Source organism: Luedemannella helvata (assembly GCF_039528415.1).
GTDB classification, from domain to species: domain Bacteria; phylum Actinomycetota; class Actinomycetes; order Mycobacteriales; family Micromonosporaceae; genus Luedemannella; species Luedemannella helvata.
The window spans coordinates 1-57,671 of record NZ_BAAALS010000015.1; the positions used below are offsets into that span (position 1 = coordinate 1).

49 protein-coding genes (1 of these 49 running past the window's edge) are annotated in these 57,671 nt (G+C 72.3%); 32 read left to right on the plus strand and 17 right to left on the minus strand.

Translation table 11 applies throughout. The annotated features are described in order from the left end of the window. The first annotated feature begins 203 nt into the window (after positions 1–203). From ABD191_RS16165 to ABD191_RS16195, 7 genes are all read left to right on the plus strand, one after another. The gene (locus ABD191_RS16165) at positions 204–914 is read left to right on the plus strand and encodes a GntR family transcriptional regulator (RefSeq protein WP_344082378.1); all 711 of its coding nucleotides are present in this window, start codon (positions 204–206) and stop codon (positions 912–914) included. Beyond that, a complete protein-coding gene (locus tag ABD191_RS16170; protein WP_344082380.1) occupies positions 911–2,461 on the plus strand; it encodes an ABC transporter ATP-binding protein in 1,551 nt (516 codons plus the stop codon). Before ABD191_RS16165 ends, ABD191_RS16170 begins: the two co-directional genes overlap by 4 nt. Next, entirely contained in the window at positions 2,458–3,561 is a 1,104-nt protein-coding gene (locus ABD191_RS16175) for an ABC transporter permease (RefSeq protein WP_344082382.1), read from the plus strand. Before ABD191_RS16170 ends, ABD191_RS16175 begins: the two co-directional genes overlap by 4 nt. 73 nt (positions 3,562–3,634) lie before the next feature. After that, on the plus strand, positions 3,635–4,552 hold the full coding sequence (locus ABD191_RS16180) for an ABC transporter permease (RefSeq protein WP_344082384.1): 918 nt from the start codon (positions 3,635–3,637) through the stop codon (positions 4,550–4,552). A 122-nt stretch (positions 4,553–4,674) separates the two neighbouring features. Continuing rightward, positions 4,675–5,856 (plus strand): BMP family ABC transporter substrate-binding protein, encoded by a 1,182-nt coding sequence (locus ABD191_RS16185; protein WP_344082386.1) that lies wholly within the window; start codon positions 4,675–4,677, stop codon positions 5,854–5,856. 60 nt (positions 5,857–5,916) lie between these two features. Next, positions 5,917–6,609: a biuret amidohydrolase gene (gene biuH, locus ABD191_RS16190; protein ID WP_344082388.1), complete on the plus strand. Its 693-nt coding sequence runs from the start codon at positions 5,917–5,919 to the stop codon at positions 6,607–6,609. 144 nt (positions 6,610–6,753) lie between these two features. Further along, complete coding sequence (locus ABD191_RS16195) at positions 6,754–7,290, plus strand: Uma2 family endonuclease (protein WP_344082390.1); 537 nt, start codon at positions 6,754–6,756, stop codon at positions 7,288–7,290. Between the two features lie 17 nt (positions 7,291–7,307). Here ABD191_RS16195 and atzF read toward each other — a convergent pair whose 3' ends face one another. The 3 genes from atzF to ABD191_RS16210 all read right to left on the minus strand — a co-directional run bounded on the left by atzF (position 7,308) and on the right by ABD191_RS16210 (position 11,507). Further along, positions 7,308–9,020: an allophanate hydrolase gene (atzF, locus tag ABD191_RS16200; RefSeq protein ID WP_344082392.1), complete on the minus strand. Its 1,713-nt coding sequence runs from the start codon at positions 9,018–9,020 to the stop codon at positions 7,308–7,310. Between the two features lie 172 nt (positions 9,021–9,192). After that, on the minus strand, positions 9,193–10,605 hold the full coding sequence (locus ABD191_RS16205) for an alpha,alpha-trehalose-phosphate synthase (UDP-forming) (RefSeq protein WP_344082394.1): 1,413 nt from the start codon (positions 10,603–10,605) through the stop codon (positions 9,193–9,195). Between the two features lie 269 nt (positions 10,606–10,874). Then, a complete protein-coding gene (locus ABD191_RS16210) occupies positions 10,875–11,507 on the minus strand; it encodes a TIGR03085 family metal-binding protein (RefSeq protein WP_344082396.1) in 633 nt (210 codons plus the stop codon). Between the two features lie 142 nt (positions 11,508–11,649). Here ABD191_RS16210 and ABD191_RS16215 point away from each other — a divergent pair, with 142 nt between their 5' ends. Together ABD191_RS16215 and ABD191_RS16220 are read left to right on the plus strand one after the other, a co-directional pair. After that, positions 11,650–13,461 carry an ABC transporter ATP-binding protein gene (locus tag ABD191_RS16215; protein ID WP_344082660.1) on the plus strand — a complete coding sequence of 604 codons (1,812 nt, stop codon included), beginning with the start codon at positions 11,650–11,652 and terminating at the stop codon, positions 13,459–13,461. After that, positions 13,458–15,221 (plus strand): ABC transporter ATP-binding protein, encoded by a 1,764-nt coding sequence (locus tag ABD191_RS16220; protein ID WP_344082398.1) that lies wholly within the window; start codon positions 13,458–13,460, stop codon positions 15,219–15,221. The genes ABD191_RS16215 and ABD191_RS16220 overlap by 4 nt, the downstream gene beginning before the upstream one ends. On the opposite strand, the gene ABD191_RS16225 is transcribed toward ABD191_RS16220, so the two are convergent. Next, complete coding sequence (locus ABD191_RS16225; protein ID WP_344082400.1) at positions 15,218–16,039, minus strand: hypothetical protein; 822 nt, start codon at positions 16,037–16,039, stop codon at positions 15,218–15,220. The genes ABD191_RS16220 and ABD191_RS16225 overlap by 4 nt on opposite strands. Positions 16,040–16,187: 148 nt before the next feature. After that, positions 16,188–16,796 (minus strand): 30S ribosomal protein S4, encoded by a 609-nt coding sequence (rpsD, locus tag ABD191_RS16230; RefSeq protein WP_344082402.1) that lies wholly within the window; start codon positions 16,794–16,796, stop codon positions 16,188–16,190. Positions 16,797–16,919: 123 nt separating this feature from the next. Here rpsD and ABD191_RS16235 point away from each other — a divergent pair, with 123 nt between their 5' ends. Further along, positions 16,920–17,666 carry a DUF2470 domain-containing protein gene (locus tag ABD191_RS16235; RefSeq protein WP_344082404.1) on the plus strand — a complete coding sequence of 249 codons (747 nt, stop codon included), beginning with the start codon at positions 16,920–16,922 and terminating at the stop codon, positions 17,664–17,666. Here the strand turns inward: ABD191_RS16235 and ABD191_RS16240 are convergent, their stop codons facing one another. The 4 genes from ABD191_RS16240 to ABD191_RS16255 form a co-directional block, all read right to left on the minus strand. Further along, positions 17,667–18,260: a TetR/AcrR family transcriptional regulator gene (locus tag ABD191_RS16240; RefSeq protein WP_344082406.1), complete on the minus strand. Its 594-nt coding sequence runs from the start codon at positions 18,258–18,260 to the stop codon at positions 17,667–17,669. It lies immediately after the preceding gene. Positions 18,261–18,332: 72 nt separating this feature from the next. Further along, entirely contained in the window at positions 18,333–19,088 is a 756-nt protein-coding gene (locus tag ABD191_RS16245; protein WP_344082408.1) for an ABC transporter permease, read from the minus strand. Continuing rightward, positions 19,088–19,828: an ABC transporter ATP-binding protein gene (locus ABD191_RS16250; protein ID WP_344082410.1), complete on the minus strand. Its 741-nt coding sequence runs from the start codon at positions 19,826–19,828 to the stop codon at positions 19,088–19,090. Before ABD191_RS16250 ends, ABD191_RS16245 begins: the two co-directional genes overlap by 1 nt. A gap of 242 nt (positions 19,829–20,070) precedes the next feature. Next, positions 20,071–22,350, minus strand: coding sequence for a hypothetical protein (locus ABD191_RS16255; RefSeq protein ID WP_344082412.1), 2,280 nt, complete (start codon positions 22,348–22,350; stop codon positions 20,071–20,073). Between the two features lie 228 nt (positions 22,351–22,578). Between ABD191_RS16255 and hisI the strand changes: the two genes are divergently transcribed. The 8 genes from hisI (at position 22,579) to ABD191_RS16295 (ending at position 29,907) form a co-directional block, all read left to right on the plus strand. Continuing rightward, positions 22,579–23,010: a phosphoribosyl-AMP cyclohydrolase gene (hisI, locus tag ABD191_RS16260; RefSeq protein ID WP_425560731.1), complete on the plus strand. Its 432-nt coding sequence runs from the start codon at positions 22,579–22,581 to the stop codon at positions 23,008–23,010. Then, complete coding sequence (locus ABD191_RS16265) at positions 23,007–24,536, plus strand: anthranilate synthase component I (RefSeq protein ID WP_344082416.1); 1,530 nt, start codon at positions 23,007–23,009, stop codon at positions 24,534–24,536. The genes hisI and ABD191_RS16265 overlap by 4 nt, the downstream gene beginning before the upstream one ends. Next, entirely contained in the window at positions 24,533–25,159 is a 627-nt protein-coding gene (locus ABD191_RS16270) for a Trp biosynthesis-associated membrane protein (RefSeq protein ID WP_344082418.1), read from the plus strand. Before ABD191_RS16265 ends, ABD191_RS16270 begins: the two co-directional genes overlap by 4 nt. Before the next feature lie 182 nt (positions 25,160–25,341). Then, complete coding sequence (gene trpC / locus ABD191_RS16275; protein WP_344082662.1) at positions 25,342–26,145, plus strand: indole-3-glycerol phosphate synthase TrpC; 804 nt, start codon at positions 25,342–25,344, stop codon at positions 26,143–26,145. Next, complete coding sequence (gene trpB, locus ABD191_RS16280) at positions 26,142–27,347, plus strand: tryptophan synthase subunit beta (RefSeq protein ID WP_344082420.1); 1,206 nt, start codon at positions 26,142–26,144, stop codon at positions 27,345–27,347. The genes trpC and trpB overlap by 4 nt, the downstream gene beginning before the upstream one ends. 31 nt (positions 27,348–27,378) lie before the next feature. Continuing rightward, the gene (trpA, locus tag ABD191_RS16285) at positions 27,379–28,182 is read left to right on the plus strand and encodes a tryptophan synthase subunit alpha (protein ID WP_344082422.1); all 804 of its coding nucleotides are present in this window, start codon (positions 27,379–27,381) and stop codon (positions 28,180–28,182) included. Positions 28,183–28,216: 34 nt separating this feature from the next. Further along, positions 28,217–28,699, plus strand: a complete 483-nt coding sequence (locus ABD191_RS16290) for a cation:proton antiporter regulatory subunit (RefSeq protein WP_344082424.1) — start codon at positions 28,217–28,219, stop codon at positions 28,697–28,699. Positions 28,700–28,704: 5 nt separating this feature from the next. Beyond that, the gene (locus ABD191_RS16295; RefSeq protein ID WP_344082426.1) at positions 28,705–29,907 is read left to right on the plus strand and encodes a cation:proton antiporter; all 1,203 of its coding nucleotides are present in this window, start codon (positions 28,705–28,707) and stop codon (positions 29,905–29,907) included. On the opposite strand, the gene ABD191_RS16300 is transcribed toward ABD191_RS16295, so the two are convergent. After that, positions 29,900–30,406 (minus strand): NUDIX hydrolase, encoded by a 507-nt coding sequence (locus tag ABD191_RS16300; protein ID WP_344082428.1) that lies wholly within the window; start codon positions 30,404–30,406, stop codon positions 29,900–29,902. The genes ABD191_RS16295 and ABD191_RS16300 overlap by 8 nt on opposite strands. 105 nt (positions 30,407–30,511) lie before the next feature. Between ABD191_RS16300 and lgt the strand changes: the two genes are divergently transcribed. After that, a complete protein-coding gene (gene lgt / locus ABD191_RS16305) occupies positions 30,512–31,624 on the plus strand; it encodes a prolipoprotein diacylglyceryl transferase (RefSeq protein ID WP_344082430.1) in 1,113 nt (370 codons plus the stop codon). After that, entirely contained in the window at positions 31,624–32,826 is a 1,203-nt protein-coding gene (locus ABD191_RS16310; protein ID WP_344082432.1) for an FAD-dependent oxidoreductase, read from the plus strand. Before lgt ends, ABD191_RS16310 begins: the two co-directional genes overlap by 1 nt. A gap of 28 nt (positions 32,827–32,854) precedes the next feature. Here the strand turns inward: ABD191_RS16310 and ABD191_RS16315 are convergent, their stop codons facing one another. Next, positions 32,855–33,508, minus strand: a complete 654-nt coding sequence (locus tag ABD191_RS16315) for a GNAT family N-acetyltransferase (protein ID WP_344082434.1) — start codon at positions 33,506–33,508, stop codon at positions 32,855–32,857. 312 nt (positions 33,509–33,820) lie between these two features. On the opposite strand from ABD191_RS16315, the gene gltB reads away from it, so the two are divergent. The 6 genes from gltB to ABD191_RS16345 all read left to right on the plus strand — a co-directional run bounded on the left by gltB (position 33,821) and on the right by ABD191_RS16345 (position 44,054). Next, complete coding sequence (gltB, locus tag ABD191_RS16320) at positions 33,821–38,455, plus strand: glutamate synthase large subunit (RefSeq protein WP_344082436.1); 4,635 nt, start codon at positions 33,821–33,823, stop codon at positions 38,453–38,455. Then, positions 38,448–39,926, plus strand: a complete 1,479-nt coding sequence (locus tag ABD191_RS16325) for a glutamate synthase subunit beta (protein ID WP_344082438.1) — start codon at positions 38,448–38,450, stop codon at positions 39,924–39,926. The genes gltB and ABD191_RS16325 overlap by 8 nt, the downstream gene beginning before the upstream one ends. A gap of 197 nt (positions 39,927–40,123) precedes the next feature. After that, on the plus strand, positions 40,124–41,548 hold the full coding sequence (gene pyk, locus ABD191_RS16330; protein ID WP_344082440.1) for a pyruvate kinase: 1,425 nt from the start codon (positions 40,124–40,126) through the stop codon (positions 41,546–41,548). Between the two features lie 65 nt (positions 41,549–41,613). Next, entirely contained in the window at positions 41,614–42,537 is a 924-nt protein-coding gene (locus ABD191_RS16335; protein ID WP_344082664.1) for an acyl-CoA thioesterase, read from the plus strand. A 90-nt stretch (positions 42,538–42,627) separates the two neighbouring features. Beyond that, on the plus strand, positions 42,628–43,419 hold the full coding sequence (locus tag ABD191_RS16340; protein WP_344082442.1) for an N-formylglutamate amidohydrolase: 792 nt from the start codon (positions 42,628–42,630) through the stop codon (positions 43,417–43,419). 179 nt (positions 43,420–43,598) lie between these two features. Beyond that, positions 43,599–44,054 (plus strand): RrF2 family transcriptional regulator, encoded by a 456-nt coding sequence (locus tag ABD191_RS16345; RefSeq protein ID WP_344082444.1) that lies wholly within the window; start codon positions 43,599–43,601, stop codon positions 44,052–44,054. 19 nt (positions 44,055–44,073) lie between these two features. Here the strand turns inward: ABD191_RS16345 and ABD191_RS16350 are convergent, their stop codons facing one another. The 5 genes from ABD191_RS16350 to ABD191_RS16370 all read right to left on the minus strand — a co-directional run bounded on the left by ABD191_RS16350 (position 44,074) and on the right by ABD191_RS16370 (position 49,699). After that, positions 44,074–45,054 carry a sulfate/molybdate ABC transporter ATP-binding protein gene (locus ABD191_RS16350; RefSeq protein ID WP_344082445.1) on the minus strand — a complete coding sequence of 327 codons (981 nt, stop codon included), beginning with the start codon at positions 45,052–45,054 and terminating at the stop codon, positions 44,074–44,076. Beyond that, the gene (locus tag ABD191_RS16355; RefSeq protein WP_344082447.1) at positions 45,051–45,854 is read right to left on the minus strand and encodes a sulfate ABC transporter permease; all 804 of its coding nucleotides are present in this window, start codon (positions 45,852–45,854) and stop codon (positions 45,051–45,053) included. The genes ABD191_RS16350 and ABD191_RS16355 overlap by 4 nt, the downstream gene beginning before the upstream one ends. Continuing rightward, positions 45,847–46,695: a sulfate ABC transporter permease subunit CysT gene (gene cysT, locus ABD191_RS16360; protein ID WP_344082448.1), complete on the minus strand. Its 849-nt coding sequence runs from the start codon at positions 46,693–46,695 to the stop codon at positions 45,847–45,849. Before cysT ends, ABD191_RS16355 begins: the two co-directional genes overlap by 8 nt. 4 nt (positions 46,696–46,699) lie before the next feature. Continuing rightward, a complete protein-coding gene (locus tag ABD191_RS16365; protein WP_344082450.1) occupies positions 46,700–47,728 on the minus strand; it encodes a sulfate ABC transporter substrate-binding protein in 1,029 nt (342 codons plus the stop codon). A gap of 510 nt (positions 47,729–48,238) precedes the next feature. Continuing rightward, entirely contained in the window at positions 48,239–49,699 is a 1,461-nt protein-coding gene (locus ABD191_RS16370) for a pyridoxal-dependent decarboxylase (RefSeq protein ID WP_344082452.1), read from the minus strand. Between the two features lie 89 nt (positions 49,700–49,788). On the opposite strand from ABD191_RS16370, the gene ABD191_RS16375 reads away from it, so the two are divergent. The 5 genes from ABD191_RS16375 to ABD191_RS16395 all read left to right on the plus strand — a co-directional run bounded on the left by ABD191_RS16375 (position 49,789) and on the right by ABD191_RS16395 (position 54,580). Next, positions 49,789–49,938, plus strand: a complete 150-nt coding sequence (locus ABD191_RS16375; RefSeq protein ID WP_344082454.1) for a hypothetical protein — start codon at positions 49,789–49,791, stop codon at positions 49,936–49,938. 105 nt (positions 49,939–50,043) lie between these two features. After that, a complete protein-coding gene (locus ABD191_RS16380) occupies positions 50,044–50,820 on the plus strand; it encodes an SCO2525 family SAM-dependent methyltransferase (protein WP_344082456.1) in 777 nt (258 codons plus the stop codon). A gap of 28 nt (positions 50,821–50,848) precedes the next feature. Continuing rightward, positions 50,849–52,681 carry an SCO2524 family protein gene (locus ABD191_RS16385; RefSeq protein ID WP_344082458.1) on the plus strand — a complete coding sequence of 611 codons (1,833 nt, stop codon included), beginning with the start codon at positions 50,849–50,851 and terminating at the stop codon, positions 52,679–52,681. A 1-nt stretch (position 52,682) separates the two neighbouring features. Next, a complete protein-coding gene (locus tag ABD191_RS16390; RefSeq protein ID WP_344082460.1) occupies positions 52,683–53,600 on the plus strand; it encodes an SCO2523 family variant P-loop protein in 918 nt (305 codons plus the stop codon). A gap of 2 nt (positions 53,601–53,602) precedes the next feature. Further along, on the plus strand, positions 53,603–54,580 hold the full coding sequence (locus ABD191_RS16395; RefSeq protein ID WP_344082462.1) for an SCO2522 family protein: 978 nt from the start codon (positions 53,603–53,605) through the stop codon (positions 54,578–54,580). Positions 54,581–54,587: 7 nt separating this feature from the next. Here the strand turns inward: ABD191_RS16395 and ABD191_RS16400 are convergent, their stop codons facing one another. Further along, positions 54,588–55,514 carry an SCO2521 family protein gene (locus ABD191_RS16400; protein ID WP_344082464.1) on the minus strand — a complete coding sequence of 309 codons (927 nt, stop codon included), beginning with the start codon at positions 55,512–55,514 and terminating at the stop codon, positions 54,588–54,590. Between the two features lie 299 nt (positions 55,515–55,813). Between ABD191_RS16400 and ABD191_RS16405 the strand changes: the two genes are divergently transcribed. After that, positions 55,814–57,671, plus strand: partial view of a HEAT repeat domain-containing protein gene (locus ABD191_RS16405; RefSeq protein WP_344082466.1) — the 5' portion only. The gene runs 2,510 nt beyond the window's last position; only the first 1,858 of its 4,368 coding nucleotides appear in the window; its start codon is at positions 55,814–55,816; its stop codon lies off the right edge, out of view.

A 57,671-nucleotide genomic window follows, 5' to 3' on the forward strand; every position in this document is an offset into this window, starting at 1 on the left:
GCGGCCAGCTCGGTGAAGTCCATCGTCCAGGCCGGCGCCGGCGCCGGCAAGATCACTGTGTAGTCCGAAGAGGACGGACGTCCCCCTCCGGGCCCGCGACGGGGCCGGAGGGGGACGTCCTTATGTCGTATAAGCCCGCTCGCGCCACACAGTTCTAACCATCGCGATATCTGGGCGACGTGGACGATCCCTAGCTTCTGCGTATGGATCCAACGCTGTATACAGCGGAGCGGGGCCAGGCCGGCGAGCGGGCGTACACCGAACTGAAGCGCCGGCTGCTGGTGGGCGAGTTCCCGTTGCGCATCCGCCTCGGCGAGGAACGCCTCGCGGCCCTGCTCGGCGTCTCGCGCACCCCGGTGCGCCAGGCGCTGGCCCGGCTGCACGCGGAGCGCCTTGTCGACCGCCTGCCCGACGGCGGCTACTCCCCGGCGGCGCCAAACCTGGTCGAGATCCGCCAGCTGTACGAGGTGCGCCGCTCACTGGAGATGTCGGCCATGCTGCGCCCCGAGGAGCTGGGCACCCGGCACGACCGCGACATGATCGAGTCGCTGCGGGAGGACTGGCGCGCCCTGCGCCTCGACACCCCCGATCCGGACCCTGGCTTCGTCCTGCTGGACGAGAGCTTCCACGTGCGCCTGGCCGAGGCGTCCGGCAACGCCGCGTTGGCCGAGCTGCTCGGCGTGGTCAACGAACGCATCCGCATCGTCCGCATGCACGACTTCCTCACCGAGGAACGCATCGACCGCACCATCACCCAGCATCTCGGCATCGTCGAGGCGGTCGGTACGGGCGACCTCGACACCGCGCATAGGAGGTTCACGATGCATCTGGGCGAGTCCATCGCCGTCGTGGAGGAGCGCGCAACGAGGGCGCTCGCCAAGATGATGGCCAGCGACTTTGGCATCACCACATGACCGCGACCGTCGAAGCACCCACGGCGATCGTCCCGCCGCTGCTGTCCGTACGGGGACTGACCTGCCGCTTCGGTGAGGTCGTCGCGAACGACGAGGTGGACTTCGACGTCGCCGCCGGCGAGGTCCACGCGGTGCTCGGCGAGAACGGTGCCGGCAAGTCCACGCTGATGAAGTTGATCTACGGCGTGTACCAGCCGAACGAGGGTGAGCTGCACGTCGACGGCGCGCCCGTCACCATCGATTCCCCGGCGACCGCGCGCTCGGCCGGCATCGGCATGGTCTTCCAGGACATGCGGCTGGTGCCGGCGTTCACCGTGACGGAGAACATCGCGCTCGCCATGCCGGGCGGTGGGCTGCGGTTCAACCGCAAGGCGCTGTCCGCGCAGGTCGCCGAGGCCGCCGACCGGTACGGGCTGCCCGTACACCCGGACGCGGTCGTGCGCCACCTGTCGATCGGCGAGCGGCAGCGCGTCGAGATCCTCAAGGTGCTCATGGCCGGTGCCCGGCTGCTCATCCTCGACGAGCCGACGAGCGTCCTCGCACCGCAGGAGGTCGACGCGCTCTTCGCGGCCGTCAGCGCGCTGCGCACCGCCGGCCTGTCGATCGTCATCATCACGCACAAGCTCGGCGAGGCCCGGGCGATCGCCGACCGCGTCACCGTGCTGCGCGGCGGGCGTACGGTGCTGCGCAACACCGACCCGAAGGAACTCACCGACGCCGAACTGGTCGAGGCGATGGTGGGCCGCTCGGTACCGCCGCTGGCCGGCCACCGCGAGCGTCCCGGGGCCGACACCCCGCCGGCCGTGGTCCTCGACGGGGTCAGCGTCACGGGTGACCGGGGCCAGCCGGCCCTGCGCGACGTGAGCCTGGAGATCCTGCCCGGAGAGCTGGTGGGCGTGGCCGGCGTGGCCGGCAGCGGCCAGCGCGAGCTGTGCGAGGTGATCCTCGGCCAGCGCAAGGTCACCGACGGTACGGTGACGCTCAAGGAGACGGCGCTCAAGGGCGGCGACCCGCGCCAGGCGCTCGCCGGCGGCGCGGTCGGCGTGCCCGAGGACCCGATCACCGACGCGGTCGTGCCGGGCCTGTCCATCGTGGAGCACATGGCCCTGGCCGACCTCGGACGCTTCCGCAAGGGCCTGGGCATCGACTGGAGGAAGGTCAACGCCGACGTCACGGCGAAGGCCGAGAAGGCGCAGCTGCGGATGGCGCCCGGGCACCGGGTGATGGCGGAGCTGTCCGGCGGCAACATCCAGCGCGTCGTGCTGACCCGGGCGTTGGGCGCCCCCGCCACCGTGGTCGTCGCGGCGTACCCGAGCCGTGGTCTCGACATCGCCACCACGCGGCGCACCCAGGAACTCCTGCTGGAGCAGCGCGACGCCGGAGCGGCCGTGCTGGTCGTCTCCGAGGACCTCGACGAGCTGCTGTCCATCAGCGACCGGATCGCGGTCCTGCACAACGGCCACCTCGCCGGCGTCGTCGTGCCCGGCGAGACGGACCGCTACGCCATCGGCCAGCTCATGCTCGGCGGCGGCGAGGTGACCGCATGAGCGACACGAGCGTGCTCGAACCGGCCGTACCGGCGACGGCCCCCGAACCGCCCGCTCGGGACAGGCCGGCGCTGGGCGCCCGCCTGGCGGCCGTGCCGTGGCTGGGGTGGGTGGTCGCCATCGCCGGCGCGCCGGTCATCTTCGGCGCCTTCGTCGCGGTGAAGGGCATCAACCCCTTCACCATGTACGCCGACATGCTCGCCTCGCTGACGACGCCCGCCCAGGCGGAGACGGTCATCATCCGCGCGGTCGTGCTGGTGCTGGCCGGCCTGGCGGTCGCCGTGCCGGCCCGGGCCGGGCTGCTCAACGTCGGCGGCGAGGGCCAGATCATCATCGGCGCGGTCTGCGCCGCCGGGGTCGGCCTGGTCACGGACCAGCGGCTGCCCGGCACGGTCGTCCTCGTGCTCATGCTCCTGGCCGGCGCGATCGGCGGGGCGCTGTGGGCGGGACTCGCCGCCGGCCTGCGGCTGACCGTCAAGGTCAACGAGGCAATCAGCACGCTGCTGCTCAACTTCGTCGCGCTGGACCTGATGCTCGGTCTCATCTACGACCCGTGGAAGGACGCGTCCGGCTTCGGTCAGCCGTCCTCCCGGCCGCTGGAGGAGGCGGCCCGGCTGCCGCTGTTCCTGCCCGGTCACAAGCTCAACGCGGGCCTCGTCATCGCGGTCGTCGCGGTGGTCGCGGTCTGGTGGGCGCTGCGGAAGACCGAGTGGGGCTTCCGCCTGCGGGTGGTCGGCGGCAACCCGGAGGCCGCCCGGCAGGCCGGCATGCGGGTGGGCCTGCTGCTGTTCTCCGCGATGCTCGTCGGCGGCGCGCTGGCCGGCCTCGCCGGCATGGTGCACCTGGCCGGCACGGAGTTCAAGCTGCGGCCGCACATGACGCTCAACTTCGGCTACATCGGCTTCCTGGTCAGCTGGCTCGCCGGGCACCGCCCGCTGCGGGTGGCCGCGGCGGCCGTGCTGCTCGCGGCGATCGCGATGGCCGGCGACAGCCTGCAGATCAACTCGGGCCTGCCGGCCGCCTCGGTCAACGTGCTCATGGCCGTCGTCCTGCTGGTCGTCCTCGGCTCCAACCTGAAGTCCCGGAAGGCGAAGCCATGACCGAGCGTCAGCGAGTCAATCATCGGCGCAGTGTTGGTTCATGCCGCCGCCGCAGCGCAGCGGAGGTGGGGGCATGAACCTGATCACCGAGGTCGCCGCCGGCGGGGTCCGGGGCGGAACGTCCATCCTGTACGCGGCCCTGGGTGAGACGCTCGCCGAGCGGGCCGGCGTCATCTACCTCGGTACGGAGGGCAGCATGCTCACCGGGGCGCTCGCGGCCTACGCCGTGACCGCCTCGACCGGCAGCCCGTGGGTCGGCGTCGTGGCCGGCGCGGTCGCCGGCGGGCTGCTCGCCCTCGTCCACGCGGTCGTCGTGCTGTGGCGCGGCGCCAACCAGCTGGCGACCGGCTTCGTGGTGCTGTTCCTCGGGCTGGGGCTGACGTCGCTGTTCGGTGCCGCGTACGTGGGGCGCGAGATCGACGCGTTCCGGCCGTGGGCGGTGCCCGGGCTGTCGAGCATCCCGTTCGTCGGCGACGTGCTGTTCGACCACGACCCGCTGACCTACCTGTCGTACCTGGTGGCGCCGGCGATGTGGTGGCTGCTCTACCGCAGCCGCGTCGGGCTGACCGTGCGCGGGGCGGGGGAGAAGCCCGAGGTGCTGCGCGCGTACGGGCACTCGCCGGTGCTCGTGCGGTACCTGGCCGTCGTCGGTGGCGGGCTGCTCGCCGGCGTCGGCGGCGCGCAGCTGTCCACGGCGTACGCGAACGCCTGGTTCGAGAACATGACCGCGGGCCGCGGCTTCATCGCGGTGGCCCTGGTCATCTTCGCGGCCTGGCACCCGCTGCGCGCGGTGAGCGGCGCGTACCTGTTCGGCGCGGCGCTGGCACTGTCGCCCGCGTTGCAGGCCCGCGGCATCGGGCTCAACCAGTTCGTCCTCGACGCCCTGCCCTACGTCGTCACGCTGCTGGCCCTGGTCGTGCTCGGCCGGCGGCGCGCCAACGCGGCGCCCGACGGGCTGTCGCAGGTGTTCGACATGACTCCCGCGCGCTGAGGCGCGGGCGCTCCGGGCGGCGGCAACCGCCCGGAGCCGGTGCGCGGAGCACCGATACACGCACCAGGCACCACCCGAATTCGACATCTCGTGTCCCTGGACGCACCTGAAAGGTTACTGCGATGCGTGCTGCATACGGCTCCCGGTGGCGAACGCGCCGGACCGCGGCGCTGGCGCTGCTCCTGGCGCTCGCGCTGCCGGTGGCGAGCGCCTGCGCCACCAACACCTCGGAGAACGCGGCGGGCGGCGGCGGGGCCGCCGGCAAGCCGGGCACCGGCGGCAAGGCGATCGGCTTCATCTTCGTCGGCCCGAAGGACGACTACGGCTACAACCAGGCCGCCTACGAGGGCAGCCAGGAGGTCGCGAAGGCCTTCCCCGACCTGAAGGTCCTCACAGCCGAGAACGTGCCCGAGGACGACAACGCGACACGCATCATGGAGGGCATGATCAGCCAGGGGGCGAAGATCATCTTTGCCACCTCGTACGGTCACAAGGACCCGGCGCTGAAGGTCGCCGCGGCCCACCCCGACGTCGTCGTCGTCCAGCAGGGCAACCTGGTCGACGGGGCGCTGCCGCCGAACTTCGGCACCTACTTCGGCACGGTGTACGAGCCCGTCTACCTGGCCGGCATCGTCGCCGGCAAGACCACCAAGAGCAACAAGCTCGGGTACGTGTACGCGTTCCCGATCTCGCAGACGCTCGACAACATCAACGCCTTCCAGCTCGGGGCCAAGTCGGTGAACCCGGACGCGAAGACATACACGGTCAACACGTCGAGCTGGTGTGACCCCGGCAAGCAGAAGGCGGCCGTCGACAGCCTGCTCGCTCAGGGTGTGGATGTGGTCAGCCAGCACCAGGACTGCACCGCCACGGTCATCAAGGCCACCGAGGCGGCCGGCAAGTACACGGTCGGCTACCACGCCAACGCGCAGTCGATCGCCCCGAAGGGCTGGCTGACCGGGTCGGAGTGGAAGTGGGGCCCGCTCTACACGAAGATCGTGCAGAAGACCCTCGACGGCGGCTTCACCGGCAGCGAGTACAACGCCAACTTCCGCGTCGGCCTCAAGACCGGCGACAACCCGTTCGTCCAGTCCCCGTACGGCCCCGCGGTTTCCGAGGAGACCAAGAAGCTCGTCGAGGAGGCGGCCGCGAAGATCGCGAAGGACAGCTCGCCGTTCGCCGGGCCCGTCGTCGACCAGGACGGCAAGGTCCAGGTGCCGGCCGGGACGATCCCCGACTACAAGACCATCGAGTCGATCACGTACTTCGTCGAGGGCGTGGTCGGCAAGATCCCGTCCTCCTGACCCTTCGATGGGCCGGGCGGCTGGCCGCCCGGCCCACCCCCCGTTACCGGAGGTGACCGCGTGACGACGACGTTCCCCCAGGTCGAGGCGAAGCCGTACCACTGGCCGTACGACGGCAGCATCGACCCCGCGCGTACCGTGCTCATCAACATCGACTGGCAGACCGACTTCTGCGGGCCGGGCGGCTACGTCGACACGATGGGCTACGACCTGAACCTGACCCGGGCGGGCCTCGGGCCCACACAGAAGGTGCTCGCCGCGATGCGCTCGGCCGGGTTCCACATCTTCCATACCCGCGAGGGCCACCGGCCGGATCTGGCCGACTGCCCGCCCAACAAGCTGTGGCGCAGCAAGCAGATCGGCGCCGGCATCGGCGACGCCGGCCCGTGCGGGCGCATCCTCGTGCGCGGCGAGCCCGGCTGGGACATCGTGCCGGAGGTCTACCCGGAGCCCGGCGAGATGATCATCGACAAGCCGGGCAAGGGCTCCTTCTACGGCACCGACCTGGACCTGCTGCTGCGCAACCGCGGCATCACCCACATCGTGCTGACCGGCATCACGACGGACGTGTGCGTGCACACGACCATGCGCGAGGCCAACGACCGCGGCTTCGAGTGCCTGCTGCTGACGGACTGCACGGGCGCCACCGACGTCGGCAACTACCAGGCGGCGCTGAACATGATCCTCATGCAGGGCGGCGTGTTCGGGGCCATCGCCCCGTCCTCGGCCCTCCTGGCGGCTATCGGCGCTTGATCGGGTGACAGGCTCGGCGGCGGCATCACCTCCCGTCCGGCGCCGGGGTTCACAGAGTGGGCCGGACGGCACGGTCCGGCCCACTCCCATGCCCGGACGCCGCGCGTGCCTTGATGGCAGGCTAGGACCCGGAGGTGGTGCACCATGACGGCCGAGACGCTGGGCTACCGGGGGATCCCGTGGACCGAGGAGGACTACCTCGCCTTGGGCGAGACCACTGACCGGGTGGAACTCTTCGACGGGGGACTGATCGTGACGCCGGCGCCGACGCCACAGCACCAACACATCTCGCGCCGCCTCGCCAACGTGCTGAATGAGGCTGGCGAACTGGAGGTCTACGAAGCGGTGAACGTGCGGCTGCGGGCCGGGCGAATCCCGATTCCCGATCTGGTCGTCGTCGATCGGATCGATCCACGCGAGCCGGTCGTGGACGGCTCGGCCGTGCGCCTCATCGCGGAGATCGTGTCGCCGAGCAACGCGTTCAACGGCCGCCTTCTGAAGATGCACCACTACGCCGACGCGGGCATCGAGTGGTACCTGCTGGTGGAGCCGGACGGCGACGCGATCGGGCTGCGGTTGTTCCGCCTCGACGGCGATCACTACACCCAGCACGCGGCCGGTGGCGTGCTGACGCTGACCGAGCCGGTCGCCGTCACGATCGACCCGGCCGACCTGGTGTAACGGCCTGGTCCGGCCAACTACGCGACGGCCGCGAGGGCAGCGCGCCAGGAGCCGTGGTGGGTGACATCGGTCGCGTCGCGGGTGGCGTACTCCTCCGCGAGGAACCCGGTGACCAGCGTGCCGTCGTCCAGTTCGACGCGGCCCAGGCCGAGGGGCGCCGGGATGAGGTCCAGCAACGCGCCGACGCCCTGGTGGGGCAGTTGCCACACCTCGACGGCCACGCCGCCGGCCGGGCCGTCGCCCGTACGCACGAGGCCGGGCCGGGCGACCCCGGGCACGTTGAGCCGGAACAGCCGGTACGCCGGCGCGGTCCGGGCCCGGTAGCGCAGCACCCCGCCGGCTGCGGTGAGCTGCGGGTTCAGCGCCAGGCCGGACATGTGCGCGCCGGCGACGGCGAGCAGCGACGACCCACCCGGGACGGGCGGCACCGGCGTGGCCTCGCCGCACCAGGCGCCGGCCAGGTCGAGCAGCGGGTCGTCGGCGAACGCGGGCGCCACGAACTGCACCCCGTACGGCAGGCCGTCGGCGCGCGGGTCGGCCGGCACGGCGACGGCGCACAGGTCGAGCAGGTTCACGAAGTTCGTGTACGTGCCCAGTCGCCGGTTCACGCCCACCGGGTCGGCGGCCACCTCGGCACGCGTCGGGTGGTTCGGCGTCACGGGGAGCATCAGGGCGTCGATGTCGGCCCAGGTGCCGTCGGTGGCGCGCCGTAGTCCGGCGAGCGTGTCCTGCGCGGCGAACACGGACGCCCCGTCGATCGCCGCGCCGCGGGCGACGATGCCGCGTACGGTCGGGTCGAGGTGCGGCCCGTCCGGGTCGAGCAGGTGGCCGAACCCGGCCCAGCGTTCGGCCAGGAACGGGCCCTCGTAGAGCAGTTTCGCGGCGGCCAGGAACGCGCTGATGTCGACCTCGACGACGTGCGGGACGAGCCGGCGCAGCCGGGCGACGGCGACGTCCCAGGCGGCCGCGTGCGCGGGGTCGAGGTCGAGCGGCCCGGCCGGGACGGCGACCACCCGCATCGTCGTGGCGACGCCGGCCGGCGGGTGGGGCGGGCGGGGCCGCGACCACGGGTCCTCGGGGTCGGTCCACACGAGCGCGGCCAGCGCCGAGCGCCCCAGGCCGACCGTACGGGACAGGGTGGTGACGCAGTCGAGGGAGCGGCACGCGGGGGCCAGCCCACGGGTGGACACCAGGCCGCGGGTGGGCTTGATGCCGACCAGGCCGTTGAACGCGGCGGGCACGCGGCCGGAGCCGGCCGTGTCGGTGGCGAGCGCCAGCGGCACGACGCCGGACGCTACCGCGACCGCGCTGCCGGAACTGCTGCCCCCGCTCACGTACGCGGGGTCGGCCACGCACGCGCACGCCCCGTACGGGCTGCGCGTGCCGACCAGCCCGGTGGCGAACTGGTCCATGTTGGTCTTGCCGATGGCGACCGCGCCGGCGGCCGCCAGCCGGGCGACCGCGACGGCCGACGTGGCGGCCGGGGCGTCGGCGAGCGCCGGGTTGGCGCTGGTGGTGGGCAGGCCCGCCAGGTCGAGGTTGTCCTTGATCCCGAACGGCACGCCGGCCAGCGGCGCGTCCGGTTCGACAGCGGCGGCGCGGCGCACAACGTCGGCCGTCGGCACGAGGTTGATCCAGGCGGGGCGCGGGGCGGCGTGCGCGGCGCGTGACGCGGCGGCGGGACCGTGTGCCTGGGCGGCGTCGAGCACGTCCCCGGGCGCCAACGTCATCGCTCGGCTCCGCGTGACATTCCATAGTGGGCGGTCATGGACACGCTGATCACCCCGTCCGCTACAACGGGATCCACAGTTGGATCCGCCCTTGGATCCAAGCACAGTCACGTTACAGAAAAGGAAAACGTGGCCCGGCTCCCCTGGGGCCGGGCCACGTTCTTCGCGTCGTCTACAGCACGAGCCGTCCGAGCCCGCTGGCGTCGTGGAGCGCCGCCAGGTAGGACTGTGCCCACGCGCGCACGTCGTGCGCGCGGACGTGTCGGCGCATCATGCGCATGCGCCGGCTGATGTCGCCCGTGCCGGCCTCCAGGCAGCGCACCAGCGTGTCCTTGAGGCCGTCGAGGTCGTGCGGGTTGACCAGGTAGGCGTCCGTCAGCTCGGTCGCGGCCCCGGCGAACTCGCTCAGCACGAGCGCGCCCGTCACGTCGACCCGGCTGGCCACGTACTCCTTGGCGACGAGGTTCATGCCGTCGCGCAGAGGTGTGATCATCATGACGTCGGCGGCCCGGTAGAGCGCGGCCAGCTCCGTACGGTCGAACGACTGGTTGATGAGGTAGTGCACGGCGGCGACGCCGACCCGGCCGAACTCGCCGTTGATGCGGCCCACCTCGCGCTCCACCCGGTCGCGCAGGATGCGGTAGTGCTCCACCCGCTCGCGGCTGGGCACGGCCACCTGGACCATCACGGTGTCCTGCACCTTGACCCGGCCGTCGGAGAGCAGCTCGCGGTAGGCCTTGAGTCGCTGCTCGATGCCCTTCGTGTAGTCGAGCCGGTCCACCCCCAGGATGATCTTTTCGGGATTGCCGAGGTCCTCGCGGATCTGCGCGGCGCGCCGGACGACCTCGTCGCGGCGGGCCAACGCCTCCATGTCGGCCATGTCGATGGAGTTTGGGAACGCTCCCACGCGTACCACGCGACCGTTGACCTCGATCTCCGGGTGCCGCACCGGCAGGCCGAGAACCCGACTGGCCAACTGCGTGAAGTTGCGCGCTCCGTACTGGTCCTGGAAGCCGACGAGGTCGGCGCCGAGCAGCCCGTACAGCAGGTCGTTGCGGCGGGGCAGCTGCATGAACAGCTCCGCCGGCGGGAACGGGATGTGCATGAAGAACCCGATCCGCACATCGGGTCGCAGGCCGCGCAGCATCGCGGGGACCAGCTGCAGGTGGTAGTCGTGGATCCACACGGTCGCGTTCGGCGGCGCCGCCTCCGCGGCGGCCTCGGCGAAGCGCCGGTTGACCCGCTGGTAGGACTCCCACCAGCGCCGGTGGTAGACCGGCTGCTCCGTGGCGTCGTGGTAGAGGGGCCACAGCGTGGAGTTCGCGAAGCCCTCGTAGTACTCCTCGAAGTCCAGTTTGGACAGCGGCACCGCGCGAAGGCGCACACCGGCGAGGTCGGGCAGTTCGGGGGCCACGTCGGTGACGCCGGTCCAGCCAACCCAGGTGGCCTGTGTGTGGTGCAGGGTCGGGTGCAGGGCGCTGACCAGCCCGCCGGGGCTGCGTCGCCACTCGCGTACGCCGTCCGGCGCAACCGTTTCGTCCACTGGTAGCCGGTTCGCGACAACTACCAGGGCGTTTCGCCGCATGGGGGCACCTCCTTTCTCGCCGGGAGGTACGGGCGAGATCATGGATCGTTGCGAGGTATGACCGGATTACCTTGAGTAGATTGATACTCACCCAAGGTTGCGCAACTGTTACGGCTGGGCTAAGCCAATAGATGTTTTCGCTCACACCCCCAACGGCGATTCATCTGTGCAGGTGAGGGCCGTGCGACGTTAAGTTCTTCAGGAAAACTTCGCGTTCGCCGAAAGTTCGTTCGTGCCGTCTGATCACATAGTGGGATGCTTCGATGTGATCAGACGCCGAACCGCGCCCGGCGCAGCCGGTCCGTGACCTCCGGGGGCCCGTCCAGGTCCACGCGCGCGTGCTCCTGGCGCCCCATGAGGAAGAGCAGGAGTTCGGGGGTCGGCCCGGACAGCCGCACGGCCGGCCCGCCCGCTCCCGCCGCCATTTCGCCCGCCACGTCCGTGGGGCACACGGTGACCGCGGCCGGCACGCGCCGCAGCGCCCGTTTCGCGAACGCGCGGGTCTGTCCCCACAACGCCTCGGCCTGCCCGGCCGGCAGCGCGCGCGGTGCCCAGCCGGGACGCGCCCGGCGCACGTCCTCGTGGTGGACGAACAGCTCCACCCGGTTGGCGAGCTCGTCGGTGAGGCGGTTGCTCACCGGGCTCCACCACGGAGCGCGGCGCACCTTCGCCACCAGCCGCGGCCACGGCCCGGCCGCGAGTGACCCCTGGACCCGCTCGGTGTAGCCGGCCAGCGGGGCGAGGAGAATGCCGGCCGCGGCATCCGGCCGGCGCTCGCGGAGCACCAGGTGGGCCGCCAGGTCCCTGGCCGTCCACCCCTCGCACAGCGTGGGCGCGTCCGGGCCGACCTCATCGAGCAGGTCAGCCAGCCCTTGGCGCTCCATCGCGGCGAAGCGGGTCACGCGCCGATGCTACCCACGCCCGCCCGCTGTCAACCCTGGCCGCCTGGGCGCTGTCGGCGCGTTGTGAGACGGTAAGGAGTCGGGAGGGGGAGGGCCAGTGACGACACCGGCATCGGACGGGGGGCGCGAGCGGGCGCGGGTCATGCGCGACGGGCTGCGGGTGCTGGGTCACTCGATCCGCGACGAACCCCGGACGTTCATGATCGGGGTGGCGGGCAGTGTGCTGTTCGGCCTGCTCACCGTCGCCAGCGCGTACGTGGTCGGCGCGGTCGTGGGGCGGGTCGTCGTGCCCGCGTTCGAGCGTGGCGAGGTGGCGCCCGGCGCGCTCGCGGCCGGCGCGGCGGCGATCCTCGCCATCTCGCTGGGCAAGGTGCTCGGCATCTTCGGCCGCCGGCTCGGCGCGGGCGCCATGCAGTTTCGCCTCCAGGCCACGTTTCGTCGCCGGGTCGCCCGGCGGTACCTGACGCTGCCCCTGGCCTGGCACCGGCGCAACCCCACCGGCACCCTGCTGGCCAACGCGAACTCCGACGTCGAGGCCGCCTTCTTTCCCATCGCGCCGCTGCCGTTCGCGGTCGGCACGATCGCCATGCTCGTCGCCGCCGTCGCCTCGCTGTTCCTCATCGACTGGGCCTTCGCGATCGTCGGCCTGGCCATCTTCCCGGCCCTGTTCGGGCTCAACGTGATCTACTCGCGCACGATCGCGCCGCGCGTGGCGCGCGCCCAGGCGTTGCGCGGCACCGTGAGCGCCATCGCGCATGAGAGCTTTGACGGCGCGGTCGTCGTCAAGACGATGGGCCGCGAGACGTCGGAGACCGCGCGGTTCGGCGCCGCGGCCGGCGAGCTGCGCGACGCGATGATCAGCGTGGGCCGCGTGCGCGGCCTGTTCGACCCCCTGCTGGACACGCTGCCCAGCCTGGGCACGGTCGCCGTGCTGCTGGTCGGTGCCGTCCGGTTGGAGCAGGGCGCGGTCACCATCGCCGAGGTGGTCAGCGTCAGCTTCCTGTTCACCGTGCTGGCCTTCCCGGTGCGCGCGATCGGCTGGGTGCTGGCCGAACTGCCGCGCAGCGTGGTCGGGTGGGAGCGGGTGCAGCGCGTCCTGCGGGCCGAGGGCCAGACGGTCTACGGCGACCGCGCGCTGCCGGCCACGCGGGCCGGCGCCACGTTGCGGTTCGAGGACGTGCGTTTCGCGTACGAGCGGGAGCAGGTCGTTCTGCGTGACGTGACGTTCGAGGTGCCGGCCGGGCGGACGGTCGCGCTCGTCGGGCCGACCGGGGCGGGCAAGTCGACGATCGCGGCGCTCGCCGCCGGCCTCGTCGAGCCGGCCGCCGGGCGGATCCTCGTTGACGGCGACGACCTGCGCACCCTGACCCATGCCGCGCTCGCCGGGTCGGTCGCGCTGGTACCGCAGGTGGCGTTCGTCTTCGACGACACCGTGCGCGGCAACGTCGACCTGGGCCGCGACGGCATCGACGAGGCGGCCGTGTGGGCCGCGCTGCGGCTGGCGCGCGCCGAGGGGTTCGTCTCGGCGCTGCCCGAAGGGCTCGACACCACGGTCGGCGAGCGCGGCGCCACCCTGTCCGGCGGCCAACGCCAGCGCATCGCGCTCGCCCGCGCGCTCGCCGGCGACCCGCGGCTGATCGTCCTCGACGACGCCACCAGCGCGGTCGACCCGCGCGTGGAGGCGGCCATGCTCGCGGGCCTGCGCGACCGGGCGGGACAGACCTCGATCCTCGTGGTGGCCTACCGCCGCGCCACGATCGCGCTCGCCGACGAGGTCATCTATCTCGACCAGGGCCGCGTGCTCGCCCAGGGCACGCACGACGCGCTGCTCGCCACCGTGCCGGGCTACGCCGCGCTGGTCACCGCGTACGAGCGCGCCGACGCCGACCGCGAGCGCGAGCACGCGTTCGACGATGCCGACCTGGTCATGGACGCGGGGGAGACCGTGCGATGAGCACCTCTGACAGCACGCTCACCACGTTGCGGCGCGGGCTCGCCCTGTCGCCGCGCCTGCGCGTCGGGCTCGCCGGCACGCTGGGCCTCGCCGTGCTCGCCATGGTCGGCCGCGTGGCCGTACCGATCGCCGTACAACAGGGCATCGACCGCGGCCTGAACGCGCCCGGCGGTCCGGACCTGCGGGTGGTCGCGGTCATCGCCGCACTGACCGTCGCGGTGCTCGCCCTGACCGCGGCCTGCTCCTACCTGATGCTGCGCCGGCTGTTCACGGTGTCGGAGACGGCGCTGGCCGAGTTGCGCACGCGCACGTTCCGGCACGTGCACGACCTGTCCATGCTGCATCAGCAGACGCAGCGGCGTGGTTCGCTCGTCTCCCGGGTCACCGGCGACATCGACCAGATCACCCAGTTCCTGCAATGGGGCGGGGTGATCCTGCTGGTCAGCATCGGGCAGATCACGGTGACCACGATCGTCATGGCCGTGTACTCCTGGCAGCTCACGCTCGTGGTGCTCGGCGCCTTCGTGCCGGCCGTCGTCGTGGTGTGGCGCTTCCAGCCGCGCCTGGCCCGCGCGTACGGCGAGGTCCGCGAGCGGATGGGGGCGTTGCTCGCCGCGATCAGCGAGAGCGTCGTGGGTGCCGAGGTCATCCGGGCGTACGGCGTGGGCGAGCGCACGGGCGAGCGGCTCGACACGGCGGTCGTGGCCCACCGGCGGGCGCAGCTGCGCGCACTGACGACCAGCGTGACCAGCTTCTCCTCGGGCGAAGTGGCCGCCGGCCTGGCGACCGCCGGCGTCGTGGTGATCGGCGTGCTCATGGGGGTGGGCGGCGGGCTCACCGTCGGCCAGCTGACCGCCTTCCTGTTCCTGGCAACCCTGTTCGTGCAGCCCGTGCAGATCGCGACCGAGGTGCTCAACGAGGCGCAGAACGCGATCGCCGGCTGGCGGCGGGTCCTCGACGTGCTCGACCAGCGGCCCGACGTGGCCGACCCGGCCGAGGACGGTCAGGACCTGCCGGCCGGCCCGCTCGCGGTGAGTTTCGACAGTGTGCATTTCGCCTACCCGGGCGGTCCCGAGGTGCTCAGCGCCGTGCACCTGGACGTGGCGGCGCGCCGCAAGGTGGCGGTGGTGGGCGAGACCGGCAGCGGCAAGAGCACGTTCGCGAAGCTGCTGACCCGGCTCATGGATCCGACCCACGGCGCGGTGCTGCTGTCCGGCGTGCCGGTCACCCGGGTGCGGTTCGCGTCGCTGCGCTCGCGGGTCGTGCTCGTGCCGCAGGACGGGTTCCTCTTCGACGACACCGTGGCCGCGAACGTGCGCCTGGCCCGCCCGGACGCGGACGACGCCGACGTGGCGAAGTGCTTCGCCGACCTGGGCCTGGCCGACTGGGCGGCCGGGCTGCCGGCCGGCCTGGACACGCCCGTGGGGGAACGGGGCGAGGCGCTGTCCGTGGGGGAGCGCCAGCTCGTCGCCCTGGCCCGGGCGTACCTCGCGGACCCGGACCTGCTCGTCCTCGACGAGGCGACCAGCGCCGTCGACCCGGCGACGGAGGTGCGCCTGCAGCGCACGCTCGACGCGGTGACGCGGGGCCGCACGACGGTCACGATCGCGCACCGGCTGTCCACGGCCCGCGCGGCCGACGAGGTGATCGTGTTCGACGCGGGCCGGGTGGTGCAGCGCGGTCACCACGACGAGCTGGTGGCCGAGACGGAGTCCGTCTACGGCCGGCTCTACGCCGCCTGGCTGGCCCAGACGCGTTAGCGCTCGAGCCACCACTCGGGCATGACCCGGGTGACGTACGGGGCGAGCGCGTCGCTGACCCACATCGTCGGACCCGGCTGGCCGATCTTGCGGCCGACCGCGGTCAGCAGGCCGACCCAGGTGGCGGCCGACGCGAAATCCTCGTCGCTCACCCGCCGGTCGTAGGTGCCGCGCCGGCGGGCGAGGATCGCCACGTACTCGTCCGGGGCGGTACGCGAGGCCAGCAGCTCGTTGCCGCCGAACGTGGCGATGAGGTGCCGCTCGCCGACCGCGATGTCCGGCCCGGGCGCCGCGCCGACAGACGTGCCGGCCTCGCCCGGGTGACGCAGCAGCACCCATAGCGGCCCGCCGGTCGGCTCCGCGGCCCGGATGAGGCGCTCCTCTACCTCGTCCGCGTGGTAGCGCGGGGGACCCAGCTCGGGCGCGATCGCGCGCAGCCCGACGAGAAAGCACTCCTGCAGGCGACGGTCGTGGCGCCAGGAGCCCGGCGCGAAGTAGGCGACGAACCGCCACACGCCCACGGCCGTCCAGCCGCCCACGCCGGCGGTCGCCGCCAGCCCGTCGAGCAGCGCCGGCTCCTCGGGCGTGCCGCGGTGCGCGGCGACGGCCTGGCGCAGCGGCGCGAGCGGGGTGAGCACCTCGGCGCCGAACGGGTTGTCACCACGCAGGTCGCGGGCGCCGAAGGCGGCCAACGCGGCAGGGTCGACCGCGCGCGTCCAGGCCGGGGCGGCGGACGTCGGCCGGGCCCGGTGACCTCCGAGCAGGCGCAGCCAGCCCCGACGGGGCCTGGCGTGCGTGCGACCACCCTGCGTCACCATCACCTCGTCCATTCGGCCCGACGGAGCCGCCGATCGTACCGGCGGTTGTCCGCTTGGAGGGTAGCGCCCTATAGCCGGGTTGCCGAGTGCTCGGACGGCTGTATAAAGGATGACGCTGAGACGGTGGAGACGCCAGGGCCGTTCGGCCCTAACGCGAATAGAACTCAACGACGAGCTGTTCGTCGCAGAGCACCGGAACTTCCTTCCGCGCCGGCGCGCGCAGCACCCGTACGGTCAGGTCGGCCAGCGCGACGCTCAGGTAGGGGGTCCCGATGGCCGGCGCGTGCGCGCCCGCGGCGGCCAGCTGAAAGGGCGCCTTGGCGCGGCTCGATTCCTTGACGGTGATCACCTGGTCGGCCCGCAGCCGGTAGGACGGCCGGTCGACCTTGGCGCCGTCCACCCGGATGTGGCCGTGCGAGATGAGCTGGCGCGCCTGGTAGATGGTGCGGGCCAGGCCGGCGCGCAGCACGGTCGCGTCGAGCCGGCGCTCCAGGAGCACGACCAGGTTCTCGCCCGTCTTGCCCTCCTGGCGTACGGCGTCGTCGAAGGCGCGGCGCAGCTGGCATTCGCTGACGTCGTACTGGTGGCGCAGCCGCTGCTTCTCCAGGAGCCGGACCTGGTAGTCGGAGGTCTTGCGCCGGGTGCGCCCGTGCACGCCCGGCGGGTAGGGGCGGCGCTCGAAGTACGCCACGGCCTTGGGCGTCAACGGCATGCCGAGGGCGCGGGAGATGCGCACCTTGGGGCGCGGGTTGTTCACGGATGCTCCTGGTGGGTCGGTGCGCGCCACGGTGTCGTGGCGGGTTGCGGATTAGGTTAGGTTAACCTAACTTGAGATCGCCACTGAGGGCACACACGTCACACCGCCAGTCGGAGGTCACCCATGCGGCCCAGCACCGCCGAGATCGCCCGCACACTCGCCGCCGGGCACCTGCCGGCCACCCTGCAGGTCGCGTGCGGTCCGGGCCCGCTGCCGCTCGCGTACGCCAACGACTGCTCCGGGCAGCCGCTGCTGCTCGTCCCGGCGGGCGGCCCGCTGGCCGGGGCGCTGCCCTTCGGCGACGGCGACATCGCGGCCGTGCTCGCGATCACCGACGAGCCGCCCGTCGCCGGGGCGCCCACGCTCGGCCAGGCGTGGATCAGCGGCTGGGTGAGCCAGCTGCACGGCGCCGGGGCGCGCGAGGCCGCCTGCGAGTTCGCGGAGGCCAACCCGCTCGGCGACCTGCTGGATGTCGGCCGCGGCCACGACCTCTACCGGCTCGACGTCGCCGAGGTGCGCCTGCGGCGCGGCCGGCGCCTGCGCGAGGTGGACGTCATGGAGTACCTGGCGGCTGACCCCGACCCCCTCGCGCGGTACGAGGCCGAGCTGCTCCTGGACCTCGACGACCACCACGGCCCGCAGGTCGGCGCGTTCGTGCGCCGGATGGCCGCCGCGGCCGGCCTGCCGCCCCTGAGCCGGGATCCGGACGCGCCGCTGCGGGTCGTGCGCCTCGACCGGTACGGCCTGGTGGTGCGCGCCGAAGCCGGCCTGGTGCGCCTGGACTTCACCCGCGCCGTGCGGGACCGCCACGAGCTGGCCGACCTGCTGCGCCCGGTCCTCTTCGGCGGGCAGCGGCAGCGCACGGACTGATCAGGCCGTGGGCAACGCGCCCGTGAGGTACCGCTGGATCGTCGGTCCCACCAGGGCGACGACCTGTTCGGCCGGGGCGCTGGCCAGCGGCTCCACTTTGATCAGATAGCGGATCATGATCAGGCCGGCGATCTGGGTGGCCACGAGCGTGCCGCGCACGCCCGCCTCCGCCGGGTCGCTGACGACCTCGGCCAGCACCCGCGTGATGAGCCGCTTGAGGATGAACTCGCGCAGCATCCGGGCCATCGTGTCGTTGGTCACCGCGCTGCGCACCATGGCCGCCGCCGCCCCGCCGGCGGGGGAGTCCCAGACCTGCAACAGCGTGCGGATGAGCCGCTCGCCGAGGCGGTCGGGGTCGCCATTGATCACGCCGGGCAGGACGTCGGCTGGGTTCACCGGTGACCGCAGGGCGGCGACGAAGAGCTGCTCCTTCGTGCCGAAATAGTGGTGGATCAGGGCGGGGTCGACACCGGCCGCCGCGGCGATCGCCCGGATGGACGCGCCGTCGTAACCCTTGTCCGCGAACACCTCCCGGGCCGCGGCCAGGACCGCCTCGCGGGTGTCCTGGTTGCCCGGCCGGCGACCGCGCGCCATGCGCGTACTCCCCCCTTCACGGCCTGGACCACCGGCCGGGCCGCGGCGGACCGCGGACCCGGCCGGCGGAACTCAGGCGGTACGGCGGCGCAGCGTCGCGGCCGCGAGGACCAGCGCCAGCACCACGCACCCCAGCACGATGCCGAGATCCTTCCACATCGTGGCGGTGGCCTCGGCATGCGCGCCGACCTCCTGCAGGGCCTCCACGGCGTAGGTCATCGGCATGACGTCGCTCAGCGCGTTCAGCCAGCCGGCCATCTCGTCGCGGGCCACGAACAGCCCGCAGAGCAGCACCTGGGGCAGCACGACGATGGGCATGAACTGCACAGCCTGGAACTCCGTCCGGGCGAACGCGCTGCACAGCAGCCCGAGCGCGACGCCGAGCACCGCGTTGGCGACGGCGATGAGCACGACGAGGCCGATCCCGCCCGCGGTGTCGAGATCATAGAGCCAGTACGCCACACCGGCCGCGACCGAGGCCTGGACGGCGGCCGCGAGGCCGAACGCGATGCCGTAGCCGAACAGCAGGTCCAGCTTGGCCAGCGGGGTGGTGAGCAGCCGCTCCAGCGTGCCCGTCGTGCGCTCGCGCAGCATCGCGATGCTCGTGATGAGGAACATGATGGTGAACGGGAAGACGCCCAGCATGATCAGGCCGATGCGGTCGAACGTGGAGGGCTGGCCCGGCGGGGTCGGCTGGTTCTCGAACATGAAGTAGATGAGCGTGAGCAGGACCACCGGCACGACGATGAGCAGGCCCACCGTGCGGTGATCGTGGCGCAGCTGGGCGAGGATGCGCCGGGTCGTGCTGGCGAGGATGCGCGGCGACATCACTGGACCTCCACGGTCTTCTGGTCGCGGGCCCGGGTTCGGATGAGGTTGAGGAAGGCCTGGTCGAGGTCGTCCGTGCCGGCGGCCGCGCGTACCTCGTCGGGGGTGTTGTCGGCGATCAGCTCGCCCTCGCGGATGAGCAGCAGCCGGTCGCAGCGGCCCGCCTCGTCCATGACATGGCTGGAGACGAGGATCGTGGCACCCGCGTCGCGCAGGTCGCGGAAGTGCTGCCACAGCTCGTCGCGCAGCACCGGGTCCTGCCCGACCGTCGGCTCGTCGAGGACGAGCACGTCCGGTTTGCCGAGGATCGCGCAGGCGAGCGACGCGCGGGCGCGCTGGCCGCCCGACAGCGTGCCCACGAGCTGGCCGCTGGCGCCCGCGAGGCCCACCTTCTCGATGGCCTCGTCGGCGTCGCGGTTCGTGGCGTTCGTGTAGAGCGAGGCGAAGTAGCGCGCGTTCTCGCGGACCGTCAGGTCGGCGTAGACGCTCGGCGCCTGGGTGAGGTAGCCGACCCGGGCGCGCAGCCCCGCGTTGCCGGCCGGCTCACCGAGGACGGTCACCGTGCCGGACTCCACCTTCTGCACGCCGACGATGGCGCGCATGAGCGTGGTCTTGCCGCTGCCGCTGGGGCCCAGCAGGCCGGTGACGCTGCCGCGCGGGATCGCGCAGCTGAGGCCGTGCAGGACGCGCCGTCTGCCGCGGGCGATGACGAGGTCGCTGACCTCGATCGCGGTCTCCATGGGTTCCTCCGAGTCGTCCCGTGGTCCGACGTAATTCAACAAGCGTTGAACTTCAGGCTACGGCGCTGCCCACACCGGACACAAGTGCTCCTTGTGTCCGCTGTGAGGTGGGGTTAGAGCTGTGGCGGTCCGGCGGCCATGCGGGCTTGTTCCGGGCCGGCGCGCATCGGCTGGCGCGGTGTCGGCGGTACACATGCGGGTGGCCCGGGCGAACGGCCCGGGCCACCACGCGCACACAGGGATCAGAGGGCGAGAATCTTGTCCAGGTACTCCCGGTAGCGACGCATGGCCTGCCGCAGCTGCTCGGTGTCCGGCACCGCGTCGCGCCGCCAGTCGCTGAGGTCCAGGGACTGGCCGGTCAGGTACTGCAGCAGGGCGTGTGCCGCGTCGTTGACCACGGCCTCGGCGTCGCGCACCGCGGTCACCGGGTCGTCGAAGAAGTCGGCCTGCAACTGCAGCATCCGGTCGCGCACCACCGCCGCCGCCTCCGGCGTCCACACCGTGAACGGCAGTACGGTCGCGTCCACCTGCGACGCCACCGCGGGCAGGCCCGCCGCCGGCACGACCTCCGGCGCCTCCTCGGCGCGATCGTCCGTGACCGCCGCAGCAGCCGCGACAGGCGCGGCGATGGCCGCCGCCCCGACGAGCGCCGCCACGTCGACAGCGGATTCCGACTCGGACCCGGCCGGGGCGTCCGGTTCGGTCGGGGCCGCCTCGGCGACCGGCGCCGCCACCCACGCGGCTTCCGGTGCGGTGGCTTCCGGCTCCGCGACGGTCTCGGCGACCGGCTCGCCGGGAAGGTCCGTGGCCGGCTCCTCCACGTCCGCGGTGGGTTCGGTCTCCGTCGCCGGGTCCGTTTCGGCGGTGGGTTCCGTTTCGGCGACGGGTTCGGCATCGTCCGCCAGATCGATGTCGGCGGGCTCGGTCTCGGCGACCGGCTCCGCGTCGGCGACCGGCTCCGCGTCGAAGGCCGCCGCTTCGTCGGCAGGCTCCGTTTCGGCGGCGGGCTCCCCGTCCTCAACCGGCCCGGCGTCGGCCGTCTCCACGGCCGGCTCGGCGTCCGCGACCGGCTCGCCACCTGGCTCAATGTCGGCGTCAGCCACCGGCTCGGTGTCGGTGTCCGTCTCGGCCTCTGCGGTCGGTTCGGCGTCGGCGTCCGCCTCGGCCTCTGCGGCCGGTTCGGCGTCGGTGTCGGCTGCCGGTTCCGCGTCGGCTGCCGGTTCCGCGTCGGTCTCGACGGCGTCGGCGTCGGAGTCGCTCTCGGCCGCCGGCGCGTCGGGGTCCGGTACGACATCGACGGGCTCTTCCACGATCGGCGCCTCGGCCCACTCGGCCGCGGCAACCTCGCCGTCAACCTCGGCGGTCCCGCCCTCGGGCTGCGCCGCGTCTGCCGAGGCGTCCTCGGCGGCCGCGTCGGGCTCGGCGGCCTCCGTCGCGACGTCGGCGTCGGCGTCGGCGGCGGCCTCGGCCTCGGCTTCCGGCTCAGTCGTCTCCACGTCGGCTTCCGGCTCGGTCGTCTCCACGCCGGCTTCCGGCTCGCTCACCTCGGCGTCGGCTGGCTCGGTGGCCTCCGGCTCCACCGCCTCGGCCGCGGGCTGACCTTCGTCCGCGTCCGTCGCGGCCTCGGGCTCGGGCTCGGTGAGTTCCGCGTCCGGCGCGACGTCCTCGCCCTCGGCTTCAGCAGACAACGCGTCATCGGCGTCGCTCTCGTCGAGGGCGGCGAGCTCGTCGACCGCGACCAGTTCGTCGTCGGGCGTCTCCTCGGTGGCGAGCTCGTCGGCCGACTCGGCGACCGGCTCCTCGGCGGCCACCGGCTCGGCGTCGACGGGTTCCGCGTCGGCCGGGACGTCCGTGTCCCCGGTCTCGGCCACGGGCGCGTCGTCGGCGAGCGCGGCGACCAACTCCTCGTCGACGACGATGGCGTCGACCGGCTCCTCCGCCGCCTGCTCGGTCGTGGGGGTGGCCCACGCCGAGAACGGGGGACCCTCAACCGGCTCGGCGCTCACCGGCTCTTCGGTGACCGGGACGTCCGCCGCGGATCCGTCGACCACCGGCTCCTCCGTCACCGGAACGGCCCCGGCGTCCGCGACCGGCTCCGGGTCCGTGACGAGTTCGGCGTCGACCGGCTCGTCGCCCGCGACGAGTTCCGCGTCGGCCGCGGCGGTCGGCTCGGCCGCCTCGTCGTCGACGGCGGTGACGCCCTCGGCGGCCTCCGCGTCGACCGGGCCCTCGGCCACCGGTTCGTCGGCCGGGACGTCAGCGGCCGGGGCGTCGTCGTCCGGCCCGGCGGCGCCGATCGACTCGTCCGAGGCCACGCCGACCGCCTGGTCGCCAAGGGCCGGCGAGCCGGTCGTCGGCGCCGGCGCGTACGCCGTGGGGGCGTCCGTGGCGCTGTCGGCGGCGGCCACCATCTCCTCGGTGACCACGGGCAGGATCGCCGTGTCGTCGAAGGGCGGCCGGGGGGCGACGATCCGCGGGTCCTGGGTCGCTGGCGGCCCCCACGCGGATTCCTGTTCGTGCATGCTGATCCTCCGTCCCCTGCGGCGCGACGGGGTGCGGCCGCCGCGCACACTCATGCTGGTTGCCTGCTGGAGCGAGGCCGCTACGCGCAGCCGGCAGCCACGGATCGACCGGCGGGGAGGGCCGGCGCTACCGACTGAGGGTGTGAGCCTGATGCGCGCCGTGTACGGCTGGACGCGGCGACGCAGCATCACCGTACCCCTGTCGGGCCACCCTGAGATCCCCCGAAAATGCCACGATGGGACGCGGCTTCGATGCCGCTGGCGGATAGGGAAGAATTGGGTCGCATGACCGCCCTAGATCCTGATCTTGCCGCGCGGCTGAAGCGGGACCCGGCGGGCCTCCTGCCGGCCGTGGTCCAGCAGTACGACAGCGGTGAGGTGCTCATGCTCGCGTGGATGGACGACGAGGCGCTGCGGCGTACGCTCTCCACACGGCGGGCGACCTACTGGTCACGCAGCCGGGAACAGTACTGGATCAAGGGCGAGACCTCGGGGCACCATCAGTACGTGAAGTCGGTGTCGCTGGACTGCGACGGCGACACGCTGCTCGTCCGGGTGGACCAGGTTGGCCCGGCGTGCCACACGGGCACCCGCACCTGTTTCACGGATGAGCTGCTGGCCGAGAAGGCCGAATACGCGGAGAAAGAGGACGAACTGTGACCACCGGCGTCGTCACACCCGACGAGTCCACCTTCCGCGAGCTGGCCCGCGCCCATCGCGTGGTGCCGGTGACCCGCCGGCTGCTGGCCGACGGGGAGACCCCGGTGGGCGTCTACCGCAAGTTGGCCGGGGGCCCCGGCACGTTCCTGCTGGAGTCGGCCGAGCACGGCTCAGCCTCAGGCGGCACGGCCTGGTCGCGGTACTCGTTCGTGGGCGTGCGCAGCACGGCCACGCTCACGGAGCGCGAGGGCCGGGCGGTCTGGCTGGGCACCCCGCCGGCCGGCGTGCCGACCGACGGCGACCCGGTCGAGGTGTTGCGGGCCACCGTCCGGGCGCTGTCCGGGGAGCTGCCGGATGTGGGGCAGGCGCTGCCGCCGCTCACGGGCGGCCTGGTGGGCTTCCTGTCGTACGACATCGTGCGTCGCTTCGAGCGCCTGCCGGAAATCGCCGAGGACGATCTGGACGTGCCCGAGCTGGGCATGATCCTCGCGACGGACCTGGTGGTGCTGGATCACTTCGAGGGCTCGGCCGTGCTGGTGGCCAACGCGATCCTGCCGGAGGGCGCCGACGACGCCACCGTGAGCGCCGCCTACCACCACGCGATCGGCCGGCTGGACTCGATGACCTCTGCCCTGTCGCGGCCGACCCCGCCGATGGTGTCCACGGTCGATCATCCCGGCATCGGCCGGATCGTCTCCCGTACCCCGGACGGGTTGCACCAGAAGGCGGTGGACTCGGCCAAGGAGGCGATCCGCGACGGCGAATGCTTCCAGATCGTTGTGGCGCAACGCTTCGAGCGGCCCACGGACGCCGATCCGTTGGACGTCTACCGGGTGCTGCGCAGCACGAACCCGTCGCCGTACATGTACTTCCTGCGCTTCGACGGGTTCGACATCGTCGGGTCGTCGCCGGAGGCGCACCTGAAAGTTTCCGGTCGTCGCGCGCTGCTGCACCCGATCGCGGGCACCCGCTGGCGCGGGGCCACCCCGGAGGAGGACTCCCGGCTGGCCGCCGAGCTGCTGGCCGATCCCAAGGAGCGCGCCGAGCACGTCATGCTGGTCGACCTGGGCCGCAACGACCTGGGTCGGGTGTGCAAGCCGGGCACGGTCGAGGTGCCCGAGTTCGCCACGATCGAGCGGTACAGCCACGTCATGCACATCGTGTCCACGGTCGTGGGCGAGCTGCGCGACGAGCACACCGCGTTCGACGCGCTCGTGGCGACGTTCCCGGCCGGCACGCTGAGCGGCGCCCCCAAGGTGCGCGCCATGGAGATCATCGAGGAGCTTGAGCCCACGCGGCGCGGCCTCTACGGCGGCATCGTGGGCTACTTCGGCTTCGGCGGGGACCTGGACACGGCGATCGCCATCCGTACCGCTCTCATGCGTGACGGCGTCGCCTACGTGCAGGCGGGCGGCGGCATCGTGGCCGACTCGGACCCGGCGGCCGAGGAGCAGGAGACGCGCAACAAGGCCGCCGCCGTCCTCGCCGCCCTGGCCGCCGCCGAAACGCTGCGTCCCGCCCGATGAGCGAGCGTCACCAGGCCGGTACGGCACGGCCGCCGCGCGCCGCGACGACCGCGGCGCGGCGGGCGCTCGCGGTGGCGGTCGTGGCGAGCGCGGGCGCCGCGGGCCTCGCGCTGCTGGCCGCCACCCGTACGTGGGCCGTGGAGGTGACGGAACGGGCCGCCCCGCTCCCGCCTGCCTCGGCGGTGCGTACGGGCGCGGCCCTGGCCCCGGTGATCCCGGCATTCGCCCTCGTGGCGCTCGCGGGCGCGGGCGCGCTGCTGGCCACCCGGGCCCTCGGCCGGTCGGTCGTGGCGGCGCTCATGGTCGCCTCCGGCGGCGCGGTCGTGGCGGGCGCGGCCCTGACGATGGCGGACGCGGACGCGGGCCGGCGGTTGTGGCCGGTGCTGTGCCTGGCGGCCGGCGCCGTCATCGTGGCGGTCGGCGCGGTCGCGCTGCGCCAGGGCGGTCAGTGGCCGTCCATGGGTACCCGCTACGAGCGCGCCCCCGCCCCCGTGCCGGACGGTTCACGCGCGGTGAGGAGTACCCAGGAAGGCAGGAGCGACCCCGCGCGGACGCCGGGCCGGCGGTCGACGGGACAGTTCTGGGACGCCATCGACCGGGGTGACGATCCCACCACAGACTGACCTGCGGGGACCGTTTTCGGCGCGCCGCTTATACCGCACGGGCGGGCCGAGGCATTATGCCGCATTCCACAGGGTTAGCAACGGCATACCCCGGACTTGGGTGCGATCTGCGTTACCCCTACCATCGGCCGCATGACGACACCCGGATTGGGGAGCCCGCGGGTGGAGGTGGGCCGGTGAGCGTGCTCGAGGAGATCCTGGCTGGGGTCCGCGAGGACGTGGCGGCCCGTCAGGCGCGGGTACCGCTGGAGGCGCTGAGGGAAACCGCCGCGGCGGCTGTCCCCGCGCTCGACGCCTACGCCGCCCTGCGGTCGCCCGGCGTCGGCGTCATCGCCGAGGTGAAGCGGTCCTCCCCGTCGAAGGGGCAACTGGCGGAAATCCCGGACCCGGCCGAGCTGGCCAAGGAGTACGCCGACGGCGGCGCCCGCTGCGTCAGCGTGCTGACCGAGGGTCGCTGGTTCGGCGGCTCGCTCGATGACCTGGCGGCGGTGCGCGCCGTGGTCAACGTGCCCGTGCTGCGCAAGGACTTCGTGGTCTCCAGTTACCAGGTGCACGAGGCCCGGGCGTACGGGGCCGACCTGGTCCTGCTGATCGTGGCCGCGCTGGAGCAGAACACCCTCGTGGGCCTGCTGGAGCGGGTCGAGTCGCTGGGCATGACCGCGCTGGTCGAGGTGCACACGGAGGCCGAGGCCGACCGGGCCCTCGCGGCCGGCGCCAAGGTCATCGGCGTGAACGCGCGCAACCTGGCGACGCTGGAGGTCGACCGGTCGGTGTTCGAGCGCATCGCGCCCGGCCTGCCGAACAACGTTGTCAAGATCGCCGAGTCCGGCGTGCGCGGTCCGCACGACCTGATCCGGTACGCGGCGGCCGGCGCCGACGCGGTCCTGGTGGGGGAGGGCCTGGTGACCCAGAAGAGCCCGCGTGACGCGGTCGCCGAGCTGGTGACGGCCGGTTCGCACCCGGCGACGCCGAGGCCGGTCCGATGACCGCGCAGGCGTTGCCGGACTTCGCCGGGCACTTCGGCCGCTTCGGCGGTCGGTTCGTGCCCGAGGCGCTCATCGCGGCCCTGGACGAGCTGGAGAAGGTCTACCGCGAGGCGCAGGACGACCCGGCGTTCCACGCGGAGTTCGACCGCCTGCTGCGCGAGTACGCGAACGCGCCGAGCCGGCTCTACGACGCCACCCGGCTGTCCGAGGTCGCCGGGGCGCGCATCCTGCTCAAGCGCGAGGACCTCAACCACACGGGTGCGCACAAGGTCCGCAACGTGCTCGGCCAGGCCCTGCTCGTCAAGCGGATGGGCAAGCCGCGCGTCATCGCCGAGACCGGCGCGGGCCAGCACGGCGTGGCCAGCGCCACGGCCGCGGCCCTGTTCGGGCTGGAGTGCGTGGTCTACATGGGCGAGGAGGACACCCGCCGGCAGGCGCTCAACGTCGCCCGCATGCGGATGCTCGGCGCCACGGTCATCCCGGTGACGAACGGGTCGCGCACCCTCAAGGACGCGCTCAACGAGGCGCTGCGCGACTGGGTCGCCAACGTCGACTCGACCCACTACCTGCTGGGCACGGCCGCCGGCCCGCACCCCTTCCCGATGATCGTGCGGGACCTTGTGAAGGGCATCGGCGAGGAGGCCCGGGCGCAGACCCTCGAGCTGACCGGCAAGCTGCCGGACGCGGTCGTCGCCTGCGTCGGCGGCGGGTCGAACGCGATCGGCATCTTCCACGCCTTCGTGCCGGACACCTCCGTGCGGCTGTACGGGTTCGAGGCGGGCGGCGACGGCGTCGCCACGGGCCGGCACGCCGCGTCGATCACCGGCGGGGCGGTCGGTGTGCTGCACGGCAACCGGACCTTCCTGCTCCAGGACGAGGACGGCCAGACGATCGAGTCCCACTCGATCTCCGCGGGCCTGGACTACCCGGGCGTCGGGCCGGAGCACGCGTGGCTGCACGAGACCGGACGGGCCGTGTACGAGCCGGTCACGGACGCCGAGGCGATGGACGCCTTCCAGCTGTTGTGCCGCACCGAGGGCATCATCCCGGCGATCGAGAGCGCGCACGCGCTCGCTGGCGCGCTGCGGGTGGCCCGCGAGCTGGGCCCGGACGCCACCATCGTGGTGAACCTGTCCGGCCGGGGCGACAAGGACGTGGCGACGGCGGGCGACTACTTCGGACTGTTCGGGGATCAGGCGTGAGTGAGCGCGGCGAGCGAGCCGGGGTGGCGCTGTGAGTGTGTCGATAGCTTTTGAGAAGGCCCGGGCCGAGGGTCGGGCCGCGCTGGTGGGCTGCATGCCGGCCGGCTTCCCGACGGTCGACGGCAGCATCGCCGCGATGAAGGCCATGGTCGCCTCCGGGGTCGACGTCATCGAGGTCGAGTTCCCGTACTCCGACCCGGTCATGGACGGCCCCGTTATCCAGCGGGCCAGCGAGATCGCCCTGGCCGGCGGTGTGCGCAGCGCGGACGTCCTGCGCATCGTCGAGGCCGCCGCGCAGGCCGGCGCCCCAGTGATCATGATGACGTACTGGAACCCGATCGAGCGCTACGGCGTCGAGCGGTTCGCCCGCGACTTCGCCGCCGCGGGCGGCGCGGGGCTGGTCACCCCCGACCTCATCCCCGACGAGGCCGGCGAGTGGATCGCCGCCGCGGACGCGCACGGGCTCGACAAGGTCTTCCTCGTCGCCCCGTCGTCGACGGACGCGCGCATCGCCACGACGGCGGCCGCCTGCCGGGGCTTTTGCTACGCCACGGCGGTGATGGGCGTCACCGGCGCCCGCGAGCAGACGTCGGACGCGGCGCCCGCGCTGGTCGCCCGGGTCCGCGCGGCGGACGCCACCATCCCGGTCGGTGTCGGTCTCGGGGTACGCAACGGGGCGCACGCGGCGGCTGTGGGCTCCTACGCCGACGGGGTGATCGTGGGTAGCGCGCTCGTCAACACGCTGCTCGTCGCGCCGGACCTCGACGAGGGACTGACCGCGCTGCGCGAGCTCAGCGCGGACCTCGCGGCCGGGGTACGCGCGGTACAGCGTTGAGCGTGACCGTTTCGAGATCCGTTAGGATCGCGCGGTGAACGTGAATGTAACGCCGCTTCCCGGCATCGGGGTGCAGCAGGACTTCGCGACGCGGGACGGTCGGCGCCTGGGCGTCATCACGCATCGCGACGGCCACGCTGAGCTGCTCGTGTTCCGCCGGGACGATCCCGACGCGGTCATCGCGGCCGTGCCCCTGACGGCCGCCGAGTCCGGCACGCTGGCCAGCCTGCTGGGGGCGCCCCACCTCGTGGAGCACATCGCGGCCCAGAACCGCGACGTCACCGGCATCGAGACCCATCAGCTCGCGGTCGTGCCCGGGTCGCCGTTCGACGGGCACACGCTGGGTGACACGGCGCTGCGCACCCGGACGGGTGCGTCGATCGTCGCGATCCTGCGCGGTGGCGTTGTCCATCCCTCACCCCGCCCCGACTTCGGCCTGACCGCCGGAGATCTGATCGTCGTTGTCGGCACGACCGACGGTCTCGCCGAGGCGGCCCGCATCATCGACCACGGCTGACCGGCATGGGTGACGGCCACAACACCGCCACCGCCCTTATCGAGCTGGGCGCCGTCCTCTTCGGACTGGGCGTCCTCGGCCGCCTGGCGTGGCGTATCGGGGTCTCACCGATCCCCCTCTACCTGCTCGGCGGCCTGGCCTTCGGCTCCGGGGGGATCGTCCCGCTGCATGGCATCGGCGAGTTCGCCGGCCTTGCCGCCGAGATCGGCGTGGTGCTGCTCCTGCTGCTGCTGGGCCTGGAGTACACGGCCGACGAACTCCTCACCGGCATGCGCCGCTCCTGGCTCGCCGGCATCGTCGATATCGTGCTCAACGCGGCGCCCGGCGCGATCGTCGCGGTGATCCTCGGCTGGGGCCCGATCGGGGCGCTCGCCATGGCCGGCGTGACCTACATCTCCTCGTCCGGCATCGTGGCGAAGGTTCTCGGCGACCTCGGCCGGCTGGGCAACCGCGAGACGCCGGTCATCTTGTCCATCCTCGTCTTCGAGGACCTGGCGATGGCGTTCTACCTGCCGATCCTCACGGCCGTCCTGGCCGGGGTGGGCTTCCTCGGCGGCCTCAAGGCGCTCGGCATCGCGCTCGTGACGATCACGGTGGTGCTGGTGGTGGCCCTGCGCTACGGCCGCGCCGTGTCGGCCGTCGTGGACGCCCGCGAACCCGAGGTCTTCCTGCTGCGCGTGCTCGGCGCGGCGCTGCTCGTCGCCGGCGTCGCCTCGGCGCTGCAGGTCTCGGCGGCCGTCGGCGCCTTCCTGCTCGGCATCGCGATCTCCGGCTCCACCGCGGAGAACGCCACGAAGCTGCTGGAGCCGCTGCGCGACCTGTTCGCGGCCGTGTTCTTCGTGCTGTTCGGCCTCAACACGGACCCGTCGACGATCCCACCCGTGCTCGGCGCGGCCGTGCTGCTCGCGATCGTCACCACGGCCACCAAGGTGCTCACCGGCTGGTGGGCGGCGCGGCGGCAGGGCGTGGCGCGGCTGGGCCGGCTGCGGGCCGGCGCGGCGCTCGTGGCGCGCGGCGAGTTCTCCATCGTCATTGCGGGCCTCGCGGTTACGTCGGGCGCGGTCACGGGCGAGCTGGCCGCGCTCGCCACGGCGTACGTGCTGCTCATGGCCATCGCGGGCCCGGTGGCGGCCCGCGTCGTCGAGCCGGCGGTGATGTGGTGGCGCCGCCGTCGGGAGCCCACGGAGCCGGCCGGGCAGGTCAGCTGACGGAGATCACCGGCGGCTGCTGGGTCGGGATGGCGGTCTCGTCGTCGGGCAGGTCCGGGTCGACGTCGCGCAGGACCTCGCGCACGACACCCGAGCGGCCGGCCAGCGCGTCGGCGATGGCCGCCCGCGTGGTCGCCGTGACCGGCTCCGGCAGGTGGGCCGGGTCGTGCCAGGCCAGCCGGCTGATCCGGCCGGGCGCGTTGACGGCCACGTCCGCGGCGGCGAGCCGGCCCCGGAACACGTGCACCAGCACGTCCGGGAGGTCGGTGCCGCAGCCGTCGCCGGTGAGCTGGTAGAGGCCGACCAGGTCGACGATCTCCGTCTCCGTCCCGGTGTCGGTGCGCACGTCCCGCACGACCGCGTGCGCCGGGCTCTCGCCCGGGCGGACGCCGCCGCCGGGCAGCCCCCACAGCTGGTGGCCCTGCCGTTGCTGGCAGAGCAGCACGCGGCCCGCCGTGTCCGTGATGACCGCCGCGACGGTCGAGGTGAGAAGTGTCATGCCATAAAAGCCTAGAACGGGACAGACCGGGCGCCTAAGGGGCGCGACGGCCAGATGTCCGCACGGTCTGTGGCCGCAACCGCCGACGCGGTAGCGTGTGCACCCGTGACCACGGCCGCGACGATCCTCGCCGACTTCCCCAGCCCGACCGAAGGTGCCTGGCACCTCGGCCCCATTCCCATCCGGGCGTACGCCATGTGCATCCTGCTCGGGATCGTGGCCGCCTGCCTCATCACCGAGGTGCGCCTGCGCCGCCGCGGCGCCCCCAAGTGGTTGACGCTCGACATCTCCCTGTACGCCGTGCCGGCCGGCATCATCGGGGCGCGCATCTACCACCTCATCACCTCGCCCGACGACTACTTCGGTGCCGACGGCGACCCCATGCGGGCCTTCAGGATCTGGGAGGGCGGCCTCGGCATCTGGGGCGCGGTCGCGGGCGGCGCGCTGGGCGCCTGGTACGCCTGCCGGCGGGTCAACCTGCCGCTCACCGTGTTCGCGGACGCGCTCGCGCCCGGACTGCCTGTCGCCCAGGCCATCGGCCGGGTGGGCAACTGGTTCAACAACGAGCTCTACGGCGGCCACACCGACCTGCCGTGGGGCCTCAAGGTCTACGAGTACGACCTGAGCGCCGGCCGCGCGGTCGTCGACCCGGCCACGGGCGAGCCCGTGCTGGTGTCCGGTGGCCCGTTCCACCCGACGTTCCTGTACGAGGCGGGGTGGAACCTCGGCGTCGCGCTGCTCGTCTGGCTCGTCGATCGTCGCTGGAAGCTGGGCCGGGGGCGCGCGTTCGCGCTCTATGTCATGGGGTACACGGCGGGCCGCTTCTGGATCGAGGCGCTGCGCACGGACACCGCGCACGAGTTCTTCGGAATGCGGGTCAACAACTGGGTGTCCATCGCGGTGTTCCTCGGCGCGCTCGCGTACTTCGTGCTCGTCCGCGGCCCGCAGGAGCACATCTCGGTCGCCGAGGACGGCTCGCTGAGCCTGGTCACCGCCGACGGTACGCCGATCGACTGGCGCAACCGCCGCGGGCGCGACACCGGCGTCGGGTCGACGGGCCCGGCCCAGGCGGGCCCGGACGCGGAGACCCCGGACGAGCAGGCACCGGACGGGCAGGCACCAGACGCGGCGGACGCGCCACCGGTCGAACCGGCGTCGGGCGACGCGCCGGAGGCCGAGCGCATCGACCCGGCGGAGAAGCCGGGGAACCAGGGCTGATGCGTACCGCGGTGGTGGTCGGCGCGGGCGTCGGCGGCCTCGCGGTCGCGGGCGCCCTGTCCCGGTCGGACTGGCAGGTCACCCTGCTGGAGCGCGACACCCGGCTGCGCGGCGGCGGGGCGGCGCTGCTGATCTGGCCCAACGGCGTCGCCGCGTTGCGCGCTCTCGGGCTGGGCCGGGGTCTGGACGCCATCGCGTTCCCGACCACCGCCTCCGGCATCCGCCGCCCGGACGGGCGGTGGCTGGTCGAGGCGCAGGCCGCGACCGGCCCGGCCGACCAGCCCGTGGTCGTGCACACCGACGACCTGCACGACACCCTGATGGCGGGGCTGGGCGACAGGCTCGAGATCCGTACGGGCACGGAAGTCACCGGCATCCGTACCGCCCCGGCCGACCGCCCGGCCATCACCACCGGCCGGTACACGTTCGAGGCCGACCTCGTCGTCGCGGCCGACGGCGCCGACTCGCTGCTGCGCCGCCGCGCCGTGCCGGGCGCGAGCCTCGTGCCCGCCGGCTTCACCACCTGGCGGGCCGTCATCCCGTGGTTCCGCGCCCCCAAGCTGCCCGACACCGTGCCGCCGGCCGGCGAGATGCTGGGCACCGGCCGCCGCTTCCTGCACGCGACGCTCGGCGAACGCGGCTCCGCCGGCGGGTCGTCGCGCGGCGGCATCTACTGGGCGGCCACCGCGCCCGGCGCCGCGCGACCTGAGTCGTCCGCCACCCAGCTCAGCCTGTTGCGTCGCTGGTTCGCCGACTGGCAGTCGCCGGTCCGCGAGCTGCTCGCCGCCACCGAGCCCGAGGACCTGGTGCAGCGGTCGGGCCAGGTGCTGCGACCGCTGCCGCCCCGCTTCGACAAGGCGGTGGGCGGCGGGGGAATCGCGCTGCTGGGCGATGCCGCCCATGTGGCCACGTCGAACCTCACCCAGGGCGCCTGCCTCGCCTTCGAGGACGCCGCCACGCTGCAGGCGCTCGTGGCCGGCGCGCGGCCGGGCCCGGAACTGGTCGCCGCACTGGAGGCCTTCACCCGGGTACGCCGGCCGCGCGTCGCCCGGGTGGCCCGGTCGTCGCACCGGCTGGGCCGGGTGATGCAGGCGCAGGGCAGGTTGACCATCCGCGCCCGCGACGCGGCGCTCGGCGCCCTGGCCCCCCGCCTGCTCGGCCGGGCGCGCGACACGGCGGCCGACTGGCAACCCCCGTCCTGATGGTGCGGGCGCGCCGGGTCGCGCGTACTCAGGAAGGGTTCTCGGCGATGCAGGCGGTGCCGATGCGGACGAAGCCGCTGCGCTCGTAGACCCGGGCCACGGCGTCGCTTTCCGCCGACAGGAACACCAGGTCGCAGCCCTGTTCCTGGGCGTAGCGGGCGAGCAGGTCCGTGACCGCCGCGCCCAGGCCGCGGCGGCGGGCGCTCGGCAGCGTGGCGACACCGACGACCTCGGCGCCCGTGGGGGCGACCTGAATGGCGCCGGTGGCGACGATGCCCTCGGCGGTCTCGGCGACCGCGTGCTGGAAGGAGCCCGCGCGGGCGGCGTCGCGGAAGTAGGCGAGCCGGGCGTCCGGCGTGGGGGTCGCGGCCGCGTCGCGCTCGGCGGGACCGATGGGGCCGGTCGCCGTCCCGAGGTTGGCGAAGCCCAGGTCGGCGACGGCGGACCGGGTGGCGAAATCACGCGCGAAGTCGGGATCGTCCGGGTCGAGGAGGCGGACGCGGGCGCCGCCGGGAGCCGGGGGAGCGGCCGGCGCCATGCGCACCATGAGCGGTGCGAGCCGGACGTCGAGGCCGCTGGCGCGGACGGCGTCGAGGAGCGCGGGGGTGGTCTCGTGAACCCACTCGAACGCCTCCGGGACGCCGAGTTCGCGCTGCCGCGCGCGGACGGCATCGACCGTCATGACATCAACGTCCGTCCCTCCGATGCGGGGGCGGGCATAATGGGGCCAACCGCTACGACCTATCCCAAAGATTTCGAAGGCTCCGAGGGACTCCACGGGGGCTCCTCCGGTGCGGGGGAACTGGTCGTAGGCTTGTTCGATCGCGGGCAGCATCGCGGGGGAGGGCGTCACGGCCCTGTACCTTAACGCCCACTAGGTGGGACGCCAAGCTCGTTGTTGATCTGGGCCGTAACGGCGGTCGCGTACACTGCACAGACGGGTACTCGGGCCGACGTCGTCCCACCACGCACTGCGATGACGTCTGGAGGCACCATGACCGCACCGCCGGCCCAGGGCTTGTACGACCCCGCCCATGAGCGGGATGCGTGCGGCGTTGCGTTCGTGGCCGACGTTGCCGGACGGCGTTCCCACGGTGTCGTTCAGAAGGGCCTGGGGGCCCTCGTTCGGCTGGACCACCGGGGCGCCCGTGGCGCCGAGCCGAACACCGGCGACGGCGCCGGCATCATGATCCAGGTCCCGGACGCGTTCGTGCGTTCCGTCGTCGACTTCGAGCTGCCCCCCGCCGGCTTCTACGCGACCGGGCTCGCGTTCCTGCCGCTGGACGAGGCCGAGGCGGCCCGCGCCGCCATGATCGTCGAGAAGTACGCCGTGGTCGAGGGTGCGGAGGTGCTCGGCTGGCGCGACGTCCCCACGGACGCCAGCGACCTGGGCGAGTCGGCCCTGGCCGCCATGCCCCGGGTGCGCCAGCTCTTCCTGGCGGCCCGCCGGCTCACCGGCGGCCCCGCCGGCCCGGCCGGCGAGGCGCTGCACGGTATCGAGCTCGAGCGGGTCATGTTCTGCGTGCGCAAGCAGGTGGAGCGGGAGACCCGCGAGCGCGGCGTCGAGGTGCACTTCCCGTCGCTGTCCGGCCGCACGATGGTCTACAAGGGCATGCTCACCCCGGACCAGCTGCCGGCGTTCTTCCCCGATCTGCTCGACGAGCGGGTGGACAGCGCGATCGCGCTGGTGCACTCCCGCTTCTCGACCAACACGTTCCCGTCGTGGCCCCGGGCGCATCCCAACCGGTTCATGGCCCACAACGGTGAGATCAACACCATCCGGGGCAACAAGAACTGGATGGCCGCCCGCGAGGCGCTGCTGCGCAGCGACCTGATCCCCGGCGACCTGCGCCGTGTGTTCCCGATCTGCTCGCCGGACGCCTCCGACTCGGCCAACCTCGACGAGGTGCTCGAGCTGCTGCACCTTGCCGGGCGCAGCCTGCCCCACGCCGTGCTCATGATGATCCCGGAGGCGTGGGAGAACGACACCGCGATGGACGCGGACCGTCGGTCGTTCTACCAGTTCCACGCCTCCCTCATGGAGCCGTGGGACGGGCCGGCCAGTGTCGTGTTCTCCGACGGCACGCTCGTCGGCGCGGTGCTCGACCGCAACGGCCTGCGGCCGGGCCGCTGGTGGCGCACCAGCGACGGCCTGGTCGTGCTCGCGAGCGAGGCGGGCGTGCTCGACATCGACCCCGCCACGGTGGCGCAGAAGGGTCGCCTGCAGCCGGGCCGGATGTTCCTGGTGGACACCGCCGCCGGGCGCATCATCGAGGACGACGAGATCAAGAAGGAGCTGGCCGCCGCCCAGCCCTACGACGACTGGCTGTCGGCCGGCCTCATGCACCTCGACGACCTGCCGGCGCGCGAGCACATCGTCTACACCCACGACTCCGTGCAGCGCCGCCAGCAGACGTTCGGGTACACCGAGGAGGAGTTGAAGATCCTCATCGGGCCGATGGCGCGCGCCGGCATCGAACCGATCGGCTCGATGGGCACGGACACCCCGATCGCCCCGCTGAGCAAGCGCCCGCGGCTGCTCTACGACTACTTCGCCCAGCTGTTCGCGCAGGTCACGAATCCGCCGCTGGACGCGATCCGCGAGGAGCTGGTCACGAGCGTGTCGGCGACGATCGGGCCGGAGAGCAACCTGCTCGACCCGGGCCCGGCCAGCTGCCGCCAGATCGTGCTGCCGTTCCCGGTCATCGACAACGACGAGCTGGCGAAGATCTACTCGATCGACGACGACGGGGACATGCCGGGCTTCCGCACGGTGCGCGTCTCCGGGCTGTACCGCGTGCGCGACGGCGCGGCCGGTCTCAAGGCGCGGCTGACCGAGATCTGCCGGCACGTGTCCGAGGCGATCGAGGACGGCGTGCGCATCCTCGTGCTGTCCGACCGCGACTCGACCGCGGACCTCGCGCCGATCCCGTCGCTGCTGCTCACGGCGGCCGTCCACCAGCACCTCATCCGCGAGCAGACCCGCACGCAGGTGGCCCTGGTCGTGGAGTCGGGCGACTGCCGCGAGGTGCACCATGTGGCGGTGCTGCTGGGCTTCGGCGCGGCCGCGGTGAACCCGTACCTGGCCTTCGAGAGCGTCGAGGACCTGATCGCCACCGGCGCGCTCACGGGCGTCACGCCCGAGAAAGCGGTGCGCAACTACGTCAAGGCGCTGGGCAAGGGCGTCCAGAAGATCATGTCGAAGATGGGCATCTCGACGGTGTCGTCGTACACCGGTGCGCAGGTCTTCGAGGCGGTCGGCCTGGAGCAGAAGCTCGTCGACCGGTACTTCGCGGGCACGAGCACCACCATCGGCGGCATCGGGCTCACCGAGATCGCGGCCGAGGTCGCCGCGCGGCACGCCACGGCCTACCCGGCCAACGAGGCCGAGCGTGCCCACCGGCGCCTGGAGGTCGGCGGCGAGTACCAGTGGCGCCGCGAGGGCGAACAGCACCTGTTCAACCCGGAGACGGTGTTCCTGCTGCAACACGCCACCCGGGCCCGCCGCTACGACGTGTTCCAGCAGTACACGGCCGCGGTGGACAAGGCCTCGGCCGACTCCGGCTACCTGCGGGGACTCTTCGAACTCAAAATCGGGGTACGCGAGCCCGTGCCGCTGTCCGAGGTGGAGCCCGCCAGCGAGATCGTCAAGCGGTTCGCCACGGGCGCCATGTCGTACGGCTCGATCTCGGCGGAGGCGCACGAGACCCTGGCCATCGCCATGAACCGCCTGGGCGGCAAGTCCAACACGGGCGAGGGCGGCGAGGACGTCGAGCGCCTCTACGACCCGCAGCGGCGTTCGGCCGTCAAGCAGGTCGCCAGCGGCCGGTTCGGCGTCACGACGGAATACCTGGTCAACGCCGACGACATCCAGATCAAGATGGCGCAGGGCGCGAAGCCCGGCGAGGGCGGGCAGCTGCCCGGCAACAAGGTGTGGCCCTGGGTCGCCAAGACCCGGCACGCCACGCCGGGTGTCGGCCTCATCTCGCCGCCGCCGCACCACGACATCTACTCCATTGAGGACCTGGCCCAGCTGGTCTACGACCTGAAGAACGTCAACCCGGCGGCGCGCATCCACGTCAAGCTCGTCTCCGAGATCGGCGTGGGCACGGTCGCGAGCGGCGTGGCCAAGACGAAGGCCGACGTCATCCTGATCTCGGGTCACGACGGCGGCACGGGCGCGTCCCCGCTGAACTCGCTCAAGCACGCCGGCACGCCGTGGGAGCTTGGCCTGGCGGAGACGCAGCAGACCCTGCTGCTGCAGCGCCTGCGCGACCGGGTCACCGTGCAGGTCGACGGCCAGCTCAAGACCGGCCGCGACGTCATCATCGCGGCGCTGCTCGGCGCCGAGGAGTTCGGCTTCGCGACCGCGCCGCTGGTCGTGTCCGGCTGCATCATGATGCGCGTCTGTCACCTCGACACGTGTCCGGTCGGCATCGCCACGCAGAACCCGGTGCTGCGCAAGCGGTTCACCGGTACGCCGGAGTTCGTGGAGAACTTCTTCACCTTCCTCGCCGAGGAGGTGCGCGGCTACCTGGCCGCGCTGGGCTTCCGCAGCCTCAACGAGGCGATCGGGCACGCCGAGCTGATCGACACCCGCCCGGCCACGAAGCACTGGAAGGCGCACGGGCTCGACCTGCGGCCGCTGCTGCACGTGCCGGACCTGCCGGAGGGCGCCTCCCGCAGCCGCGTCACCGACCAGGACCACGGCCTGCGGCACGCGTTGGACCGGCAGCTCATCGAGCGGGCGGGCGTGCGGCTGGACCTGCTGTCGGCCGGCGAGCGGATCACGCTGGAGTCCCCGGTACGCAACGACAACCGCAGCGTTGGCGCCATGCTCAGCGGTGAGATCGTGCGGCGGGCGGGCACCAGACTGGCCGATGACGTCTTCCATGTCGAACTGCGCGGCACGGCGGGCCAGTCGTTCGGCGCGTTCGCCGCCAAGGGCCTGACGCTGCGCCTGACGGGCGACGCGAACGACTACGTGGGCAAGGGCCTGTCCGGCGGACGGGTGATCGTGCGACCGGACGAGAACGCGCCGTTCGCCGCCGAGGAGCAGATCATCGCGGGCAACACGATCCTCTACGGCGCCACCGCGGGCGAGCTGTACCTGTCCGGCCAGGTGGGCGAGCGGTTCGCGGTGCGCAACTCGGGCGCCGTCGCGGTCGTCGAGGGCGTGGGCGACCACGGCTGCGAGTACATGACGGGCGGCACGGTGGTCGTGCTCGGCCGTACCGGACGCAACTTCGCGGCCGGCATGTCGGGCGGCACCGCGTTCGTGTGGCAGCTCGACCCGTCGCGGGTCAATACCGAGCTGGTCGACCTGAGCCCGGTCAGCCCGGAGGAGGAGCCGGTGCTGCGCCAGCTCGTGGAGCGCCACCACGCCGAGACGGGGTCGGCTGTCGCCGGCCGGCTGCTCGACCGCTGGGGGGCGGCGCTGGGCGAGTTCACCTCCGTGGTGCCGCGCGACTACAAGCGCGCTATCAAGGTCATCCGCGCCGCCGAGGCCGCCGGCCGCGACATCGATGAGTCGATCATGGCGGAGCTGGCGGCCGGACCGGTCGCCGCACCCGCGCCGGCCGAGGTGGTGCCCCCACGCCAGGCCAGGACGGAGGTGGCGAGTGCCTGACCCGAACGGTTTCCTGCGCTACGACCGGCGGCTGCCGGCGCGGCGCCCGGTGCCCGTGCGCCTGCTGGACTGGCACGAGGTCTACCCCGAGGCGAGCGACGAGCTCATCCGGGAGCAGGCCACCCGTTGCATGGACTGCGGCATCCCGTTCTGCCACCAGGGCTGCCCACTGGGCAACCGGATCCCGGACTGGAACGACCTGGTGCGCACGGACACCTGGGACTTCGCCATCGAGGCGCTGCACGCCACGAACAACTTCCCGGAGTTCACCGGGCGGCTGTGCCCCGCGCCGTGCGAGGCCGCGTGCGTGCTGGGCATCAACGGCGGGCAGCCGGTCACGATCAAGCAGGTCGAGGTTGAGATCATCAACCGGGCGTTCGACCGGGGGACCGTGGTGCCCAACCCGTCGCCGACGCCCTCGGGCCGGCGCGTCGCCGTGGTGGGTTCCGGCCCGGCCGGGTTGGCCGCCGCCCAGCAGCTGGCCCGGGCGGGGCACGAGGTCACCGTGTACGAGCGTGACGACGAGCCCGGCGGCCTGCTGCGCTACGGCATCCCGGACTTCAAGCTGGAGAAGCACCACATCGACCGGCGGCTGGACCAGCTGCGCGCGGAGGGGGTGCGGTTCGTCACCAGCTGCCACGTCGGCGTCGACGTCACCGCCGAGCAGCTGCGGGCCGAGTACGACGCGGTGGTGCTCGCGGCGGGCGCGCTCGCCGGCCGGGACACCCCGCAGACGCCGGGTCGGGCGCTCAGGGGGGTGCACCTGGCGATGGAGCACCTGGTGCCCGCCAACCGGGTGGTGGCCGGCAAGCAGGACAGGGCCGAGATCGACGCGGCCGGCCGGCACGTGATCATCATCGGGGGCGGTGACACGGCGGCGGACTGCCTCGGCGTGGCGCACCGGCAGGGCGCGGCGAGCGTGACGCAGCTCGACATCTACCCGCTGCCGCCCGAGCAGCGCGACGAGTCGCGCGACCCGTGGCCGACCTGGCCGACGATCCTGCGCAACTACCCGGCCCACGAGGAGGGCGGCGAGCGTGCCTTCGCGGTCGCGGTCCAGGAGTTCGTCGGCGACGCCGACGGCAACGTACGGGCGGTGCGCATCGCCGAGGTGACCGTCACCCGCAAGAACGGCCAGCGGATCGTCACCCCGGTGCCCGGCACCGAGCGGGAGCTGCCGGCCGACCTGGTGCTGCTCGCCATCGGCTTCGCGGGCACCGAGGAGGGTCCGCTGCTGGAGCAGCTGGGCCTCGTCCGTACCCCGTCCGGCGCGATCGCGTGCGGCCCCGACTGGCAGACGGACGCCCCGGGCGTCTTCGTCGCCGGGGACATGCACCGCGGCGCGTCGCTCGTGGTGTGGGCGATCGCGGAGGGTCGGGCGGCAGCCGCCGCGGTGCACGCGTACCTTGGCGGTGCCGGCGTCCTGCCGGCGCCCGTGCAGCCGGCGGACCGCCCACTCGCGGTTCGCTGAACGGGGTGAGCGACGAGGCTCATCCCGGTTACCACGATGCGGTCGGGGCGTGGACCGGCCCGGGCAACGCGGCCCGGTGCGGCGTACTCTTGTCGGTGGTTCCGCCCGGAAGAAATGTCCGTTAAAAGCTGTTTGCGGAACGTTCACTTTTGATGATGAGGTCGGCTAACCGGCCGACCTGGGAGAGGCTTAGCCTGATGACCGTGACCCGTCGCGCGAAGATTGTCTGTACCCTTGGGCCCGCCGTTGACTCCCCGGAGCGGATCCGCGAGCTTATCGCCGCCGGCATGGACATCGCCCGGCTCAACATGAGCCACGGCGCCCAGGCCGACCACGAGAGCCGGTTCAACCTGGTCCGGGCGGCCGCGGCCGAGGCTGACCGACCGATCGGCATCCTCGCCGACCTGCAGGGTCCCAAGATCCGTCTCGGCAAGTTCGCCGAGGGCCACACGGAGTGGCGCACCGGCGAGACCGTCGTGATCACCAGCGACGACATCCTGGGCACGCACGACCGGGTCTCCTGCACGTACAAGAAACTTCCCTCCGAGGTGCGGGTGGGCGACCGCCTGCTCATCGACGACGGCAAGGTGGCCGTCGAGGTGCTCGGCGTCAGCGGCCCCGACATCAGCTGTGCCGTCGTCGAGGGCGGTCCGGTCTCCGACAGCAAGGGCGTGTCGCTGCCCAACGTCGCGGTGAGCGTGCCGGCGCTGTCCGACAAGGACGCCTCCGACCTGCGCTTCGCGCTGCAACTGGGCGTCGACATGATCGCCCTGTCGTTCGTGCGCTCGGCCGACGACATCAAGCTCGTACACGAGATCATGGACGAGGTCGGCGTGCGGCTGCCGGTCATCGCGAAGATCGAGAAGCCCGAGGCCGTGGCGAAGCTCGAGTCCATCGTGGACGCCTTCGACGCCATCATGGTGGCGCGCGGCGACCTCGGCGTCGAGCTGCCGCTGGAGCAGGTGCCGCTCGTGCAGAAGCGCGCGGTCCAGCTCGGCCGCGAGCAGGCCAAGCCGGTCATCGTCGCCACCCAGATGCTCGACTCGATGATCGAGAACTCGCGCCCCACCCGGGCCGAGGCCTCCGACGTGGCCAACGCGGTGCTCGACGGCGCTGACGCGGTCATGCTCTCCGGCGAGACCAGTGTGGGTGCCCACCCGGTGCAGACGGTCCGCACGATGGCCCGCATCGTCACCACCACGGAGGCCGGCCCGATCGCGGTGCCGCGGCTGCAGCACGACCCCCGCACCCGCGGCGGCGCGATCACCGCGGCCGCCTCGAACATCGCCAAGGCCACCGGCGCGAAGGCCCTGGTCGCCTTCTCCCAGACGGGCGACACGGTGCGCCGCCTCGCCCGCCTGCACTGCGAGCTGCCGCTCATCGCGCTCACCCCGGAGCCGGCGGTGCGCCGCCAGCTCGCGCTCAGCTGGGGCGTGGACGCCTACCTGGTGCCGTTCGTGCAGCACACGGACGACATGTTCCGCCAGGTCGACCAGTCGCTGCTGGGCCTGGGCGTCGCCGAGCCGGGTGACTACGTGGTGATCGTCGCCGGCACGCCCGCCGGCACCCCCGGTTCCACGAACACGCTGCGACTGCACAAGATCGGATCGCTCTCCTCGTGACCTCGACCGACAGTGGGGACCGGCCGACCCTGGCCGGCCCCCACGCGCTCGTCGGCGGGCCCGGGCTGGCCGGTCAGGCGGCGGTCGACGCCCTGGTCGCCCTGCTGGACCTGTCGGAGCTGGGTCCGGACACCTTCCTCGGGGTGAGCCCGCCGGTCGGTCCGCAGCGGGTGTTCGGTGGTCAGGTGGCCAGCCAGGCGCTCGTCGCGGCGGGCCGCACGGTCGACCCGGCCCGCTCGGTCCACTCGTTGCACGGGTACTTCGTGCGTCCCGGTGACCCGACCGAACCCATCACGTACTCCGTTGAACGGGTCCGTGACGGGCGCTCGTTCTCCGTGCGGCGCTCGGTCGCCACCCAGCACGGCAAGACGATCTTCTTCATGTCGGCCTCCTTCCACGTGCCGGAGGACGGGCTGGACCACCAGGCGCCCGCGCCGCGCGTCGTGCCGGGCGCCCCGACCGGCGACAGCGCTGAGCCCGGTGCCCCGGACGACCGGCGCGTACCGCCGCCGGAGGAGCTGCCCACCCTCGCCGAACGGCTCGCTCCCTACCCGGAGCGCGCCCGGGCGCTCGCGCTCCGCGAGATGCCCATCGACGTGCGCTACGACGGCGAGCCCGGCTGGGTACGCCCGGGCAGCCGGCGCGCCGAGCCGCACCAGCGGGTGTGGATGCGCATCGACGGCACGCTGCCGGACGACCCGCTGCTGCACGCGTGCGCCCTGACGTTCGCCTCCGACCTGACGTTGCTCGACTCGGTTCTGTCGGCGCACGGCGAGGTGTGGGGCCCGGGCGGCGTCATCGGCGCGAGCCTCGACCACGCGATGTGGTTCCACCGCCCGTTCCGGGCCGACGACTGGCTGCTCTACGACTGCTGGAGCCCGTCCGCCTCGGACGCGCGCGGGCTGGCCACCGGCCGCCTCTTCACCCGCGACGGCCGCCACGTGGCGAGCGCCGTCCAGGAGGGCCTGCTGCGCCGCGTCGGCGGCTGAGGCCGTCCGCCTTCTGTGCCAGGATCAGCGGGAGGAGCGGTCCCGGTCACGGCAGCCGGGCCGGGCATCAGGCCTTCGAAGGGATGGCGCGTGTCGGAGCTGGTCTTCCGGGTGCACCCGGGGCATCCGACGTCACCCGTGATCCTCCACGTGCCGCACGCGTCCCGTCGGGTCACGCCCGCCGCCCGCGCGAGCATCGTGCTGGATGACGGCGCGCTGGCGGCCGAGCTGGACCAGATGACGGACGCGCATACCGACCTGATCGCCGAGCGCGCCGCGCGGGCCGCCGCCACGGCGCCGTGGCGTCTGGTCAATCTCGCCTCGCGGCTGGTGGTCGATCCGGAGCGGTTCCCCGACCCGGCCGCGGAGGAGATGACGGCGGTCGGTATGGGCGCCGTCTACACGCGGACGTCAGGCGGCGCGGTGCTGCGTGCCGAGGACGCCGAGGTGGCCGAGCGGCTGCTCGCCGCGCACTTCAGGCCGTACGCGCAGGGTATGACCGATCTGGTCAACGACCGGCTCGCCGCCTGCGGCCGCGCGGTGATCATCGATGTCCACTCGTACCCGGCGGCGCGGCTGCCGTACGAGTTGCACGGGCAGGGCCCGCGCCCGCCGATCTGCCTGGGCACCGACGCGGCACACACGCCGGGCTGGCTGGCCGACGCGGCGCGCGACGCGTTCGCGGACCTCGGCGTCGGCTGGAACACGCCGTTCGCGGGCTGCTATGTGCCGCTGGAGCATTACGGCCGCGACGGCCGGGTGGCGGCGGTCATGGTGGAGATCCGCCGAGACACCTACCTGACGGAGCCCGGCGGGCCGCTGACGGGTGGCGCCGACGCGGTGGTCCGGGCGCTGGCCGCCCTGATCGACGCCGCGGGCTGATCGGGGCCGGCGGGCCCCGGAACTGTCGGCGGATCGTCCACAAGGGATGGCGCGGTCACCGCGGCGGCCGTGCGGGCGGGCCGCGCTGCCGCTGGCCCGGCCGGCTGTCGGGGCCACGACCGGCATGAACGGGTGGACCGCGTGAGCCGGGCTCAGGCCGGCCGGCGATAATCTTCCGTATGCGCTTGTCAGCCCGGGTCGACTACGCCCTCCGTGCCGTCTGTGAGCTCGCGTCCGCCGGGGACGGCGCCGGGCCGGTGACGTCGGAGCGGCTGGCCACGGCGCAGAGCATCCCGCCCAAGTTCCTGGAGAGCATCCTGTTGCAGCTGCGCCGGGGCGGCGTGGTCAACGCCCAGCGCGGCCCGGAGGGCGGCTACTGGCTGGCCCGGGCGGCGAACGAGATCTCGCTGGCGGACATCATCCGGATCATCGACGGCCCCCTCGCGAACGTGCGCGGGCAGCGCCCCGAGGAGCTGGGCTACAACGGCGCGGCCAGGGCGCTGCAGGACGTCTGGATCGCGCTGCGCGCCAGCGAGCGCCAGATCCTGGAACTCGTCACGGTCGCCGACGTCGTCTCGGGCGAGCTGCCCGAGCGGGTACGCGACCTGGTCGCCGACCCCGCCGCCTGGGTGTAGCGGCGGGGCCGGCGGTCGGTCACGCGGCGGTCGCGAGGCGGCCGGCGGTCGCTGTGCTGATGCCCGCCGGGATCCGGACGTGCACGGTGTCGCCCATCCCGACGCCGAGGGGGACGAACTGGGCCCGCGTCAGCGAAACGAGGATCACCTGGTCGTCCGTGGTGACCTCGACCCGGATCTCGAACCCGACGCGGGTGATCCGCGTGATCCGGCCGGTCACCGCGTCGGGCGCCGGGTCGCCGGTGTGCAGCTCCAGATCGTGCGGGCGGACCAGCCGGTCGCCGACCTGGGTGACCGGGCCGAGGAAGCGCATGACGAAGTTGTTGGCCGGCTCGTCGTAGAGCTGGTCCGGGGTGCCGATCTGCTCGATGTGGCCGTCGTTGATCACCACGATCTCGTCGGCGACCTCCAGGGCCTCCTCCTGGTCGTGGGTGACGAAGATGGTCGTGACGTGCACCTCGTCGTGCAGCCGGCGCAGCCAGTCGCGCAGCTCCTTGCGCACCTTCGCGTCGAGCGCGCCGAACGGTTCGTCGAGCAGCAGCACGGTGGGCTCCACCGCGAGCGCGCGGGCCAGGGCCATGCGCTGGCGCTGGCCGCCGGACAGCTGCGCGGGCAGCCGGTCGGCGAACTGCTCCAGGTGCACCAGGGCCAGCAGCTCGTTCACCCGGTCGCGGACCTCGTCCTTGGGTCGCTTGCGGATCTCCAGGCCGAACGCCACGTTGCGCCGCACGCTCATGTGCTTGAACGCGGCGTAGTGCTGGAAGACGAAGCCGACGTTGCGCTTCTGCGGTGACAGGTGGGTGGCGTCGACGCCCTCGATCTCCACCTTGCCGCTGTCGGCGCTCTCCAGGCCCGCGATGATGCGCAGCAGGGTGGACTTGCCGCCACCGGACGGGCCGAGCAGCGCCGTGAGCCGGCCGGAGGGGATCGACAGGGATACGTCGTCCAGCGCGACGAAGCTGCCGAAGCGCTTCGTGACGTTCGCTATCTCGATGCTCAACGGTCTTCCTTCGGGCGAATGACGGACACGACGATGACGCTGGCCACGGCCACCAGGGTGAGCAGGAACGCGATGGCGTAGGCGCTGTCGGTGTTGAAGTTCTGGTAGAGCTCCTCGACAGCCAGGGTGGCGGTGCGGGTCTCGCCGAGCACGTTGCCGGAGACGACCTTCACGGCGCCGAACTCGCCGAGTGAGCGGGCGAGGCTCAGCACGACACCGTAGACGACGCCCCACTTGATCGCGGGCAGCGTGATGCGCCGGAACGTCTGCAGCGCGTTGGCGCCCAGGCTGCGGGCGGCCTGCTCCTGCTCGTCGCCGATCTCCTCGAGGACGGGTACGACCTCGCGGATGACGAGCGGCAGCGCGACGAAGACGGTCGCCATGACGATGCCCGGCGTGGCGAAGATGATCTGCAGGCCGGCGTTCTCCAGCGTCGGACCGAACCAGCCGGTGCGCCCGCCGTAGACGAGTACGAGGGAGAAGCCCACGACGATGGGGGACACGGACAGGGGCATGTCCAGCAGCGCGCTCAGCAGCCGCTTGCCCGGGAACCGGTAGCGCACCAGCAGCAGCGAGATGCCCACGCCGAACACCGTGTTGATGACGACGGAGATCAGCGCCACCTGGACGGTCAGGCCCAGCGCGTGCGTGAGGTCGGGGTCGTCGAAGATGTGGCGCAGGCTGTCCAGCCCGTCGGCGAACGCGTTCTTGACGACGAGCGTCACGGGCCAGGCGACGAGCAGCACCAGGTACGCCACGATGACCAGCCGCAGCACGTACTTCGTGGGGTTCCTAACCACGGCGCACCATCCTCCGCTGCAGCAGGTCGAGCGTCACGATGACCGTGAGCGAGATGGCCAGCAGCACGGTCGCCACGGCGGCCGCGCTGTCGAGGTTGTCGTTCTCGATGCTGGACAGGATGCGCACCGAGGTCACCTCCGTGCGCATGGGCAGGTTGCCCGACAGCAGCACCAGCGAGCCGTACTCGCCGACCGCGCGGGCGAACGACAGCGCGGCGCCGGCGGCGATGGCCGGGGTGAGGCTCGGCAGGATGATGCGCCGGAAGATGGTGAGCCGGCTCGCACCGAGCGACGCCGCGGCCTCCTCGGCCTCCTTGTCCAGTTCGGCGAGCACCGGCTGCACGGTGCGCACCACGAACGGCAGCGTGACGAAGAGGAACGCGAGGAACACGGACGCCCGGGTGTTGGCCACGTTGATGCCCAGTGGGCTCTTCGGGCCGTACAGCGAGAGCAGTACGAGGCCGGCGATGATGGTCGGCAGGGCGAACGGGATGTCGATGAGCACCTCGAGCGCCCGCTTGCCGAAGAAGCGGTCCCGCACGAGCACCCACGCGATCAGCGTGCCCATGACCACGTTGACGAGCGTCACCAGAAACGCGAAACCGACCGTCAGCTTGATAGCCGCGGCCGTCTGCTCGTTGGTGACCGTATGCCAGAAGTTGGACCAGCCGCCGCCCGCCGACGTGACGACCACGGCGGCGAGCGGAATGAGCACCAGCAGGCTGAACCACAGCATGGCGATGCCGAGACCCAGGCCCGAGGCCCGGGTGAGGGGGAGGCCCGCCCGGGCCGGCCGGCGGTCGCCCGCCGGCCGGTCCGTGGCGACTGTCGTTGCGGACACGACGCTAGTTGGCCTTCCCGGAGGCGGCGATGATCTTGACGATGATGCCGTCCTTCTCGTCGAAGTACTTCTTCGACAGGGCCGACCAGCTCTCGAAGTCGGTGTTCACCGTGAGCAGCTTGGCGGGCTTGGGGAACGGGTTCGCGGCGTCCGGCACGCCGGGGATGCCGGTCGTGTCGACCCCGTCGATGACGGGCCGGAAGCCCTTGAGCGCGAACTGTCGCTGGCCGTCCTTGCTGAGCACGAAGTCCAGCCACTCCTTGGCCTTCGGGTTGGCGTCCTTGAGGATGGCGCCCGGGTTCTCGATGAGCAGCGTGGTGTCCGGGTAGACCCACTCCAGCTCCTGGCCGTTCTGCACCGCCAGGATGGCCTCGTTCTCGTACGCGAGCAGGACGTCACCCGTGCCGCCGAGGAAGCTCGTGGTCGCCTCCCGGCCGCTGCCCGGCAGCGACACGACGTTCGCGAACAGCTTGGTGAGGAAGTCCGAGGCCTGGGCGTCCGTGCCGCCGTTGGCGCTGATGTGACCCCAGGCGGCGAGCGCGTTCCAGCGTGCCGCGCCCGACGAGGCCGGGTTCGGGGTGACGATGCCGATGCCGGGCTTGATCAGGTCGTCCCAGCTCTTGATGCCCTTGGGGTTGCCCTTGCGGACGGCGAACACCACGACCGAGGAGGACACGATCCCCTTGGTCGGGCCGGCGTTCCAGCCGGCGTCGATCAGGCCGGCGTCGACGAGCCGGGTGACGTCGCTGCTGACGGAGAAGTGCACGTAGTCGGCCTTGAGGCCGTTCACGACCGCGCGGCTCTGGTCGCCGGAGGCGCCGTAGGAGGTCTTGAACTTGACGTCCTTGCCGGCGGGGGTCTTGTTCCACTCCGCCGCGATGGCCTTGTTCGCGGCCTCGGGGACGGCGAAGCCGACGATGTTGAGGGTGACGTCCGAGCCCGAGGTGGTCTCGTCGCCGTTACCGCCGCAGGCCGACAGCGCCAGGCCGGCGGCGACCGTGAGCGCGACGATGGCTCTGGTACGGATCTTCATGATGGGATCTGTCCTCCCTGAGGCGTGCGGGGGGCGCACGCCGAGATGTCGTCAAGTCGAGGGATGTGCGCCGGTGCGCTTCGCGGCGGTGCGAGGGCGGCCGACCGGGGATCAGCGGTTGCTGTGTCGTGCCGGTGCGCGGGTCGACGGGCTAGCGGATCCGACCGTCGACCCGCGAGGTACAGCCCTTGGTGCGACGACAGGTCCGGCCGGGCAGCGCGGCCTGGGGCGCGCACACCGTCCGAAGGTTCATCGTCGTCTCCCTGTATTTCCGATCAGATTAATCGGGTTAGTGGGTCAACCGTAAGCGCTCTTTCGCGTCCCGTCAATCGGGACCGGCATCCCATGATTCGCCCGGCCCCCCTGTACCGGGCTCTTCAGCAGGGCGGACGCAGATCACGCGATGCTGACCCCGAGACGGGGTCAGCATCGCGGAGCCCGGGCGGACCTGCGGCGATACCTCCGATCGGCCCGCGCCCGGCCGACGTTTCGGCGACGCTACCCCGAAGATCAGGCACAAACCCCGTCGGCGGCCGCGCGGATCGCGTCCCAGGCGGCCGCAACATCGACCGCGGTCGTCTGCGGGGAGCCGACCGCGACCCGCAGCGCGTACCGCCCGCGCACCCGCGTGTGGCTCAAAAACACCTCGCCAGCCGCGTTGAGCCGGTCGAGCAGCGCCGCGTTGCGTGCGTCGCCGTCGTCGGCCGCGCCGCCGCGCAGCCGGAAAACCACCAGGGCGTACGGGCTGGGAGCGACGATCTCGAAGCGCGGGTCGGCCCGCACCAGGTCGGCGAAGTCGCGCGCCAGGGCCACGTGCGAGCGGATGTGGGCGCGCAGCCCGTCGCGGCCGTACCAGCGCAGCACGAACCACAGCTTCAGCGCCCGGAAGCGCCGCCCGAGCGGGACCTGCCAGTCCCGGTAGTCGATGACGGCGTCGCTGTCGGTGGCCGCGTTGCGCAGGTACTCGGGCAGGACCGACAGTGCCTGGATGAGCTCGGCGCGGTCGGCCACCCAGAAGGCGTCGCAGTCGAACCCGGTGAGCAGCCATTTGTGCGGGTCGAAGCAGTACGAGTCCGCGTGCTCCAGGCCGGCGTGCCCGTGGCGCAGTTCCGGGCAGACCGCGGCCGCCCCCGCGTAGGCGGCGTCCACGTGCAGCCACAGCCCGTACTCGCGGGTGATCTCGCCGATCGCGGGCAGCGGGTCGACCGCGGTGGTGGAGGTGGTCCCGACCGTGGCCACCACGAGCGCGGGGACGGCGCCGTCGGCGAGGTCGGCCGCGATCCGCTCGCGCAGCCGGTCCGGGTTCATGGCGAGGGTGTGGTCGTCGACCTCGATCAGCCGCAGCCCGGCGTCACCGATGCCGGCCAGCCGGACGGCCTTCTCGATGGACGAGTGGCCCTCCGTCGAGGTGTACACGGTGTAGCGGCGCCGCGTGCCGTGCGTGCGCCAGTCGCCACCGCTGGCGCGGTGCAGCGCGGCGAGGGTGGCCACCAGCGTGGCCGAGGACGCGGAGTCCTGGATGACCCCGCCGCCGGTGGCGTGCGAGCGGAACTTCCCGGGCAGGTCGAGCAGGTCGGCCAGCCAGTCGAGCATCACGGTCTCGACCTCGGTGCACGCCGGCCCGGTGGCCCAGAGCATGCCCTGCGTGCCGAGGCCGGCGGCCACCAGGTCGCCCAGCACGCTGGGGCCGGAGGTGTTGGCGGGGAAGTAGCCGAAGAACCGCGGATGCTGCCAGTGGGTCAGGCCCGGGGCGATGATCGCGTCCAGGTCGTCGACGAGGCCGGTGAGCCCGTCGCCGGCCACGGGCGCGGTGGCGGGCAGCTTCCCCGCCACCGTCCCGGGCGCGTCGTCCGGGCGCACGCGCCGCCCGGGCAGCGTCGCCCAGTAGTCGGCCACCCAATCGACAAGCTCATGCCCGTACTGGCGGAACTGCTCCGGCGACATGTGCGGCGGGACTTTCGGATCTTCCATGACGGCACTGTAGTGCTGTCCGGTGACTGACTTATCTATAGGGCGCAAGTGTCCACAGCGGACTTATCGGCGACGGATAACGATCAAGAATGGCGGTGATCGACCTCCGCGACCAAGGTCTCATCGACGACCCTCGGGGCCTGTGCCACGATGGGCGTTACGATGTTGGTTTGTGGTTCTGGAATGTCGCGTACAATGCGGGTTTTGCCTTGTCGCGGCTGGTCACCCTGGAGCGGTGAATGAGCGACCTGTCGGCGGTCGGTCCGATAACCGGTGTCAACCGGTCGGTCACAGCGGTGTTGCATAACGGACATTCCGCGACAGATCTAGTACCATCGGGCTCTGTGATCCGACCGGGCTGCAACGGGGACTACCGGTGGGACGAGTTCAACACGTACTCGTATCTCGACGACAACTACTACGCGCTGCGCGACGACGACCGGCAGATCATCTCGCTGGTCCGTGACTTCTTCGCGGCCGCCGCGGACTGCGCGCCGCGCGGGCCCGACGGCATGCGCACGGGGATCGACATCGGCACCGGCCCGAACCTCTACCCGGCCATGACCATGTTGCCGTTCTGCGACTCCGTCGTGCTGGGGGAGTGGTCGCTGGCCAACCTCGAGTGGCTGCACAAGGAGACGGAGGGGTACGGCCGCAACTGGGACCCGTTCTGGGCTGAGCTTGCCCGCAGCGAGCGGTACCGGGAGGTGGCCGACCCCCGGCGGCGGCTGCGCCAGGTGGCCCAGGTCGAGCGCGCCAGCGTCTTCGATCTGCCCGTCGCGCAATATGACATGGGCACGATGTTCTTCGTGGCCGAGTCGTGCACCGGCGATCCGGTCGAGTTCCATTCGGCGGTGGGCCGATTCGCGCGGTCACTGCGCCCCGGCGCGCCATTCGCGGCCGCCTTTATGACCGGCTCGGCCGGCTATGAGGTGGGCGACCAGCACTTCCCCGCGGTAAAGGTGAATGCGAACGCGATTCGGCGAAGTCTTCGACGGTTCGTCTCTCGTGGATGGTTGCCGTATGCCGCTAAGCTGAGAGTCTGTCCGATCACGACCAACATGCCGCTGCGTGACGGATACGACGGCATGGTTCTCGCGGTTGGCCAGATCCGGTCGTAGAAGTCGGCGTGAGTTTGGCGGTCTACAGATGAAGATGGAGCCGCGCCAGCAGCTGCTGGAGGTCTGGGAAGCCACCGTTCGCATGTCATGGCGTGACGGTGTGTGGCACTGGGGCGGCCGGGACGGCAGAAACTCCATCGCGGATGCCGAGCAGCTGCTGTGCCTGTTGATGCCGGCCACCCAGCTCGGCCACATCTTCGGCATCGACCAGCCGGACGACACGAACGAGGAGATCCTCGAGACCCTCGAGCGGCTGGGCAACCAGTCCGAGATCCCGCGCCGGCTGGCCGCGGCCCTCACGGACTACTTCAACACCTACCGCGACGGAGGCCGGCCGGTGTTCTCCGGCGGCAGCTACTTCGGCAGCGGGGAGGGCCGCCAGGCCATCACCCAGGAGCAGCTCGACCTCGACATCGTGGACTCGTACGCTATGTCGATCACCCTGTCGCTGGCGTCCATCGGTTTCGCCAGGGTCTTCCAGAACGCGGTCACCCGCGACGCGCTCCGCGACGAGATCCGGCGGCTGGCCGAGCTGGCGAGCGAGCGGCTGAGCGCGGCCATGGTGGGCCTGCTGCGCAGCTTCACGATCTCCATCCTGGACATGGACGACCCCGAGGGCAGGGTCCTCGTCGAGACGATCAACAAGTCCAACGAGCCGCGCCGCGTCGTCGTCACCCAACTGCGCCAGCGCCTGCGCCAGACGGTGGCGGCGTTCCGCGAGGTGACCATCGGCTCGGGTCAGCTGCCCGACCTCGACGCGCTCGACAGCAGCACGCGGCTCTTCGAGTGCGGCTGGTCCTGGGGTGTGGTGGAGAACGCGCCGCAGGTGGACACCACCGAGCAGGTCGGCGAACAGCCGAAGGGCTTCGCTCTCGACTCGCCCTATCTCTACTTCACGGTCGTGACGATGGACGCCATCGAGGACCTGTGGTCGGAGCGCACCCGCATTCTGGGTCTGCTCAACGACGAGCAGCAGCGGCTCGCCCGCGCCCTTCAGCTGCGTTACGACCTCACCCGGCAGTACTGGGCGACGGTCGCGTCCTTCGGCGAGCAGTGGCCGCTGGAGGACATCCCGTGGCGCACGACGGACGACAAGGAGTCCGACTACTTCACCCTCCTGGTCACCTCGCTCGCGGTGAAGGGCTTCGTCACCGAGCGCGGCTCGGACGTCGAGCTCGCCCGCGTCGGCAACCTGCTCAGCGAGCTGGCCAACCGGGGCCGCATCACCCGCCGGCCGCTCGGCCACGACCCGGCCGCCGTGCTGCATGCGCCCGGCCAGGAGTTCAGCCTGGACGGCAGCGACATCAACGGCGGCCCGGAGCTGACCTGGTCGGCCACCGAGTTCGCGCCGCTGCTCCTGCAGCGCACCGCGACGATCGCCGGCCTGATCAACACGGCCGTCGCCCGAAACAGGCTGCTCGAACTGGCCGATGACGTCTGGGACCACCTGGAGGTGCGCCGGCTGGACTTCGGCATCGGCCGCGGGCTGTGGGACCAGCCGTCCCAGGCGTTCCCCACGATGGAGCTGCGCTACGAGATCCCATCGTGGTACTACACGGAGCGCGTCGTGCACGGCCTGGTCCTCGTGGCCCGCACGCTCGACCGCGTACCCCTGCGCAGTGAGCGACTCACCCAGGTCGCCAACGACCTGCTCTACGAGGCCGAGCACCTCCTCGACCGGGTGCTGCTCAACACGCCGTCGTCCGGCCGGTCCAGCCTGCGCGCGGTGCGCATCAAGCTCGACCGCGCCCGCCAGATCGTCGACGACCGACCGGGCACCTCGGCCGTCCTCGCCAACGAGGTGCTCCGCCAGCTGGAGACCCTCGCCGCGGCGGTGCGGGAAGTGCCCGGAGGGAACTGACATGCTGGTCTTCGCGACCTCCGATAAGGGTGGCACCGGTCGTTCCGTCACGAGTTCCAACATCATGTACCGCCGGGCGCTGCACGGCAGTGACGTCTGCTACGCCGACTTCGACTTCGGCTCGCCCACCGCGGGATCGATCTTCGACGTCGACAACGCCCTGCGTGGTACGCCGGACAGCGACGGCCTGCACTCGTACCTGCAGGGCATCCGTTCCGAGGCGCGCAAGATCGAGGTGTGGAAGGAGTCCGACCGCCACTCGCTGCGTCGCCGGCCCGCCCTCGCCGGCCGCCTCGTGCTCCTCCCGGGCGACCTGGGGGGCGCGGAGTTCGCCGCCACCGCCGAGATCGTCGACAGGTGCGCGCGGCTGTTCCGGGACCTGGAGGAGGAGTTCGACCTGACGCTGGTGGACCTCAGCGCCGGCCGGTCGTACGCGACAGGGATCGTGCTGGCGGCCACCGCGCGCCCGGAGTTCGCCGGGCGCTTCCGGTGGATCGTCTATCACCGGTGGACCCGCCAGCACGTGCTCGCGGCCGCCAACCTGATCTATGGGCACCAGGGGATCCTGGAGACCGCCCGGGACTGCGGCCACGACCCGGTGGAGCTCAAGGCGGCCCTGCGGACGGTGCGTACCGCCGTGGTGGACCCCGAGCGTGACGAGCTGGGCGGGCTGAGCGAGGCGCAGATCGCCTGGCTGCGGGCCAGCAACCGGGGCCTGCGGGAGCTCGCGACCACGGAGCGCGTCGGCCGTACGATGCTGCTCGGCTCCGTCCCGCTCGACCCCGTGCTGCAGTGGCGTGAGCAGCTGATCTCCGACAACGACGTGCTGGACCGCGGCATCGCGAACGAAGCCACCGTTAAGGCTTTCGAATCGTTGGGCAAGCGTCTGGTAACAGACGAGGCCTGGGAGACGCTGTGACCGTGGTTGACGCGATTGGTCCCACCTTCCGCGAGGAACAGGCGGAGCGGAAGGTGGAATCGGTGCCGTTGTCGCACCTCTCCCTCGAGCTGGGTCACCTCTACATGGAGGACTTCAACGAGGGCTACGACGCGCTGCGCCGGCACTTCGCGCGGGTGGCGCCGTGGGCGGGCGTGGCGGCCGCCTCCGGCGCGGGTCAGGTGCCCGGGCGCAAGGCGCGGGTGAGCACGTGCTTCCTCATCGACGACTACTTCACGCGCTTCAGCAGCCCGCTGACGGTCGTGCGGAACCTGGAGCGGGCCGCGGCCGAAAGCAAGATCACCATTGACTACATCGCGCGGGAGTCGGGCTGCGCGATGCTCGACGGGGTCGACGTCGCCCGCCTGGTCGCCGACCGCCTCGTGGTCGAGCCCACCCCCGAGACCACGGGCGTACGCCCGCCGGTCACGGAGAGCGGCTGGCTGTCCAACGGCCAGCGCTCGCCCGCCTCGGGCTCCGCGCCCGCGATGGCCAGCCTGTTGCAGTGGAAGCCGCCCGTGGAGACGGCCGCCAACCGGCACTCCATCTTCATGGACGTCCAGCTCTGGGATGAGGAGGGCGGCCGGCGCACCTGGTCGTGCCCCTTCCTGGCGGCCGTGTGGCAGCTGCTGCGGCTGGGCCTGCTGCGCCACCGCGGCGAGGGCCTCGTGCGGCCGGTGCCGATGGCGGTCTGGCTCGCGACCGAGGTGACGGACGACTGGGACCGGATGCCGCCCGTACTGCAGCTGAACCCGCGCGCGGCGCCGTTCGGGGCCTACCGGACGATGTCCGTGCTCGCCTCGCGCTACCTGCCGGTCGAGCACGCGGTGCGCACCATCCTCAACCATGTGGCCGTGGAGGCCGCGGTGCTCGAGCAGGTGCAGGAGCGCAGCCAGGCCGAGGGCATGAAGGTGCCCGCGGAGCTGGTGGAGCGCATCGGCTACTACTTCGCCGGCGGCTGAGCCGCCGTCACCGCCCGGCGCGGTCGGTCAGGACGGCGCTGAGCGAGACCTGGTCGCGGATGCGGCTCACGGACGTGTCCCATTGGCGGGTGAAGCCCGGCCGCCGCTCCAGCGACTCCCACACCGGCAGCAGCGGCTCGGCGACCCGGGCCGCCGGCATCCAGAGGTGCAGTAGGTGGTCGATGGCCGGCCGCAGCTGGGCGACGCGCTCGGCCGGGCTGGCCGTCGCGGTGATCCGGCGGTCCACGTAGGAGATCATCGTGGTGAGCAGCCAGTCGTGCAGGGCCAGGTCCTCGCAGAGGTCCACGACGGCCGCCAGCGGGACGTCCGGCACGCCCAGCACGAGGGTGCGGACCGTGTCCGACTCGACGGAGAACGCCGTGCTGACCGGCGCCTCGGCGGCCACGCGCCAGGCCAGCCAGCGCAGCCGGGTGCGCTGGGTACGCAGCGGCGCGCGCCGGTCGAGCAGCCCGGAGCGCTGCGCGCCGTCCATCGCCCGGCCGGCGATCGCGCCGAGGTCGAGGCTGCGCTCGCTCTCCGCGGCGCGGACCTGCCCGTTGCGCAGGTCGGCCAGGTCCACCTTGCCGATGGTCTCCAGCTGACCGGGCCGGGCCAGGTAGTGCGACCAGGCCCGCCGGCGTGGCTCGCGGCCGGGCTCCACGACGGCGAACGCCGAGCCCTGCAGCACGTGGCCGGCCGTGATGGCGGCGCGGCTGGCCACCGTGCCCACGGCGCGCGTGCGGCTGCCCGTGCCCGTGGGCAGGCGGCAGTCCACGCCCGTGAGGCGTTCGGGCGACACGGCGTAGGCGATCGGCCGTTCGGAGCGGCGCACGCGCTCACCCAGGACGACGTCCAGGATCGCCGCAGCGTCGTCCTGAGCGACGGCGGTTGAGTTCTGGAGCAGTCCGGTGTGGACCTCGCCGAGGATGAGCATGGCACCTCCGTGCTCCATACTGACGCCCCTCTGTCGTGGCACCAAATGCGGGCATCGGGGCAGGCCGCGCCCGGTCTCATCGTTTCACGCGCTGGGCCCCGAGGCCCGTTGGCGGAGCCGGCCGACGCGGCGCGACCGTCGGGTCGCGGCACGTCCCCATGCCAGCGGCCAACCTGCCCAGCAAGTCCCCGAACCGGGTGTGCGACCGACGGCGTCGCGGTGTTGCCGGGCCTCGACTAGTGGACCGACACTGGCCATGATGGACAGAGTGGCAGGTCGGCCAAGCACGGGGAGAGATATTGACGAAGGTCTACATCTCTGCGACGTACCTTGACCTGCAGAGTTGCCGCCTGGCCGCGCAGATGGTGCTCCGGCAGCTGCATTACGAAGACATCGCCATGGAGACCTACGTGGCCGACAACCGCCGCCCGGTTGATCGGTGCCTGCGCGATGTCGCGGCGTGCGACCTCTACATCGGCATCTTCGCCTACCGGTACGGATACGTGCCGCGCGGGGCGACCATGTCGATCACCGAGATGGAGTACCGGGAGGCCCAGCGGCTGCGCAAGCCGTGCCTGATCTTCCTGCTCGACGACGACGCCCCGTGGCCACCCCGCTGGGTCGACCGGGGCGAGAACCTCGAGCGGATGCTGGCCCTGCGCCAGCATCTGCAGGAGACGCACGTCTGCGACTTCTTCACCGGCCCGGACTCGCTGGCCCACCAGGTGAGTGTCGCCCTGACCAACTGGCACAACGACACCGGCACGGCGGCGCCCGGCCGCGAGGCGCTCAGCCAGGACAGCCTCGACCGGTACCTGGCCCGGCTCAAGGCGCACTGCGCCGGCGTGGACGTCGAGCTGCTGCGCCCCGCGGTCCACCCGGACGTGCGCCAGGCCAACCTGGCGGCCGTGTTCGTCGAGCCGACCGTCCGGGAGAACCAGCACCGGGTGGAGATCCCCCGGGAGTGGCGCCGGCGCCTGCCCGAGGCCGGCGACGCGTCCTGGGTGCCGGCCGACGTCGGCGACGTGCAACGGCTGTGGCAGGCGCTGCACGCCGGCCCCGAGCGCCGGCTCTTCGATGTGCTCACCGAGCGGGGCCAGCGCACGGTGGTGCTGCTCGGCGACCCGGGCAGCGGCAAGTCCACAATCGCCCGCTACCTCATGGGCGCGCTGGCGGGCACCACCACCGACCGGCGGCTGAGCGCACTCGCGGAGCACCTGCCGGTGCTGCTGGAACTTCGCTCGTACGTGGCGATGATGCGGGCCGGTCGCTGCCAGAGCTTCCTGGACTACCTCGACGTCGAGGCCGGCGGCAACGGCCCGGGACTCGCGCGCGAGGTGCTCGAGCCGTACCTGCGCGCCGGGCACCGGGCGCTGGTCGTCTTCGACGGGCTCGACGAGGTGCCCCGCCAGGACCTGCTGCGGGCCGGGGTCGCCCGCCAGATCGCGGGCTTCGCCGCGGAGTACCCGCAGGTGCGGGTGATCGTGACGAGCCGGGGGGTCGGCTACGCGGCCACATCGTTGGGCGACTTCGCCCACTTCACGCTCCAGGACCTCGACGGGGCCCAGATCGGGGACTTCCTGCGCCGGTGGACGGCCGAGGTACGGCGCCGCGCGCCGGAGGTGAGCCAGGTGAACCGGATGGTCGCCGCGCTGAGCGGCTCGGCCACGATGCGCGAGCTGTCCGGCAACCCGCTGCTGCTGACGATCCTCGCGCTCGACGGCGACGGCCAACCTCCCCGCGGCCGCTGGCAGCTGTGCCAGCACGCGGTGTCCGTCCTCGTGAAGCGCTGGGACGGCATCCCGCGCGCCAACGACGACCCGCTGGCGTTCCTGACCGCGACCGACCACCTGCGGCTGCTGCGCAACCTGGCCTTCCGCGCGGTGACCGGCCAGCTGTCCGTCGCCGACAACGTGATCAGCCAGGAGGACCTGTGCGGCGCGTTCGAGGAGTACCTCAGCCCCAAGTTCATCCAGGAGCCCGACCGCGCCCGGCTGCTGGCCAGCCGGCTGGTGGACGAGTTCCGCGAACGGCATTTCATCCTCAGCCGCTTCGGTGACGAGCACGTCGGCTTCGTGCACCGCACGTTTCTGGAATTCTTCGTCGCGGACGCGATCGTGCACCGGCACGCCGAGGGTACGTTCACCGCGACCGACC

Excerpts from the sequence above, each read along its gene's own strand:
- ABD191_RS16165 (WP_344082378.1), top strand. The coding sequence starts at position 204 with ATGGATCCAACGCTGTATACAGCGGAGCGGGGCCAGGCCGGCGAGCGG.
- ABD191_RS16170 (WP_344082380.1), top strand. The coding sequence starts at position 911 with ATGACCGCGACCGTCGAAGCACCCACGGCGATCGTCCCGCCGCTGCTG.
- ABD191_RS16175 (WP_344082382.1), top strand. The coding sequence starts at position 2,458 with ATGAGCGACACGAGCGTGCTCGAACCGGCCGTACCGGCGACGGCCCCC.
- ABD191_RS16180 (WP_344082384.1), top strand. The coding sequence starts at position 3,635 with ATGAACCTGATCACCGAGGTCGCCGCCGGCGGGGTCCGGGGCGGAACG.
- ABD191_RS16185 (WP_344082386.1), top strand. The coding sequence starts at position 4,675 with ATGCGTGCTGCATACGGCTCCCGGTGGCGAACGCGCCGGACCGCGGCG.
- ABD191_RS16195 (WP_344082390.1), top strand. The coding sequence starts at position 6,754 with ATGACGGCCGAGACGCTGGGCTACCGGGGGATCCCGTGGACCGAGGAG.
- atzF (WP_344082392.1), bottom strand. The coding sequence starts at position 9,020 with ATGACGTTGGCGCCCGGGGACGTGCTCGACGCCGCCCAGGCACACGGT.
- ABD191_RS16205 (WP_344082394.1), bottom strand. The coding sequence starts at position 10,605 with ATGCGGCGAAACGCCCTGGTAGTTGTCGCGAACCGGCTACCAGTGGAC.
- ABD191_RS16215 (WP_344082660.1), top strand. The coding sequence starts at position 11,650 with ATGCGCGACGGGCTGCGGGTGCTGGGTCACTCGATCCGCGACGAACCC.
- ABD191_RS16220 (WP_344082398.1), top strand. The coding sequence starts at position 13,458 with ATGAGCACCTCTGACAGCACGCTCACCACGTTGCGGCGCGGGCTCGCC.
- ABD191_RS16225 (WP_344082400.1), bottom strand. The coding sequence starts at position 16,039 with ATGGTGACGCAGGGTGGTCGCACGCACGCCAGGCCCCGTCGGGGCTGG.
- ABD191_RS16235 (WP_344082404.1), top strand. The coding sequence starts at position 16,920 with ATGCGGCCCAGCACCGCCGAGATCGCCCGCACACTCGCCGCCGGGCAC.
- ABD191_RS16240 (WP_344082406.1), bottom strand. The coding sequence starts at position 18,260 with ATGGCGCGCGGTCGCCGGCCGGGCAACCAGGACACCCGCGAGGCGGTC.
- ABD191_RS16245 (WP_344082408.1), bottom strand. The coding sequence starts at position 19,088 with ATGTCGCCGCGCATCCTCGCCAGCACGACCCGGCGCATCCTCGCCCAG.
- ABD191_RS16250 (WP_344082410.1), bottom strand. The coding sequence starts at position 19,828 with ATGGAGACCGCGATCGAGGTCAGCGACCTCGTCATCGCCCGCGGCAGA.
- ABD191_RS16255 (WP_344082412.1), bottom strand. The coding sequence starts at position 22,350 with ATGCACGAACAGGAATCCGCGTGGGGGCCGCCAGCGACCCAGGACCCG.
- hisI (WP_425560731.1), top strand. The coding sequence starts at position 22,579 with ATGCCACGATGGGACGCGGCTTCGATGCCGCTGGCGGATAGGGAAGAA.
- ABD191_RS16270 (WP_344082418.1), top strand. The coding sequence starts at position 24,533 with ATGAGCGAGCGTCACCAGGCCGGTACGGCACGGCCGCCGCGCGCCGCG.
- trpB (WP_344082420.1), top strand. The coding sequence starts at position 26,142 with ATGACCGCGCAGGCGTTGCCGGACTTCGCCGGGCACTTCGGCCGCTTC.
- ABD191_RS16295 (WP_344082426.1), top strand. The coding sequence starts at position 28,705 with ATGGGTGACGGCCACAACACCGCCACCGCCCTTATCGAGCTGGGCGCC.
- ABD191_RS16300 (WP_344082428.1), bottom strand. The coding sequence starts at position 30,406 with ATGACACTTCTCACCTCGACCGTCGCGGCGGTCATCACGGACACGGCG.
- ABD191_RS16310 (WP_344082432.1), top strand. The coding sequence starts at position 31,624 with ATGCGTACCGCGGTGGTGGTCGGCGCGGGCGTCGGCGGCCTCGCGGTC.
- ABD191_RS16315 (WP_344082434.1), bottom strand. The coding sequence starts at position 33,508 with ATGACGGTCGATGCCGTCCGCGCGCGGCAGCGCGAACTCGGCGTCCCG.
- gltB (WP_344082436.1), top strand. The coding sequence starts at position 33,821 with ATGACCGCACCGCCGGCCCAGGGCTTGTACGACCCCGCCCATGAGCGG.
- pyk (WP_344082440.1), top strand. The coding sequence starts at position 40,124 with ATGACCGTGACCCGTCGCGCGAAGATTGTCTGTACCCTTGGGCCCGCC.
- ABD191_RS16345 (WP_344082444.1), top strand. The coding sequence starts at position 43,599 with ATGCGCTTGTCAGCCCGGGTCGACTACGCCCTCCGTGCCGTCTGTGAG.
- ABD191_RS16365 (WP_344082450.1), bottom strand. The coding sequence starts at position 47,728 with ATGAAGATCCGTACCAGAGCCATCGTCGCGCTCACGGTCGCCGCCGGC.
- ABD191_RS16370 (WP_344082452.1), bottom strand. The coding sequence starts at position 49,699 with ATGGAAGATCCGAAAGTCCCGCCGCACATGTCGCCGGAGCAGTTCCGC.
- ABD191_RS16375 (WP_344082454.1), top strand. The coding sequence starts at position 49,789 with ATGGCGGTGATCGACCTCCGCGACCAAGGTCTCATCGACGACCCTCGG.
- ABD191_RS16385 (WP_344082458.1), top strand. The coding sequence starts at position 50,849 with ATGAAGATGGAGCCGCGCCAGCAGCTGCTGGAGGTCTGGGAAGCCACC.
- ABD191_RS16390 (WP_344082460.1), top strand. The coding sequence starts at position 52,683 with ATGCTGGTCTTCGCGACCTCCGATAAGGGTGGCACCGGTCGTTCCGTC.
- ABD191_RS16400 (WP_344082464.1), bottom strand. The coding sequence starts at position 55,514 with ATGCTCATCCTCGGCGAGGTCCACACCGGACTGCTCCAGAACTCAACC.